Source organism: Micromonospora sp. LOL_015 (assembly GCF_048060275.1).
GTDB lineage: Bacteria > Actinomycetota > Actinomycetes > Mycobacteriales > Micromonosporaceae > Micromonospora_E.
Genome location: NZ_JBHMIO010000032.1, coordinates 1 through 57671 on the forward strand (window position 1 = coordinate 1; position 57671 = coordinate 57671).

Annotated in this window: 51 protein-coding genes, 2 tRNA genes and 1 other RNA gene (1 of these 54 running past the window's edge); 15 read left to right on the top strand and 39 right to left on the bottom strand. The window is 69.7% G+C overall.

Annotated features, from left to right (window positions below; genetic code table 11):
- Positions 1 to 139: 139 nt before the first annotated feature.
- Positions 140 to 1156 carry a DUF1702 family protein gene (locus tag ACFHWU_RS22000; protein WP_416591451.1) on the bottom strand — a complete coding sequence of 339 codons (1017 nt, stop codon included), beginning with the start codon at positions 1154 to 1156 and terminating at the stop codon, positions 140 to 142.
- A gap of 58 nt (positions 1157 to 1214) precedes the next feature.
- Positions 1215 to 2555 (bottom strand): ABC1 kinase family protein, encoded by a 1341-nt coding sequence (locus ACFHWU_RS22005; protein ID WP_281551665.1) that lies wholly within the window; start codon positions 2553 to 2555, stop codon positions 1215 to 1217.
- Positions 2556 to 3017: 462 nt separating this feature from the next.
- On the opposite strand from ACFHWU_RS22005, the gene ACFHWU_RS22010 reads away from it, so the two are divergent.
- Together ACFHWU_RS22010 and ACFHWU_RS22015 are read left to right on the top strand one after the other, a co-directional pair.
- Complete coding sequence (locus ACFHWU_RS22010) at positions 3018 to 4226, top strand: HEAT repeat domain-containing protein (protein ID WP_416569451.1); 1209 nt, start codon at positions 3018 to 3020, stop codon at positions 4224 to 4226.
- 603 nt (positions 4227 to 4829) lie between these two features.
- Entirely contained in the window at positions 4830 to 5771 is a 942-nt protein-coding gene (locus tag ACFHWU_RS22015) for a helix-turn-helix domain-containing protein (protein ID WP_416569452.1), read from the top strand.
- A 103-nt stretch (positions 5772 to 5874) separates the two neighbouring features.
- Here the strand turns inward: ACFHWU_RS22015 and ACFHWU_RS22020 are convergent, their stop codons facing one another.
- The 12 genes from ACFHWU_RS22020 to ACFHWU_RS22075 all read right to left on the bottom strand — a co-directional run bounded on the left by ACFHWU_RS22020 (position 5875) and on the right by ACFHWU_RS22075 (position 18597).
- Positions 5875 to 6807, bottom strand: coding sequence for a hypothetical protein (locus ACFHWU_RS22020; RefSeq protein WP_281551668.1), 933 nt, complete (start codon positions 6805 to 6807; stop codon positions 5875 to 5877).
- 101 nt (positions 6808 to 6908) lie between these two features.
- A complete protein-coding gene (locus tag ACFHWU_RS22025; RefSeq protein ID WP_281551669.1) occupies positions 6909 to 8396 on the bottom strand; it encodes a phosphoesterase in 1488 nt (495 codons plus the stop codon).
- Between the two features lie 49 nt (positions 8397 to 8445).
- Entirely contained in the window at positions 8446 to 9018 is a 573-nt protein-coding gene (locus ACFHWU_RS22030) for a nuclear transport factor 2 family protein (RefSeq protein ID WP_281551670.1), read from the bottom strand.
- Positions 9019 to 9181: 163 nt separating this feature from the next.
- Positions 9182 to 9625 carry a hypothetical protein gene (locus tag ACFHWU_RS22035; RefSeq protein ID WP_281551671.1) on the bottom strand — a complete coding sequence of 148 codons (444 nt, stop codon included), beginning with the start codon at positions 9623 to 9625 and terminating at the stop codon, positions 9182 to 9184.
- Positions 9626 to 9780: 155 nt separating this feature from the next.
- Positions 9781 to 9874: transfer RNA gene (locus tag ACFHWU_RS22040), tRNA-Sec, on the bottom strand.
- A 38-nt stretch (positions 9875 to 9912) separates the two neighbouring features.
- Positions 9913 to 10950, bottom strand: a complete 1038-nt coding sequence (gene selD / locus ACFHWU_RS22045; RefSeq protein ID WP_416591464.1) for a selenide, water dikinase SelD — start codon at positions 10948 to 10950, stop codon at positions 9913 to 9915.
- Complete coding sequence (locus tag ACFHWU_RS22050; RefSeq protein WP_416567493.1) at positions 10950 to 12878, bottom strand: SelB C-terminal domain-containing protein; 1929 nt, start codon at positions 12876 to 12878, stop codon at positions 10950 to 10952. The genes selD and ACFHWU_RS22050 overlap by 1 nt, the downstream gene beginning before the upstream one ends.
- A complete protein-coding gene (gene selA / locus ACFHWU_RS22055) occupies positions 12875 to 14314 on the bottom strand; it encodes an L-seryl-tRNA(Sec) selenium transferase (protein WP_416567492.1) in 1440 nt (479 codons plus the stop codon). Before selA ends, ACFHWU_RS22050 begins: the two co-directional genes overlap by 4 nt.
- A 2-nt stretch (positions 14315 to 14316) precedes the next feature.
- On the bottom strand, positions 14317 to 16179 hold the full coding sequence (locus tag ACFHWU_RS22060) for an FG-GAP repeat domain-containing protein (protein WP_416567491.1): 1863 nt from the start codon (positions 16177 to 16179) through the stop codon (positions 14317 to 14319).
- Positions 16180 to 16205: 26 nt separating this feature from the next.
- Complete coding sequence (locus ACFHWU_RS22065) at positions 16206 to 16454, bottom strand: hypothetical protein (RefSeq protein WP_281551676.1); 249 nt, start codon at positions 16452 to 16454, stop codon at positions 16206 to 16208.
- Positions 16455 to 16460: 6 nt separating this feature from the next.
- A complete protein-coding gene (locus ACFHWU_RS22070; RefSeq protein ID WP_416591452.1) occupies positions 16461 to 17348 on the bottom strand; it encodes a class I SAM-dependent methyltransferase in 888 nt (295 codons plus the stop codon).
- A gap of 67 nt (positions 17349 to 17415) precedes the next feature.
- Complete coding sequence (locus ACFHWU_RS22075) at positions 17416 to 18597, bottom strand: TolB family protein (protein ID WP_416567490.1); 1182 nt, start codon at positions 18595 to 18597, stop codon at positions 17416 to 17418.
- A 983-nt stretch (positions 18598 to 19580) separates the two neighbouring features.
- Between ACFHWU_RS22075 and ACFHWU_RS22080 the strand changes: the two genes are divergently transcribed.
- Both ACFHWU_RS22080 and ACFHWU_RS22085 read left to right on the top strand, forming a co-directional pair.
- Positions 19581 to 19994: a hypothetical protein gene (locus ACFHWU_RS22080; RefSeq protein ID WP_416567489.1), complete on the top strand. Its 414-nt coding sequence runs from the start codon at positions 19581 to 19583 to the stop codon at positions 19992 to 19994.
- Positions 19995 to 20041: 47 nt separating this feature from the next.
- Positions 20042 to 20233, top strand: coding sequence for a hypothetical protein (locus tag ACFHWU_RS22085; protein ID WP_416591453.1), 192 nt, complete (start codon positions 20042 to 20044; stop codon positions 20231 to 20233).
- On the opposite strand, the gene ACFHWU_RS22090 is transcribed toward ACFHWU_RS22085, so the two are convergent.
- The 5 genes from ACFHWU_RS22090 to ACFHWU_RS22110 all read right to left on the bottom strand — a co-directional run bounded on the left by ACFHWU_RS22090 (position 20234) and on the right by ACFHWU_RS22110 (position 26149).
- Positions 20234 to 22180 carry an FG-GAP-like repeat-containing protein gene (locus ACFHWU_RS22090; RefSeq protein ID WP_416567487.1) on the bottom strand — a complete coding sequence of 649 codons (1947 nt, stop codon included), beginning with the start codon at positions 22178 to 22180 and terminating at the stop codon, positions 20234 to 20236.
- Between the two features lie 239 nt (positions 22181 to 22419).
- Complete coding sequence (locus ACFHWU_RS22095; RefSeq protein WP_281551682.1) at positions 22420 to 23607, bottom strand: cytochrome P450; 1188 nt, start codon at positions 23605 to 23607, stop codon at positions 22420 to 22422.
- A gap of 143 nt (positions 23608 to 23750) precedes the next feature.
- Positions 23751 to 24179: a VOC family protein gene (locus ACFHWU_RS22100; RefSeq protein ID WP_416591454.1), complete on the bottom strand. Its 429-nt coding sequence runs from the start codon at positions 24177 to 24179 to the stop codon at positions 23751 to 23753.
- Positions 24180 to 24213: 34 nt separating this feature from the next.
- On the bottom strand, positions 24214 to 24561 hold the full coding sequence (locus ACFHWU_RS22105; protein WP_289211338.1) for a VOC family protein: 348 nt from the start codon (positions 24559 to 24561) through the stop codon (positions 24214 to 24216).
- Positions 24562 to 24913: 352 nt separating this feature from the next.
- Entirely contained in the window at positions 24914 to 26149 is a 1236-nt protein-coding gene (locus ACFHWU_RS22110) for an FG-GAP repeat domain-containing protein (RefSeq protein WP_416567486.1), read from the bottom strand.
- 306 nt (positions 26150 to 26455) lie between these two features.
- On the opposite strand from ACFHWU_RS22110, the gene ACFHWU_RS22115 reads away from it, so the two are divergent.
- Positions 26456 to 26962: an ester cyclase gene (locus tag ACFHWU_RS22115; protein WP_281551686.1), complete on the top strand. Its 507-nt coding sequence runs from the start codon at positions 26456 to 26458 to the stop codon at positions 26960 to 26962.
- A 298-nt stretch (positions 26963 to 27260) separates the two neighbouring features.
- Here the strand turns inward: ACFHWU_RS22115 and ACFHWU_RS22120 are convergent.
- Together ACFHWU_RS22120 and ACFHWU_RS22125 are read right to left on the bottom strand one after the other, a co-directional pair.
- Positions 27261 to 27333: transfer RNA gene (locus tag ACFHWU_RS22120), tRNA-Ala, on the bottom strand.
- 90 nt (positions 27334 to 27423) lie between these two features.
- Complete coding sequence (locus ACFHWU_RS22125) at positions 27424 to 27978, bottom strand: YqgE/AlgH family protein (RefSeq protein WP_416591465.1); 555 nt, start codon at positions 27976 to 27978, stop codon at positions 27424 to 27426.
- A gap of 235 nt (positions 27979 to 28213) precedes the next feature.
- Between ACFHWU_RS22125 and ACFHWU_RS22130 the strand changes: the two genes are divergently transcribed.
- Positions 28214 to 29017 carry an S-methyl-5'-thioadenosine phosphorylase gene (locus tag ACFHWU_RS22130; protein WP_416591455.1) on the top strand — a complete coding sequence of 268 codons (804 nt, stop codon included), beginning with the start codon at positions 28214 to 28216 and terminating at the stop codon, positions 29015 to 29017.
- Here the strand turns inward: ACFHWU_RS22130 and ACFHWU_RS22135 are convergent.
- The 10 genes from ACFHWU_RS22135 to ACFHWU_RS22180 all read right to left on the bottom strand — a co-directional run bounded on the left by ACFHWU_RS22135 (position 28979) and on the right by ACFHWU_RS22180 (position 37738).
- Complete coding sequence (locus tag ACFHWU_RS22135; RefSeq protein WP_416591456.1) at positions 28979 to 29239, bottom strand: hypothetical protein; 261 nt, start codon at positions 29237 to 29239, stop codon at positions 28979 to 28981. The genes ACFHWU_RS22130 and ACFHWU_RS22135 overlap by 39 nt on opposite strands.
- 3 nt (positions 29240 to 29242) lie before the next feature.
- Positions 29243 to 30217 (bottom strand): hypothetical protein, encoded by a 975-nt coding sequence (locus ACFHWU_RS22140; protein WP_416591457.1) that lies wholly within the window; start codon positions 30215 to 30217, stop codon positions 29243 to 29245.
- A 124-nt stretch (positions 30218 to 30341) separates the two neighbouring features.
- Positions 30342 to 30715: a transfer-messenger RNA gene (gene ssrA / locus ACFHWU_RS22145) on the bottom strand.
- Positions 30716 to 30838: 123 nt separating this feature from the next.
- The gene (gene smpB / locus ACFHWU_RS22150) at positions 30839 to 31315 is read right to left on the bottom strand and encodes an SsrA-binding protein SmpB (RefSeq protein WP_416556104.1); all 477 of its coding nucleotides are present in this window, start codon (positions 31313 to 31315) and stop codon (positions 30839 to 30841) included.
- A gap of 152 nt (positions 31316 to 31467) precedes the next feature.
- The gene (gene ftsX, locus ACFHWU_RS22155; RefSeq protein WP_416556103.1) at positions 31468 to 32343 is read right to left on the bottom strand and encodes a permease-like cell division protein FtsX; all 876 of its coding nucleotides are present in this window, start codon (positions 32341 to 32343) and stop codon (positions 31468 to 31470) included.
- A 96-nt stretch (positions 32344 to 32439) separates the two neighbouring features.
- Positions 32440 to 33120, bottom strand: coding sequence for a cell division ATP-binding protein FtsE (gene ftsE, locus ACFHWU_RS22160; protein ID WP_123603706.1), 681 nt, complete (start codon positions 33118 to 33120; stop codon positions 32440 to 32442).
- Positions 33121 to 33339: 219 nt separating this feature from the next.
- Positions 33340 to 34455, bottom strand: coding sequence for a peptide chain release factor 2 (gene prfB / locus ACFHWU_RS22165; protein ID WP_282233698.1), 1116 nt, complete (start codon positions 34453 to 34455; stop codon positions 33340 to 33342).
- Positions 34456 to 34500: 45 nt separating this feature from the next.
- Positions 34501 to 35016, bottom strand: coding sequence for a PadR family transcriptional regulator (locus ACFHWU_RS22170; RefSeq protein WP_123603708.1), 516 nt, complete (start codon positions 35014 to 35016; stop codon positions 34501 to 34503).
- A gap of 220 nt (positions 35017 to 35236) precedes the next feature.
- Complete coding sequence (locus tag ACFHWU_RS22175) at positions 35237 to 36580, bottom strand: serine/threonine-protein kinase (RefSeq protein ID WP_416591458.1); 1344 nt, start codon at positions 36578 to 36580, stop codon at positions 35237 to 35239.
- A gap of 111 nt (positions 36581 to 36691) precedes the next feature.
- Positions 36692 to 37738 carry a hypothetical protein gene (locus ACFHWU_RS22180; protein ID WP_416591459.1) on the bottom strand — a complete coding sequence of 349 codons (1047 nt, stop codon included), beginning with the start codon at positions 37736 to 37738 and terminating at the stop codon, positions 36692 to 36694.
- Positions 37739 to 37922: 184 nt separating this feature from the next.
- On the opposite strand from ACFHWU_RS22180, the gene pruA reads away from it, so the two are divergent.
- On the top strand, positions 37923 to 39551 hold the full coding sequence (gene pruA, locus ACFHWU_RS22185) for an L-glutamate gamma-semialdehyde dehydrogenase (RefSeq protein WP_416556100.1): 1629 nt from the start codon (positions 37923 to 37925) through the stop codon (positions 39549 to 39551).
- A gap of 19 nt (positions 39552 to 39570) precedes the next feature.
- Here pruA and ACFHWU_RS22190 read toward each other — a convergent pair whose 3' ends face one another.
- A complete protein-coding gene (locus ACFHWU_RS22190) occupies positions 39571 to 40071 on the bottom strand; it encodes a DUF6912 family protein (RefSeq protein ID WP_416556099.1) in 501 nt (166 codons plus the stop codon).
- A gap of 108 nt (positions 40072 to 40179) precedes the next feature.
- Here ACFHWU_RS22190 and ACFHWU_RS22195 point away from each other — a divergent pair, with 108 nt between their 5' ends.
- The gene (locus ACFHWU_RS22195) at positions 40180 to 40407 is read left to right on the top strand and encodes a helix-turn-helix transcriptional regulator (protein WP_416556098.1); all 228 of its coding nucleotides are present in this window, start codon (positions 40180 to 40182) and stop codon (positions 40405 to 40407) included.
- 122 nt (positions 40408 to 40529) lie between these two features.
- A complete protein-coding gene (locus ACFHWU_RS22200; RefSeq protein WP_416591460.1) occupies positions 40530 to 41180 on the top strand; it encodes an Rv3235 family protein in 651 nt (216 codons plus the stop codon).
- Positions 41181 to 41214: 34 nt separating this feature from the next.
- On the opposite strand, the gene secA is transcribed toward ACFHWU_RS22200, so the two are convergent.
- Positions 41215 to 44169, bottom strand: coding sequence for a preprotein translocase subunit SecA (secA, locus tag ACFHWU_RS22205; RefSeq protein WP_416556096.1), 2955 nt, complete (start codon positions 44167 to 44169; stop codon positions 41215 to 41217).
- A 172-nt stretch (positions 44170 to 44341) separates the two neighbouring features.
- Between secA and ACFHWU_RS22210 the strand changes: the two genes are divergently transcribed.
- Positions 44342 to 45469 carry a GNAT family N-acetyltransferase gene (locus tag ACFHWU_RS22210; RefSeq protein ID WP_416556095.1) on the top strand — a complete coding sequence of 376 codons (1128 nt, stop codon included), beginning with the start codon at positions 44342 to 44344 and terminating at the stop codon, positions 45467 to 45469.
- A 100-nt stretch (positions 45470 to 45569) separates the two neighbouring features.
- Here the strand turns inward: ACFHWU_RS22210 and hpf are convergent, their stop codons facing one another.
- From hpf to mtrA, 5 genes are all read right to left on the bottom strand, one after another.
- Positions 45570 to 46265: a ribosome hibernation-promoting factor, HPF/YfiA family gene (gene hpf / locus ACFHWU_RS22215; protein WP_416556094.1), complete on the bottom strand. Its 696-nt coding sequence runs from the start codon at positions 46263 to 46265 to the stop codon at positions 45570 to 45572.
- 270 nt (positions 46266 to 46535) lie between these two features.
- Positions 46536 to 47252 carry a ComF family protein gene (locus ACFHWU_RS22220; protein WP_416591461.1) on the bottom strand — a complete coding sequence of 239 codons (717 nt, stop codon included), beginning with the start codon at positions 47250 to 47252 and terminating at the stop codon, positions 46536 to 46538.
- Between the two features lie 13 nt (positions 47253 to 47265).
- Positions 47266 to 49092 carry an LpqB family beta-propeller domain-containing protein gene (locus tag ACFHWU_RS22225; protein ID WP_416556092.1) on the bottom strand — a complete coding sequence of 609 codons (1827 nt, stop codon included), beginning with the start codon at positions 49090 to 49092 and terminating at the stop codon, positions 47266 to 47268.
- Positions 49089 to 50777: an MtrAB system histidine kinase MtrB gene (gene mtrB / locus ACFHWU_RS22230; RefSeq protein ID WP_416556116.1), complete on the bottom strand. Its 1689-nt coding sequence runs from the start codon at positions 50775 to 50777 to the stop codon at positions 49089 to 49091. The genes ACFHWU_RS22225 and mtrB overlap by 4 nt, the downstream gene beginning before the upstream one ends.
- A gap of 130 nt (positions 50778 to 50907) precedes the next feature.
- Positions 50908 to 51597 (bottom strand): MtrAB system response regulator MtrA, encoded by a 690-nt coding sequence (mtrA, locus tag ACFHWU_RS22235; protein ID WP_281551702.1) that lies wholly within the window; start codon positions 51595 to 51597, stop codon positions 50908 to 50910.
- 208 nt (positions 51598 to 51805) lie between these two features.
- On the opposite strand from mtrA, the gene ACFHWU_RS22240 reads away from it, so the two are divergent.
- From ACFHWU_RS22240 to ACFHWU_RS22260, 5 genes are read left to right on the top strand one after another with little or no spacing between them, the layout of a single operon-like run.
- Positions 51806 to 52666 carry a hypothetical protein gene (locus ACFHWU_RS22240; protein ID WP_416556091.1) on the top strand — a complete coding sequence of 287 codons (861 nt, stop codon included), beginning with the start codon at positions 51806 to 51808 and terminating at the stop codon, positions 52664 to 52666.
- Positions 52663 to 53301: a DUF4129 domain-containing protein gene (locus ACFHWU_RS22245; protein WP_416556090.1), complete on the top strand. Its 639-nt coding sequence runs from the start codon at positions 52663 to 52665 to the stop codon at positions 53299 to 53301. The genes ACFHWU_RS22240 and ACFHWU_RS22245 overlap by 4 nt, the downstream gene beginning before the upstream one ends.
- Positions 53298 to 54707 carry a DUF4350 domain-containing protein gene (locus ACFHWU_RS22250; protein WP_416591462.1) on the top strand — a complete coding sequence of 470 codons (1410 nt, stop codon included), beginning with the start codon at positions 53298 to 53300 and terminating at the stop codon, positions 54705 to 54707. Before ACFHWU_RS22245 ends, ACFHWU_RS22250 begins: the two co-directional genes overlap by 4 nt.
- Positions 54701 to 55702, top strand: coding sequence for an AAA family ATPase (locus ACFHWU_RS22255; protein WP_416556115.1), 1002 nt, complete (start codon positions 54701 to 54703; stop codon positions 55700 to 55702). Before ACFHWU_RS22250 ends, ACFHWU_RS22255 begins: the two co-directional genes overlap by 7 nt.
- A 43-nt stretch (positions 55703 to 55745) precedes the next feature.
- Positions 55746 to 57122 (top strand): DUF58 domain-containing protein, encoded by a 1377-nt coding sequence (locus ACFHWU_RS22260; RefSeq protein ID WP_416591466.1) that lies wholly within the window; start codon positions 55746 to 55748, stop codon positions 57120 to 57122.
- Here ACFHWU_RS22260 and ACFHWU_RS22265 read toward each other — a convergent pair.
- Positions 57095 to 57671, bottom strand: the 3' portion of a protein-coding gene (locus tag ACFHWU_RS22265) for a stage II sporulation protein M (RefSeq protein WP_416556088.1). The gene runs 458 nt beyond the window's last position; the window shows 577 of its 1035 coding nt (coding positions 459–1035); its start codon lies off the right edge, out of view; the stop codon is at positions 57095 to 57097. The two genes, ACFHWU_RS22260 and ACFHWU_RS22265, sit on opposite strands and share 28 nt — an antisense overlap.

Here is a 57671-nt window from a genome sequence, read left to right on the forward strand (position 1 = left end):
AGAAGACGCAACACCAGATACTGTGTTCGGCGTGTCGCGGCGTCGGGTCGCACCGGGTACGCGGAGGAGGAACCGTCGGGTGAGAAGCGTGCTATGGGGCCTGTCCGGGGCGGTGCTCGGCACCCTCCTCGTCGGGGTACTAGCGACGGCTGCGGGAGGTGAACCGGTCAGCGATCCGCTGTCGCCAGACCTCGTAACTCGGCAGCGCACCGTCCGGTGACAGATCGGTCTCCGATCGTTCAGCGATGTCGGCCGCCTGTTCGACGCTGGTGCCGCACAGCACGGCCACCGCCGTCCGCGTGTGCGCGTTGACCAGCCCTGCCCGGTCGCGAGCCAGCGCGGCGAAAGCCGCGCCCTGAGCCAGGAAGGAGCGATGCTCGCCGCTGAGTTGCCACAGCCGACGCAGCGCCGGCTCACTCACCCCGCCGGTGTAGGTCGCCGCGTAACCGACGCCGCTGACCAGATCGTCGTGACGGTCGGCCGGGAACCGCCCGACGGTCGCGATCACCCGATCGACGTCGGCACCCTCCACGAACCACATCGCCCGGCCGGTGCCTTGGTCAAGCGCGCGATCCAGGTAGTGCCGGAAGTCTCCGTGCGGCCATCCCGCCACGTCGGCCCGGTACTGCTGGCGAACATGCCTGATCGGGTCGAGGGTCGCCCGGTGAAAGCCGAGGCCATCGACTGCCAGCCAGTGCAGCACCGGGTCGGCGGGCAGCACCGACCGCCACCGGAACCGGGGCAGCCGGCCTATCGCCCGCCCGACCCCGAAGTAGATCAGGAAGCGATGTGCCGCGCCGCGTCCAGTCAGCAGTCGGCCCACCCGACGGGTCCGGGTCGGGGCCACCGCGTCGAGCATCGCGTACGCCGCCGCGGCCCCCTCGTACGCGAAGCTTTTGAAGTCCCGCGCGGTGCGGTCCAACCGGGCCTCCAGCTCGCCGACGCTGGTCGAGTCCAGGGCCGCGTCGAAGCCGGCCTGTACCGTGCGGTCCACCATCTCGAAGACGCTTCGGGTAGTGGTGTCAGCCAGGCCAGTTCCACGACGGACGGCCACCGTCCCGTCCGGGGTGAGGGTCAGCAGTCGGCGGCGCAGTGATCGCCATGAGCACGGCATGTTACGACTCCAGGATGTTCGATCTGGTAGCGATGTACCCATCGTCTGGAACCGGGTGCCGCCGATCTTCTCCGACTTTGCGAACGCCGCGGTTCGCTGGCTATCGGGTCGGCGACGGCCGCCAGCCCGGCAGCGAGACGGTGTCAGCCAGCGCCCGCAGCACGTAGGGCATGGCCACCCGCTGAAAATCGACGTCCGGCGCGTGCTGGCGCACCCGACCTTCCAAAACGAGAAGCGCCAAGATCGGATAGACGAACTGGACATCTGCGTAGAGGCCGCGCGTGCGTTGGGCGGCGAACATCCGGTATGCGAAATCCGCAAGGTTGAATTCACCTGCGGGCCGGCCAGCCGCCGCGACCACCAGCGCCGCGATGTCGCAGCGGAACCCGACGAGGTCTGCCGGGGGCTCGACCCGGTCGGCCGTGGCCAGGAGAATTTCGGCGCACCGGTCACCCGCGCCGGACGCCATCGCCTGGAAGAACTCCGCGAAGGCCCGCCGGGCGATCGGGGTGAGCTCGTGAACGAAGCCGGCGTCGAGCACGGTCACCCGGTGCGCTGCCAGATGTAGGTTGCCGGGGTGCAGGTCACAGTGCACGAATCCGTCAACGAAGACCATCTGGAAGGCTGCCCGCATGGCTGTCACCAGGGCCGTCTGCGGAGGCGCGGCGGGGAGGCTGAGGCGGATGTCCGACAGGTATTCGGTCACCAGCACCGTCCGGTCCGACAGTTCGCGGTACACGCTGGGCACCCGTACCCCATCGAGATGCGCCAGGTTTCGGCGGAGCCGGCGCAACGCATCAGCCTCGGCGCACAGGTCGAGCTGCCGACGTATCGCGGCACCGAGCTGGTCGACGAGTTCCACCAGTGGTGCGCGCCGAAACCTGGGCAGCGTGCTGACGCCGCGGGCGGCCACGCGTAACAGCGCGAGATCCGTGTCGATCACGGCATCGATCCCGGGCCTGATCACCTTCACCGCGACCTGTTCTCCGGTTCGGAGCCGGCCCCGGTAGACCACCGCGACGCTACCTGCGGCTACTCGCCGCAGACCACCGACACCGCCATCGAGTGCGGCACCGACGCTCCCGGTGATCGGCGGCCGGATCGACGGCGGTGTGACCTTGTCGAACAGCCGACCAAGCCGCGCGGCCACCGCGGGTGGGACGACGTCGACCCGGGTGGCGAGGATCTGACCGAATTTGATGTACGTCGGACCGAGTCGCTCGGCCGCGTCGGCGAGCAGGTCACCGGCCAACCGCTGCCAGGCGTACCGGTCGGCTAGACGTCCCCGCAAACCGGCCCCGCTGAGTGCGACCGCAGCCCGAAGGACGATGCGCGTCAGGTGACCGCAGATCGTGAGCACCCGGACCGCCGGATGATGGCGGATCGGCCGACGCGGTCGACGGTGCGCGCCCTGGCTGATGAAGGCAAGCGAGAACGGCATTGTTCCTCCTCCTGGTCGTGACGACCGTTCTCGAGGTCGTCGCGGATCAGGCTAGGGTTGCGTCGCCGATCTCCCATACGGCCACGACAGAGATGGGCAAATTCTCGGCTGATCCACCGCCAGACAGCTATCCCGGCGCCTCGAACCGCCGCTGTTTCTGCGTTCTTGCTAGCTCACCGTCCAGTACTGGACGGCCAGCACGGCGATGGCGAAATCTGGTGTCAGCGCGCAACCGGTGCACCGGTCGGCGAAGCAGCGACCGGCGAGACCTCCCCGCATCGGAGTGCCTCGACTCCACCGGCGCGCACAAGTCACGTCAACCACTTAGTCGGAACCGCTCACGCAGCTCGACGCGGTTCTCGAGGGCGGTAAGCGAACGATCAGTTTCTGCTTCCGAAACGCGCCGCCATCTGAATAGGTCCGGCACCACGACAGCCACACCAGAGAAAGGGTGATGTGAGAATGACGCTTCAATCGGTCAGCGCCACCACCGGCGGCGCTGGAAGCGCTCCGGAGTGGGAGCACTACCTCGAGGGCGATCCCGCGCTACTCAACAGCGAGTTCGGCGACATGCTGGAGCGCGGCGCGGTCCGGCTCGACGCTCGCACTGACGAGCAGGTCGAGTACGAGGCCCTGCACCACCGGGACCCGATGATCCGGGAGCAGTCGCTGTACCAGGCGATGGACCGGCGGCTCAGCGGTGCCGTCGACCTGCTCGCCGAGGCGGTCGCCAACGACTCCGACCGGCAGGTCCGGTGGAACGCGCTCTGGGCCCTGGAGAAGATCGGCGGCACCGATGCGCTGCGCGTGCTGGACCGGCACGCCAACGACGACGACCCGGATGTCGGCGAGTGGGCCCGGCTGTTCGGTTCGGAACTGCGCACCGGCCTGCCGTCGTTCGACAACCGGTCGTTCACCTACGACTCGAGTCGGACGTTCGACGAAACCATCCTGCTGAACATCCACTGCGACGTCTACGTCGCGTTGGACGAAAGCGGCCGCAACTGGGGCAAGATCACTCTCTCGCCGCAGGGCCTGGCACGCAGCTACGGGCAGGCGCACGCATGCCCGAACGTCGACACCCGGAACCAGAAGCTGATCATCAGCAAGACCCTCGACGGCCTGCATGAGGACGGTTCGCCGCACACCGAGAACTTCGTGTTCCGCGGCCTGACCAACCACGCCAACGCCGGTCGTGGCAGCTTCTACTTCGAATCGCGAGGGCTGCGTCCGGTCTTCCTCTCCGGACGGGCCGACGACGACTCGCTGGGTCACCGCAACGAGATGGTCGCGGCCAAGCGCTCCGGTGAATGGACGCTGGACCCGAACATGCTGATCAAGGGCGAGCCGGCGATCCGCTACGTCCGCGGGCGAGTGCACACCTGGGGCTACCTCAACTTCGACACGATGCGGGGCAGCTCGCTGGAGGATGTCCTGTTCCCCGGCAACAGCATCCTGGGAACGTTGGACACCCCGACCGGGCCGCTGGCCAATGCCTTCATCGTCGGAACCTTCAAGGGCAAGCTGGTCGACTGGAACGGCGACGGCGCCATCGACGCGAACTCGCTCGACATCTACTCGACCCGTGACGGTGACGTGGACTCCGACCAGGACGGTGTCGCCGACATCGAAGGCGTGCAGTTCTGCCCGCGTACCAACTGGATGAACTGACCAGGATTTCCCCACGACCGGGGCGGGCGACGTCGCCCGCCCCGGTTCCTGTCGTCGGGCACCACGCGGTTGCACCCAAGCCGATACCCGAATAAACCACCTCGGGGGAACTATCAGCATGTTGGTCCTTATCGCCAGTATTGACACGGACTGCCACCGGTCGAAAGCGGGCCCACTCCTCGGGAGTTACCCGACTTTCAACCGACAGGAGCGGCGTGACCTGCGAATATCAACTGTCGACGGGAACTCGATGAAGCTTGCGCGCAGGCACCCGGCCCAGCCGAACATCCCCACCCCGCGGGTTCACGACCACCACGGGAGTCGATGCCTCGACACCTTCTGATTCGCTTGCACAGCAGTAGCCATTAGCAAGATTCCATCTATTACGAGGGCTAGGCGCGGTGTTGACTGACATCCAACTCAGCCCACCCGGTCAGGCGACGACCGATCCGTATGGCTTGCTCCGGCCAGGCAAGCCTCGAGACCCTCGCCCCGACCTCAACCATGAGGCGACCGGTGGCCAGGTCCGGACGCAGAGCAGGCGATGAAACGAGCAACCACGCCATCGCCCAGGCCCTGCCCGGAAAAAGAGGAGGCACATTCATGACAATCGCCACGGTCTCGTCGGTAAAACAGGGAGCAAATTGCATGGGCTGCACTCAAATCGCCGCATGCACCGCCGTGACAGCTTGCCTCGGCAGCCCAACCGACAGCGCCCGGATCGATTCGGTCGCACGCGCCGTCGCGTACATGACCGAGAACCTCTCCGAGCCGCAGCGCCTATCCGACATCGCCCAGGCCGCGCTACTGAGCCCATTTCATTTCCACCGCGTTTTTCGTTACCTGACGTCCACTACTCCGGCCCGTTTCCTGGCCGCACTCAGAATGGCCGAGGCCCGGCGGCTGCTGTTGACAACGGACCTGAGCGTAACCGAGATCTGCATCGAGGTGGGATATTCCAGCCTTGGCACCTTCATCGGTCAATTCAGCAAACTCACTGGTATGTCGCCGCGCCGCTTCCGGGTGGCCCTCGCCTCGTTCGGCAGAGTCCGGCTCATCGATCTCGTCACCCACCTCGACAACGGGCTCACCGCCCCTGGCCCGGTCGGCACGGTGACCGGCGGCCCGGCAGAGGGCGGTTGCGCGGTGCTGGCCATGTTCCGATCCGACGCCGAAACTGACGCCGACACACCCGTCGGATACAGCGTGCTGCGGACGAACCGCCTCACCCGGATCGCGCCGATGCCCGACGGCACCTATCGGGCGGTGGCGCTGGGCTTCCACCCTGGCGCGCGGCTGACCGACGTGCTAGCCCGGCCGGCGGTACCCGCAGACTTCATCGGGCTGTCCGGGAGTCCGATTGTGATTAGAGACGGCGGCTCGGTTCGGGCCTTTCAGATCGCCCTGAGACGGCCGCGGCCGATCGATCCGCCCGTGGAGTTGACCCCCGCGCTGCTCCGGCTCGTCCTGGACCGGGCGGCACCGGGCAGCGTAGACGCCGGCGGGTGCTCGACCGGCTGTGCGAGCGCCGGCACCCCGGCCTGAGCCGCGTACGACGATCCGAGGACACGGGGCAGGGCCGGCTCGGTGCGAGCCTGCCCTGCCCCGATGACGCTGGCAGCTACCATCCCCGATGGTCGGTCGAGACCTAGGGGCGGACCACCGGCACCCGTCGTCGCAGGCCCAAGCCGGCCAACAACGCCCCCCGCATCACACACACGATGGTCAGCGCCAGGAACAGCCCGTACGACACGTGTGACAGAACGAGCAAGCCGTAGACCATCGCGGTCGTCACTCCGAACAGGACCTGGTTGACGGGCCGGTGCGGTGTCGTGCCCGGATCGGTGATCATGTAGTTGGTGAACAGAATGAACGCCAGGCCGGACATCGGCATCAAGGCCGCCGGCAACGCGTGATCGGCGAGGAGCCATCGCGCCACGGCCTGCCCGGCGAACCCGGCGAGCCAACCGACGATCAGCGGCATCCGACCGGTCAACTTTGCGTTGATCACCGTGCCCGCCATTAGCACAGCCGCCGGCACCAGCCAGTCGAGCGCCCCTCCGATGTCCGCGGTGAACTGGTACGGCGGCGCGATACTCACCCAGGAGAACAGCAGCAGGGTCAGTGTGATGCCGGCGTTCGACGGGTTCAGCACGTGCCGGTGCCGTCCGTCGATTCGAATCCGGATCAGGTAGCGGCTGGACACCGCCGCGGTGATCGCGAACAGGTACGGCCATGGCGACGAGTTCGCGTACAGCAACATCGCGCAGGCGAGCGCGCTGATGTGGGTGGGCAGCAGATGGTCGACCAGACGACGCCAGCCTCCCGCGAATCCCGGACGCCGACGCTGCGCCCACGAGGTCGACCACTCGAACGCGAGGTCCAACAGGTACGCGTAGCCGACCACGACGAGCGGAACGATCGGTGCCTGTTCGAATCCCAGGAACCAGTGCCCCGCCACGGTGAGGACCGTGATGGAGACCGCGAACCGGCGCAGCGCCGGAGTGCGTCGGTCGGCGACGGTCGACGTCACGGCCGGAGTCGGTGCGGGCTCGACTCCGACAGGTGGATAGGTCGGCATGGCGCTTCTCCTCGGAGGTCGATCAGATGTCTCGCGGACAGGGGGGGTGTCCCGCCGGTGGCTGTGGTCAGCCCGCCGGCGGGACACCCGCGGCAATCCGGTCAGATGGTCACGGACTGCCCGTTGAATCGAGTCAGGGTCAGCGAATAGTTCTCCTCGAACCACCCCCGCTGACTACGCAACATGTCGATGGCGACCTGTTCGCCGAGTTCGAGCGAGGCGGCGTAGTCGCTGCGGTAGTGCACACCGGCAATGTTGCGACCGATCGCGATATTCGCCGCGAGCTTGTCGAGCTCCCCGCCGACGGTCATCCGTGCGGCATCCGAGCCCAGGTAGGGAATCAGGGTGGTGCCGTCCGGGCTCACCTCGACCGGATTCGGAATCACCGCGGTCTCGTCGAACCACGCCTTCAGCAGCGTCGCGCCGGCACCGGCCACCGCCGCGTGTCCGGCACCGTACGACGGATGGGTGGGCGAACCCTCCGGATATGCCTGCGGTAGCAGGTAGCTTCCGTTGCGAGCGAAGCTGCGCCGGGCCGCCTCCGATTCGAGCACCTCATGGTGGAGGAAGTCGTATCGGCGACGCCCGGAGAGGTGCTTGTGTACCAACCCGGCAGACGCTTCGGGACGCAGCCGCCGGTGGACCCACCACTTCTGGAACCATACGGTCCGCAACGCGCGGGCGGTCGATCCGGTCACCAGGTCGTACAGATGCGGCCAACCGAAGGTCCCGAACCCGAGCTGGTTGATCGACCACTGGTACGGCAGGTTGGCGTCCAGCGGCATGTCCAGGTCCTGCAGGATCAGCGCCGCGTGAAGGTATGGCTGAAATGGGCTCTGGGTGGCGTCGAAGTGCACGTAGTGGGCCAGGTCGCGGGGGGTTGCGAGATACCGCGTGCGGTTGCGATCCCGGTCCTGCGGCCCGAGGCCTCGGCTGAATCCGCGTTGGATCTTCAACCAGGTGTTCCAGGTTGTCATGTAGTCCTGGCCGGGACGCACCGTGTCCTGACGCTGCTGCGTACGGAACGTGCCGAACTGCAGATCACGCAGCAGGAACTGAGACAGGTACGGCCCGGCCAGGTCGCCCGGGGTGTCGCCACGGAAGACGGTGGCCGCGGTGACCGATCCGTCCGAGCGGGGAGCCCGGTAGTCGCTGAGCGCGCCGAGCTCAGCCGCAGCCTCAGCCACCGTCGGGTCCGAGCCGAACTCGGCGAAAGGCACGTCGCGACAAAGCGCCATCCAGTACAGTTCCACCATTTCCGCAGAATGCTCGGCACCGTCCAACCGGGGTGCCGGTCGGAGCCTAAACCGATCGCTGGGCGTGCCGGAGGCGTGCCGGGCCAGCCCGGCGAGGGGGTTTGTCAGCCGTACGCCATCCACGGTGCCCATCGGGACGCGCTCGAAGCTCTCCGGCGACCGACTGGCTAGCGCCCGCAGCAGTTGGCGGTACGCGTTCGGGTCGACCTCGCCATCGTCGTCGTGCGGCAGGCCCTTATGGAAGCACGCCACATAGTTCGGGTAGGTGTTCTCCTCACCGTTGTTGTTGTGTTCGACCGTCGGGGCCTGCTGCCCGACGACGTTCTGGTCCATGGTGAATGTCCTCCTGGACGGACAGCCGGCGATGGCCGGGGAGCTGGGCTCAGTCAGTCGGTCCGGGCAACGGAGCTCCGGTGGCCAGGTCGACGCGGACGCCGTTGGCGTTCACCCGGAACCGGGACCCCGCCTCGGACATGTGCCAGTGCAGCCACTTCCAGCCATCGGCGGTACGCACCGCCACCGCGGTCGCGTTGAGTGGCTGGTGCTCGAAGGTCCCGTCGGCGCGGGCGATCACGACGTCTCCACCCTCCAGGGTGAAACCCATGTTCGCGGTGGCCACCACCCGGGTGGCGCTGATCGACTTGTTCTGGGTCTCGCCCGCACTGGGGAAGAGCGTGGTCAGGTACTCACGCATCACGCCCGGGTCGGTGATCTCCAACGGAGAGCCGTCGGTGGCACCCAGTTCGTAGGTGGTGAAGTCGTCGGCGAGGCTGGCCAGGATCGTCTCGATGTCCCCTTCGGCGAACGCCTTCTGCAGGTCGGCGAGGAGCTTGCGCACCTCGATCTCGGCCTGCGGGTCCGGCTGGAAGATCGAACCGGCGCCACCTGCCGCGTTACCGAAGACACCCCCGAGGAATCCCCCGAGCTGCCGTCCGAAATCCTGGATCTCTGTCATGTGCGGGTTGTCCTTTCTTGGTGTGCACGGTCGTCTACCGGCACAGCGTTCACTGCGTCCACCGGTCGCGGGTCGTTGTTTCGGATCCGCATCACCCGGCTGCCTCTATTTTCATTGCCAGGGACCGGGCCGTTCTTCTCTACTCTTGCGATTGCGGCCCACCTCAGTCGTGCGTCGTCCGGCCGTAGCGTCTCGCGTATTCGGCGTTGAGCTGATCACGCAGTGCGCGATTCTGTACGCGCAGATCCGCGATGACCGCCTGGGCGCTTTCCCGGTACCCGGCCAGCTCGTCGCGGTGTTCCTGCCGTAGTCGCGCGGTCTCAACACGATGCTCCTCGACGAGCCGGCGGCGTTCCTCTCGCGCCTCGTCCAACGTCACCCGCCACCTCGCCAGCAGCTCGTTGCGCTCGGCCAGCACCGCACCCCGGGCCCGTTCATCGGCCTGGGCTGCGGCCTGCTCGGCGGCGGCGGTGTCGTTGCGGACAAGTCGGGCGAGCCGCGCGACCTCACGTCGATGCGCCAGATGAGCCATCTGGCGCCCGCCCAGGTAGCTGAGCAACGCGGTGATGACAGCTGCGGCCGAGGCGACCAGGCTCGTCACGTCCATGGCCAGCCACATCGACCGGGCTGCGACCAGGGCCGCCGTTCGACCCGATCAGCCAATGAAGTTCGTTGCATTTGATGTCCTCCTCAGGCGGCGAACCTGAGATCATTTCTATGCAACGAAAAAGCGTGCGCCCTCTCTACGGTTGCGTACGATAGCGGAGGTGGACGGGAATCGAACCCGCCTGACCGGGATACCCGGTCACATCGGTTTTGAAGACCGCGGAGCGTCACCAGGCGCCCGTACACCTCCCCGGGACGGATCCCGTGACTGGTGAGATTGGTGTGGGGTCAGCGGATCTTTACCAAGGTGCCTCCCGATGGCACCAGTTCGCCGATCACCGGTGCGCCCGGGACCTCACCGGCGACAAGCAGACCACCGGAAGTCTGCGCGTCGGCCAGCAGCAACGCGGTCTCCTCGTCCACCCCGGCGAAATCGACCCACGGACGTACCCATTCCAGGTTGCGTCGGGTGCCGCCGGACACATAGCCGTCCCGCACCGCCTGCCGGGCGCCCGCCAGGTAGGGCACCGCTGACGCGTCGATGACGGCGCCCACTCTGCTCGCCCGAGCCAGCTTGACCAGATGGCCGAGCAGTCCGAAACCGGTGACGTCGGTGGCGCACCGCACGCCCGCCCGGACCGCTGATTCGGCTGCGTCCCGGTTGAGCCGCACCATCTCGGCGATCGCGTGTGGAAAGCGCTCACCGGTCGCCTTGTGCCGGGCGTTGAGCACCCCGACGCCGAGCGGTTTGGTCAGACTCAGTGGCAGGCCGGCCGAGCCCTGATCGTTACGCAGCAGCCGGCCGGGGTCAGCCAGTCCGGTCACCGCCATGCCGTAGCGGGGCTCCGGGTCGTCGATGCTGTGCCCGCCGGCCACAGCGCATCCGGCCTGAGCCGCGACATCGGCACCGCCCTGGAGTACCGCCCGGGCCGACTCCATCGGCAGCCGCTCGCGAGGCCAGCCGAGCAGGTTGATCGCGAGAACCGGCCGCCCACCCATCGCGTATACATCGGACAACGCGTTCGCCGCCGCGATCCGCCCCCAGTCGTAGGCGTCGTCGACAACCGGACCGAAGAAGTCGGCCGTGCTGATCAACGCGGTACCTCCGGGGCCCTCGATCACGGCGGCGTCGTCGCCGGTGTCCAGACCGACGAGCAACCGGCCGGCGGGTACGAGCGGCTGCCCGGAGGGCGTCAATGTGAGGTCTGCGACCAGCCGTTCCAGCTCGCCGGCCGGGATCTTGCAGGCGCAGCCGCCACCACGTGAATACTGGGTGAGCCGGATCGGCCCGATCGGCGGGTCGGCTTGCGGGGTGGACCCGGGCATCATTCGACTCCTGTCTTCGCTCTCGGACTCAGCCGTCGGGCGCCCCCGTCCGCGCATCGGACCGTCCAACCGCGATGATCCAGATGTTCCAGTAGCGGCACGGCCACTCTACGCGTGGTACCCAGGGCGACGCGGGCCTGCGCGACCGTGAATGGCTGCGCGAGTCGGGCAAGGACCTCGACGGCGGCCCGTTCCGCCTCGACCGGCAGCACCACGGCGGGCCCCAGCACCAGCACCTGACCGGTACGGCGGGCCGCCGCCAGCACCGATGGGTCGAATCCGAGCCGCCGAAGCCCGTCGGCGTCGGGAGCTTCGAAGCCGGATCCTTTGCTCAGTGCGGCACGCAGCCGGTCCAGCGCGGTCGCCACCCGTGGGGACATCCGCCGCTGCTGGTCTGCTGGGACGACCAGATCTCCGGCGAGGGCCAACCCGGGTGCCAGCAGCAGTCCGAGCAGCCGGGAATCGGGCAGCCCGAGCACTGATCTGGCCTGGCCGGCCGGCATACCGGGCACCGGCATCGAGCCATCCCGGTCGGCCGGGTGGTGGACGCGCCCGGTAGGAACCGGTTGTTCGGCGGGTCCGTCCCGGCCGGCACCGCTTACCAGCTGTACCAGCCTGGCGTGCAGGCGGTCCCGGTGCGCCCGATCGAGCAGCCAGCCACCGACGCTCAGGGCGTCGGTCGGCGGCGCTGCCCCCGTCATGGCCCGTGACTGCGCCACGGTGATCAGTTTCCGCAGCCGTAGCGGCCAGGTGTCGCGGGGCACCGTCGTCACGTCCCGCAGCGCCGAGGCGCGAGCGGCGGCGGCACCCCGCCTACCCAACGGCGGTGGATCGACGTCGACGACGGTCAGCTGTCCGACGATCCGTTCACCGGCCGCCCCCGGGTCGACCAGGACCGCCTGGTCACCAACCAGCAACGGCATTCGCTGATCGAGGTCGAGTCGGACGGCCAGCGACTCGCCGTCAGAGTCGAGCACCCGGACCCGGGCGATCGTGACAGCGCTACCCAGGTGCAGCCGCAGCGACGCCGGCAGGTGTCGCCGGCGCGGCCGACCACCGAGCGGGCGGTCCACCTGCTCAGGCGCCGGGCCGTCCACGCCGCCGGGCCGGTCGAGCCACCCGTCCACACAGGTGGACATCCAACAGTGCCCTGGACTTACCAGCGCCCAGCCTCGGGTGGCGACGCCGGCCGGCAGCCCGCGCAGCGCCAGACCCACGCGGCTGACGCCGTGTGCCGCCTGCACCGCGCTGCCGCACCGTTGTACCTCCCGGATCACCACCGGTCGACGGTCAGGCCCCAGCTTCATCCGGTCCCCGACCCGCACCGTCCCGGCCGGCAAGGTGCCAGTCACCACAGTGCCGGTGCCCGCCGCCGTGAACGTCCGATCCAGCCACAGCCGGACCGGAGCTGCCCGGTCCGGCTGCGGCACCTGCCGCAGCACCTTGGTCAGCACCTCCCGCAGGGCGGCCAAGCCGGCACCGGTGCGAGCGCTCACCGCCACCGCCGGCCAGTTCGGCAGGCCTGCGGCGGCCAACCGCCGACCCGCGTCGGCCTGCGCCCACTGCGGTGTCGCGCGATCGCACTTGGTCGTGACCAAAACGCCGTACCGCACGTTCAACGCGGCAAGCACCGCCAGGTGCTCGGACGACTGTGGCTGCCAGCCCTCGTCGGCGGCCACCACAAACATGACGACCGGACTGGTACCCACCCCGGCCAAGGTGTTCGCGAGGAATCGCCGGTGTCCCGGCACGTCGACGAAGCTGACCTCCCGACCGTCGTCGAGGTGGGTCCAGACGTGCCCCAGGTCCACGGTCCGACCCGTATCGCGCTCGACCGGTCGGCGGTCGGTCGACATTGTGGTCAGTGCCCGGAGCAGGCTGGACTTGCCGTGGTTGACGTGACCGGCAGTGGCGACGACGTGGCTCATCGCCGCTCGACCGCCATGGGTGTGGGCCGGCCTGGTTCGTCCGGCGACTGGCCAGCGGGTGACGTGGCCGCCCGCAGTACCGCCGCCGTCACGACTTCGTCCAGCTCCGCTGGCACAGAACGCATGTCGAGCAGCAGTCGGCCGTCGCGTACCCGGCCGACGACCGCGATCGGCTGTCGCCGCAGCGGCCGGGACAGGTGCTGTGGCACGCTGATCGCGCAGCTCGGCAGCCGTACCCCCGGCGCTCCACCACCCCCGATGGCGGCTGTCGTGTCCGTCACGGCCGCCGGCACATCGGCTGCGGTGAGTCGGCCGACGATCGTCTCGGCCCGGGCCCGCAGCTCGTCGACAGTCGTGCGCAGTGCCTGCTGGGTCGGGGTGGGTGGACAGCGGACGGTGGCCTCCAAGGCGGCGAGGGTCAGCTTGTCGACCCGTACCGCCCGGGCCATCGGATGGCGCCGCAGCTCGGCGATCACCTCGCGATGGCCCAGCAACAGGCCGGCCTGCGGGCCACCGAGCAGCTTGTCGCCGCTCGCCGTCACCAGGGCCGCGCCGGCGCGCAGCGCGGTGTCCGCATCCGGCTCGTCCGGCAGCACCTGCTCCGGCCCCAGCAACCCGGAGCCGATGTCGACCACCACCGGTGCGCCGAGCCCGGCCAACGCGCCCACATCGACCTGGGAGGTGAAGCCGTCGATCCGGTAGTTGGACGGGTGAACCTTGAGGATGAATCCGGTCCCCGACCACACCGCGGCCGCGTAGTCGGCCAGCGAGGTGCGGTTGGTGGTGCCGACCTCGACAAGCCGGGCACCGGCGGCGGCGACCAGATCGGTCAGCCGGAAGCCCGCACCGATCTCCACCATCTCGCCACGGCTGATGACGACCTCGCGACCGCTGGCCAGGGCTGCCGAGGCCAGGATCAGTGCGGCCGCGTTGTTGTTCACGACGTGTACCGCACCGGCAGCCGGTACGGCCGCGGCCAACGCCTCCAGCGCGGCCCTACCGCGTCGGTCCCGCCGGCCGCTCTCGAGGTCGTACTCGATGTCGATGCAGCCCGCGGCCCGTTCAAGCGCCCGGCGGGCCGGCGCGGACAACACAGCACGGCCGAGATTGGTGTGCAACAGCACCCCGGTCGCGTTGATCACCGAACGGACGCCTTCGGCGCGCCGATCGACGAGATCGGCGGTGTGTCGGACGACCTGGTCCGGGGAGATCGCGCCGCGCCGCGCCTCCTGTTGCGCGTCGCGCAGCGCCTGGCGTACCGCCGGGCGGCCGTGCCGACGGACGGCCGCAGCCAGCCTCGGGTCGGTGAGGGCCCGATCGGTACGGATGATCTGGCGGCGGGCCGCCGCCGGGTCAGCGTCGGCGCTGGCGGCGGCCTCGTCGGCGTCGGCGAACGGTTCGATGGTGGTCGTCGCGATGCCGGTCGTCTTGATCATGTTCATCGTCCCTTGTCGTCGTCTATCGACCGGACCGTGCCGTCGTCATCGAGGAGCAGGGTGTGAATGCCCGGTGACAACCGGATCTCTGCGGCCCGGCGAACACCGCCGGACGTACGCCACTTCAGGGCGAAGGCCGTGTCAGCTCCGCTGCCCGTGCCGAAGAACAACTCCGGTGCGGACGATCCCGCGTGCCCGTTGCTCGGCTGCAACTCGGCATACAACTGCGCGCCACCGGGTGTGACGGCTCGCACCTGAGCTCCGATCGCCGGTGTCGCCCCGGTGCGCGGACCGGGCCGCAGCAGGCGAATGGTGGTGTGCGGCCATGCCGTACGGCTCCGGTTGAGCAGCACGACGGAGTCCTGCCACTGGTTGGCGATCACCGCGTCCGGCCGGCCGTCACCATCGATGTCGCCGATCGCGATGCCTCTGCTCACCCACGGTGAGCCCAGCCCGAGCCGTGGCGCGAGGTCGACGTAGCGGGGCGGCGAAAGGTCGGCGGCGTAGGTCCACAGCGGGTTGTGCTGATGGCCGGACAGGTCGTCGCCGGGCTGGAAGTTAGGCCATGCCCAGGGGTGGGCGAGCACCTGGTCGTTGGCCATCGCAAGTTCCTGTAACTCGGGCCAGCGCCACCGGTCGCCCTGCAGGTAGCCAGTCGCCTGCAGGATTTCGTCCGCACCGTCCGCATCGAAATCAACGGCCTTGATGTCCCAGGCCCAACCGCTGCGAGAAAGCCCGAGTTGCTCGCTTCGATCACGGTACGGGACCCGCCCCTGTAGCAGATCCTCGCCGGATCCCTCCGGCACGAACGCGAAGTTGCTCTCCTGCAGCCCCCAGGCAGTGGTGATGTTGCTGACCAGAACGGTCGGCAGCGGTTGCCCGCCGCGATAGGTGAACGCCACGCCCATGCCTTTGAACGAGTCGTGGCCGAGCACCTTCGACTTCGGCGTGGTGGCATCCCTGCGCCCCTCGACCCGTTCGAACACCGGACGTCCCGGAGTAGACCGATTGACCAGCAGATCGTCGGGGCCGAAGTCGTTGGCCACGTAGATCTCAGGTAGCAGGTCCCCGGTAAGGTCCTGCAGCCCGAACGCGAGCGTCCAGGATCGTGCCGACCGGTCCGGCAACGCCGTGCTGGCGTCGACAAACACAGGCGGGCGGCCAGGTCCGCCGGGGCGGGACAGCAGCAACCGGTTGATTCCGGCGTTGCCGGCCCGGGCCATCCCGGCCTGCATCTGGATCCGCTGGTCGTCGTCGGCTCGCCTGTCCAGGATCCGCGCACCGTCTGGAAAGTAGTTGCCGACCAGGACGTCCAGGTTGCCGTCGCCGTCGATGTCGGCGATCACGGTCGCGGTGGTGTTCCAGTGCTGGGCCGGCTCGACGAGGTCCCTGCCCTGGTAGCCCTCTCCCGCCCGGACAAACAGCACTGGGGAACGCCCCCAGTAGTAGACAAGGAAGTCCGTCATTCCGTCCCCGGTGAGGTCGGTCGGGACGCAGCCCATCGGCGCGACCGCCAGGTCGGGTTTTCCGGGGGGAGTGAGCCGCACGGCGGCGAAACGATCTCCGGTGCCGCGCACCGGGGCGACCCGTACCGAATTGTCGCGCGGATCGACCAGGCAGGTGTCGTCGGCACGGCCGTTGCCGTCGGCGTCGGTCAGCCCGACGGCGGCGCCGACGGCGGATATCCAGGACCGCAGATGTGCCAGCTCCGGAGCGACCGTCCGGTCACCGTGGGCCATCGGGGGCGCCGAATTCAGCGGGGTCACCACGAAGTCGAAGGGGGCGGCGAGCGCCGCGAGTTCCGCGGCGGAGGCGACCGGACGGGCGCTCAGCCCGCCGAGTACGGCGAGCAGGGTTGCAGCCATCGCCGGTGCTGTCAGACGGCGTGGATTCATGCCACGGTCCGTTCGCCGTCACCCGGGCCCGCCGGACGCCGGCTGAGCGGCCGGCCGGCGGCGTCACGTGGGTCGTGCAGCGGGGTCACCAACTGGCGGGTAATCACCCCGAGGACGGCCGCGATCGCCGCGTTGACCGCCGTGATCTGAGTGCACGACCAGCTCACGAGGCCGAACGCGCCGAGGAGGTTGAACACGGCCAGCAGTCCGGCCTGAATGATCACTGGCTCCCGTTTGAAGACCATCGTTACTTACCCTCCGTAGGTCGTTCGGGCGCGGCGCCGCGACGCGGACACGGTGCCGCGGTGGTCGTTGTGCCGGGCCACGCCACGCCAGTAGGTGAGCTGGCGGCTTCGATACGCGGCCAGATAGAACTCGCTGGAGTCCCGCCAGTGCCGCAGCTCATCAGCCGATACGAGGGCGGAGATCTCGTCCTCACGCCGCACCAGAGCTGTGCCGATCCGCTCGAAGCACTCGACCGCCATCGCCGTGCAGTCGGTCAGTTCGACGTCGTCGAACCCGGCTGACCGCAGCATCCGCACCGTGGCGGTGGGTCCCGGCAGCGGCCGCACGCCGTCCAGATCCCAGGCCCGTCCCCGGGTCTCGTCGGACATGCTGCTACCGGCGACGGTATCGGCCATCGCGAACACCCCACGCGGGTACGACGCCCGATGGGCGGTCCGCATCACCGCCTGCGGATCGGCGAGCAGACTCAGCGAGTCGATCGCCAGCACGAGGTCGTAGGCACCGTCCGGCTGCCATCGCTCGACGTCGCCCAGCACGTACCGCAGGTCCGGGTTTCCGGTCGCGAGCCGGCGGGCGTGATCGAGTTGTTTCTCGTTGATCTCCACGCCGGTGACCGCACAACCGCGACGCACATTCAGGTAGCGACTGACCGCTCCCGTTCCAGAGCAGCATTCGAGAACCCGATGGCGGGCGCCGAGTCGGAGCGGTTCGGTGATCTGGTCGAGCAACGCCGCCCCACCGACGTTGGTGAACTCCCAGCCGGCATGCACCGGCTGGTAGACGGCCAACTGCCAGATCGGCGCGGTAACACTGTCATAGATGTGGTTCTTGTCCGCGCCGTCCGACGGCGCCGTCGCGGCGGGCGGGCCGGGTCGCAGTAGTTGCGGCTCCACAGGCACTCCTCAGATTGGTTGGCGGTTCGTCCGGAGCTCACCCGACCGGATGAGCGATTCACATCCGTCATCTGCGTCGCGTGTCGACCGGGCTTCGGACCGGCCCCAGCGGTGCCCGCTCACTGATCGGCGTACCTCCCGCAGCCCGCGCGACCAGCGGACGCGCCAAGTCCGCGACCGGTGAATCCGCCGCCCAGACGTTTTCGGCGAGCCAGTACTCCACCGTGCGATGGGTGCGGGCGAACAGCACCATCCGGCCGTCGGCCGACGGCACCGGATAGCGGACACCTTGACCCGCCTCCGCGACGACCCGCCCCGTACCGTCGGGACACTGCTCGTACAGTTCCTCGCTGGTGCCGGCCACCAGCGTCGACAACAGGACGCCGTCGCGGGTGAGCCGTGGATTGTTCCGTTCCACGTAGTCCGGCCCCGCCAGCGTCTCGATTTCGCCGGTCGCCAGATCTTTGCGGTAAAAGCCCCAGGTCCAGTCGCCGCCGCGGGTCGACATGAAGACCACCGCGGCGCCGTCCGGCGTGTATGCCGCAGACTCGTCCCACCATGAGTCGTCGGTAACCGCACTGACCCCGCCGGTACGCAGGTCGAGTTCGTAGATGTTCGCGGCGAACGGTTCGGTTTCACTCTTGAACAGCAGCCGGTCGCCATCGGGTGACCAGCTCAGCGGACCATGCAGGCGGCGTAGCCCGACCACCCCCGATGTCCAGTCGTGGACCTCACCGGTCGCCACGTCCACCGTGCTGATCTGCCAGCGGTGCGCCAATCCGCGGCGCGAGCAGAACGCGATCCGCTCGCCGGCGGGCGACCAGGCGGGAAAGGACGCCTCTCCCACCGGCAGAGCCGTCACCACATGGTCGGACAGATCCAAAATCTTGATGTTGGATCGTCCGGTACGTTCGCTGGCGTAGACGATCCGGCGCGCCGCTGGGTCGAACGACGCGTACCGCGGCCGTTCGTCCGCCCCGACGAGCTCCTGCACCTCGCCCGTGGCACGGTTCCACATGCCGATCGCGCGACCCTCGTCGATGAGCCGGTGGAAGAACAGGCTCTGGCCATCGGCGGTCCACGTCGGCCACCGGTCGTCCGCTCCGGTGGTGACCAGGGGACGGCCGGATCCGTCGCCGAGGCGCTGCACCCAAATGACCGAGCGGCCCTCGTTGCTGCGGGAGAACGCGACGACCTGCCGGGTGGGACAGACGGTGGGCTTGTAGTCCCAAGCTGTCCCGTCGGTCACCGGGATCTCTTCGGCGCCTGCTGAGTCCTGCAGGAAGATCGCTCCGGCCCCCGTGTCGTAGGAATGGCACACCAGCCAACGGCCGTCCGGCGCCCAGGAACCAGCACCTGCCCTACCCGGTGGCCGGTCCACGACACGCGGAGCACCGCCACCGGCGGGCACGATGTAGAAATACCGGCGCCCCCAGGGGCCACCGACGTACAAGACGCGCTGGCCGTCCGGCGCGAAGGAAGGATACTCTTCCTCATGATCGCCGAACGTCAGTTGCTCAATGCGACCGGTGGCGACTTCGTACCACCAAATCTGTTTGTGTCCGCCCCTGGTAGAAGTGAAGACAATGCGCCGACCGTCGGGGGACCACTGCCCCTCGATGTCATCACCTGCTCCTCGGGTGGCCTGATGCCACCGGCCGCTATGTAGGTCGAATATCCAGAGGTTGACGGTTCCGGCCCGCTTCGATGAGGCCACGAAGAAGGCACCATCGGGCGAGATGGCACCGTCTCCGGAACCAGCCGGATCTGACGCTACCCGACGGAGCCGGAAGCCCTCGCCGCGTGGTTCGATAGCGGCCTGCCAGTCTGGTTGATGAGCACCCGAGGGTGGCGGCACGGCTGATCTCCTTGCCTCTCGGTTGATGGGCACGAGCATGACTGACGCTCGATCAATTTCTAGCCCTTTGGCCCAGGGACAACCTTCTTCTAACTTGCGCTAAGGCAGCGCTCATCGATTAGCAAGATTTCGGAGGAGATCACTGCCTGCCGCTGTTGCGATAAACCAGTAAGCGATAGATCAAAGCACCGGTGGAGGCCTTGCTCATGCCACCCACGAGTCCACCTGATCAGACAGGGCTACACCCGCTCCTCGCGCCAGCCGACTCCGCACAGCGATTCACCACGGGGACGCTGAACACCGCGCAACTCGCAAGGCTGATCGAGGCCGCGCGCTGGACCCAGTCGAGTGGGAACCGGCAACCGTGGCGGTTCATGCTGGGCTGTCGTGGCGACACGACGTTCTCGCTGCTGCGCACCGCGTTGAACCCGGCCCACCAGAGCCACACGCGAGGGGCCGCCGCGTTGTTGCTAGCGCTGGCGCAGACCGCTGATCAGCAGGGCGTGCCGATGCTGGGCGCCGAATACGAGCTGGGAATGGCGGTGAGCCGGATCTGCGTACAAGCGCGGGCGCAGGACTGGCAGTGCCGCCAACTCGGGGACTTCGACCACCAGCGGCTGCGCCAGGAGTTGGGCGTGCCGGCTGGCTTCGAGCCGATCGTCGTCCTGGTGGTCGGTGGCAACGGGCCGGCCGGACCGGACGACCAGGCTGAGTACGGGACCAGACTGGCCCCGGAGGCACTCGCCTTCGCCCGCCGGTGGGGACGACCGGCGTGGACGTCGCTATGACGCGGTGGTCGATCTGGCGGCGGGAGCCGGTGCTGATTCAGTCGGCGGTGCTGGCGCTGCTCAACCTTCTCGCGACGTTTGACGTCGTGCCACTCACGGTGACGCAGATCGGTGCGGCGAACGCCGCAGTAGCAGCGCTGCTCAGGCTGGTCACGCGGCAGGTGGTGACACCGGTGACACCGCCGACGGCCGGATCCGATGACGAATTCGGCCGTCGACGGGCACCTGGTCTCGGCTGACTACGCGTTGACTGTTTCCACCGGGGCCAGCACCGAGGCCACCCCGATCGGATGTTCGCCGACCTCCACGGTCGCCACTGACTCGCCTCGCTCCAAGTCGACCACGGAGATCGAGTTGCCGCTCTGGCTGGTCACGAACGCCTGACGGCCGTCCGGCGACAGCGCCAACCCGTACGGACGGATGCCGACCTCGATCGTTGTGGTGACCGCGCCCCTGGCAACGTCGACGACGCTGACCGCGTCGGAACTGTAGGTCACCACGTAGGCGTTTTGGCCGTCCGGACTGAAGGCAACCTTCAGCGGCCAGTCACCTACGTCGATGTTTGCGACGCGTTTGTTGGTAGCGGTGTCGACTACCGTCACCTGGTCGTCGGCGATGCTCGTGACGTAGACCAGGCGACCGTCCGGGCTGACCGCCACCCCACCAGGACGTGCGCCGACGCGGGTACGGGCGACGACGGATGCCCGCGCCACGTCCACGGTGGCGACTTCGAAGGATATATTCGTCGGCACGTAGGCATACCGACCGTCCGGGGTGAAGGCGACGTCGACTGGGCGCTCCCCCACCTGGATGGTGGCGGTCACCGCGTTCGTGACCGAGTCGATCAGCGAGACCGTGTCGGAGAACTCGTTGGCGACCAGTATCCGGGTGCCGTCGGGCGACACCGCGATCCCATTGGGCTGGCGGCCGACGGCGATCGTGGTCAGCAACCGACGGCTGGGAAGGTCGATCACCGACACATTGTCGGAACCGAGGTTCGCGACGTACGCCCGTCGGCCATCCGGGGTCAGCGCCACCCCGCCTGGGCGGTCACCGCCGATGTCAATGGTCTTCAGCAGAGTCGAGGACCGGGCGTCGATTAGTGAAACGGTGGCCGAGTTCTCGTTGGTGACCAGCGCGACCGGCGCGAGGTCGGCACCCGCTGCGGTCTGGGTGCCGTTGAGCATCACGGTGATGCTGCCGGAGAGTGAGTTGCTGACCGCCAGGTCGACGAGGTTGTCCCCGTCGAAGTCCGCGGCAATGATCGCTGCGGGTGCCTCGCCTGCGGAGAAGGACTGGGCAGTGCTGAAGACTCCGTCACTGCGGCTGTTCGACAGCACGATGACGTCGGCCGCCTCAGGAGCGACGGCGGCGAGGTCGGTGGCGCGGTCGCCGTTGAAGTCGGCGGCGACGACGTCGCCCGGGCCACGCGCCGCGACGAACTCCTGCTTCCGTTCGAAAGACCCCTTGCCGTCACCGGCGAGCAGGGTCACCGTCTCACCGCCGTAGTTGCCCGTGGCCAGATCGAGGTTGCCGTCACCGGTGAAGTCACCGACGGCGACGCCGGACGGGGTGTCGCCAGCCGGCATCGCCTTGGCCGCGCCGAAGGTGCCCTCGCCCGTGCCGGTGAGCAGCGAGATGGTCTTGTCGCCGATGTCCGAGGTAAGGATGTCGAGCACCCCGTCACCGGTGACGTCGATGACGGTGAGTCGGTTCGGGTCCTTGCCCACCGGATACTTGGCCGGCTCGGCGAACCCACCGGTGCCGTCGCCGAGCAGGATCGACACGGCGTTGTCCTGATAGTTGGCCACGGCCAGGTCGACGGAACCGTCCCGGTCGAGATCGGCGGCGCTCACCCGGATCGCGCCGCCGCCGGCTGGCAGTGACTTGGCCCCAGCGAATGCGCCCTTCCCATCGCCGAAGTACAGAGTCAGGTCGTTGGAGTTGAAGTTGGAGGTCACCATGTCGAGGCGGCCGTCGCCGTCGAGGTCGGCCAACGCCACGCCGTTGGGGTTGTCGCCGGTCCGGTAGGTCACCGGCGACGCGAATCTGCCCTTGCCCTCGCCGAGCAGCACAGCGGCGGTGTTCGAGTTGAAGTTGACGACGACGAGGTCCTGCTTGCCGTCGTCGTTGAGGTCGGCGGCCTCCAGGCCGGCCGGAGCGTCACCGACCGAAATCTCCGCCATCGCCGACATGGTGACTCTGTCTGCGTTGGCCCCCGCCGACTCCTGCGGCTCGTCGGGTGTCGTCTCCGTCACTCCGAGACACCCGGTAAGCAGGCAGAGGGCAAGTAGGGCACTGCCCCCTGCCGTCCACCGCGGCGGCTGGCGCCGAGCATCTCGGGTGGGCTCCTGACTCTGGTCAGTCATCGCATCTCCCCTTGGTCTCAGTTCAGCTGGTACCCGGCCGGGCCCGGCCGATTCGGTCAGGAAACGGTCGTCACGACCGGGACGGCGCGTACACCGAACACGCCACGGCCGTAGAACCGCAGCGGGATACTGGGGTTGAGGTGTAGATCAGCGAACCGTTCGACGAGCGCGGACAGCGCGACGCGGGCTTCGATGCGGGCCAGTGGCGCGCCCAGACAGAAGTGTCCGCCGAAGCCGAAGGCGATGTGGTCGTTAGGAGTACGGTCGATGTCGAACCGGTCCGGGTCGGCAAAGACCCTCGGGTCCCGGTTCGCCGACACCAACCATGGCATCACGTACGAGTCGGCCGGTATCTGCACTCCGGCGAGCTCGGTATCGGTGGTGGTGACCCGGACGACCTGCGCGAAAGGCGACCGGTGCCGCAACACCTCCTCGACGGTCGAGGGGATCAGCGCCGAATCGTCGCGCAGCCGCTGCCACGTCGAGGGTTGCTCGGCAAGACTCAGCACTGCGTTGCCGAGCAGCAGCGTCGAGGTGATGTGACCGGCGGAAAGCAGTAGCGTGCAGAAGTTGACGGCCTCCTGATCGGTCAACCGTCGCGCGTCCACTTCGGCGGTGACCAGCGCGGTGATCAGATCATCGGCAGGCTTCCGCCGACGTTGCTGGCAGTGCTCCAGCAGGTACCCGGACAGGTCCCCCATGGCTGCGGTGAAGCGTTCCATCAGCGCCGGATCGTTCGGATCATCGGTGTGGATGCTCAACAGCCGGTCGGCGCAGGCCGCGAAGAACGCCCGGTCACCGACGGGCAGCCCGAGCAGTTCCGCGATCACGGTGACCGGCATGGGGTGGGCCAGCCGCTCTGCGAGGTCGAACTCACCGTCGAGATCTGAAATCATCTCACGGGTCACTGCGGCGATCCGTGGCTCGAGCTCGGCAACCGTACGCGGGGTGAACGCGGCGCTGACCAGCCGCCGTAGTGACCGGTGCTCCGGCGGGTCAAGCATCGTGAGGTTACCTTGAGCGAGTTCGGCGGCTGCCGGATTCACCCGGCTCTGATCCGAGGAGTACGTCTCATGGTCGGCGCTCAGCCGCCGCACGTCCGCGTACCGGAAGACATGCCAGACTCCGTATCCGTCCTGCCAGACGGGCTTGTCCTCGAGCATCCGTCGCAACCATGGCAGCAGGACGGCCTCCCCCTGCTCGGGTGACGGCGCCATCAGATCCTGGCTGGGGGTATGGGTCATGGCGTACTCCAAGGGGTGCCGGCGATCAGGGGTCCGGGAGGCGTCGCCACGCCCGCCAACGATCTAGCGGGCGTGGCGACAGTGGAAGCGTCAGTGACGCCGATGAGTCGGCCAACCTCTGTTGGGCGGCAGCCGGACGGCGGTCAGCCGTCCTGTGGACGATCGGGCTCGCGAAGTGCCAGCACGGCGCCGGCAGGATCGCGGATCACCACGAATCGCGCTTCCGGCGCGGTGCCCTTGGGCCCGGCGACGACTTCGCCGCCCAACTCAACCACACGTTTGATGCTGGCATCGAGGTCGTCGACGCAGACATAGGACAACCACTGCGGTGGCAGGTCCGCGTTGCCCCCACGCGCGTGACACACTCCGGCGACGGGCGTCCCTGCCGGGCTCATCATGAAGTAGTCACTGTAACCACCCATGTCTAGCGGCATCGGGCTCCAGCCGATCACCTCGGCGTAGAAGTCCCGTACCCGGTCAGCGTCCTGCACCGTCAGGTCGAAGCCGACAACGGTGCCGAACGGTGGCTTGGTTGGGTCTGACACTGCGCTCCTCTCGATTGCACTGGTCAAACACGCCGAAGACGGGCGTGCATCTGGCTAAGACCTAGGCCGGCTCCCACAGCTCGAAGCGATTGCCCTCCGGGTCGAGCGCCCACGCGAAGCGGCCGATCGGCTCCGTGTGCACGTCGCCCACGATCGTCGTGCCGCTCGCCCGGAGCTGATCGAGCATCCTGTCAAGATCTTCGACCCTGAAGTTCACCATCGACGCCTGGTCACGGGCGCCGAAGTAGTCGGTGTCCTCAGGAAACGGAGCCCAGACCGTCGGCCCCGCAGCCTGAGTCCACACCTGGTCGCCACCGGGGCACGGATCGATTCCAAGGTTGTCCGAGTACCAACGGGCGAGAGCCTGTGGATCCCGGGACCGGAAGAAGTAGCCGCCGATCCCGGTCACGCGAGGGGACATGTCGACGCTCCTGGCTGATGTTGGACGGGCGATGACCGGAATCGCGTACTAACAATTCCTTGAAAGATCTTGACGCCGCATTGAGCGACCGAGCTGGATACTCACGGAGTGTACGACAGGCTTACCGCGCTGTCATGCAGCCACGGGCCGGAGATGCCGGTCGATGCACAATAGCCAAGAAGGCCCGTTGAAGTAGGGCGGACTACACAGGACCGCTCATTCGGCCCACGTGGAGGGGGCGACATGATCCTCGAAATACTCATGTTTCCGGCGAGGGTCCGCCTGACACAGGGGCAGGCGCCGACGTCGAACGCCCGGCGCCTACCCCCGCCGTCGCTGGTCAACCCTGGTTGATGATCACCGATACACTGTCGGACAGCGAATTCGCGGTCGCAATGTCCGGCAGACCGTCACCGTTGAAATCGGCGACGAGCAACGCCGGTGGGCCGTCCTCCACCGTCACCGAGGCAGGTGCGGCGAATCCGCCCCGGCCGTCCCCAGCGAGCACCGTGATGTCGTCGGAGTCGAAGTTGACCGTCACCAGGTCGAGCTGACCGTCACCGTTGACGTCCACCGCGACGATGTCCGACGGCGCGTCACCGGCCTGGTACAGGGCAGGTACGGCGAACCTGCCGCCGCCCTGCCCGAACAGCACCGCGACAGTGTCGGCGTCGTAGTTCGCCGTGGCGATGTCGAGTATCCCGTCGCCGTTGAGGTCGCGCACCACGATCCCGGCTGCGGTGTCGTCGGCGGCGTACGCCACCGGCGCCGAGTAGCTACGCCGACCGTCACCGCGCATCACGGTGACATCGTCGGAGTTGTAGTTCGCGCTCGCCAGGTCCAGCAGTCCGTCTCCGTCCAGGTCGGCCACGGCGATCCGCAGCGGTCCGTCACCAGCCGGTACCGACACCGGAGCCTCGAAGGTCGCGTCGCCCGTTCCGTACAGGACGGTGACGTCATCGCCGTTGAGGTTGGGGGTGACGAGATCCAGCGCACCGTCCCGGTCGAGATCGATCGCGACGATCCGGGCGGGACCGTCGCCGGCCGGATGATGCACCGGATCGGCGAACCGGCCGCCGCCCAGTCCTCGGTAGACGCTGACGTCGTCCGACCCGAGGTTTGCTGTGGCCAGATCGAGGTGGCCGTCCCCGTCGAGATCCCGAGCGAGTATCCCGTTCGGCGTGCGACCCGCAGCCATCGTCACCGGTGGCTCATAGCCGCCGCGGCCGTCGCCGATCAGGTAGACCAGATCGTGGCTGTTGTAGTTCGGTGTGGCGAGGTCGAGGACACCGTCGCCGTCGATGTCGGCCGCGACGATGTCGGCAGACGCGTCCCCGGCGGGGAAGGACCGTGCTTCCGCGAGCGTCACCGGGCTGGTCGGCGGCGGGATCGGCATTGGTCGTTGGGGCTGCGTCGGCGCAGGATTCAGCGGCGGCACCGACTCCGGCGGTGGCGACTGGTCCGTCGTGCATCCGGCGGCCAGCAGTACGGCGGCCACCGCGAATCCGGCCAGCATGCGGCTCGGGCCGCCAGGGCCGTGGCCCGTGGCCCGCCCGGCGGTTCTCATCATCGTCATTGACGCTTCCTCTTCGGCTGGATGGGCCGGCCAGCCTGTGCGTGTCCGACCGGCGGCGACGCGACGTGCGCTGCTAGTTCCTGGATACGGCCGGGCGGTTCTGGGGACCTCTCCCCGATTGCGATCGGCGTCAGCGACGGCGAACCAGGCAGGGCGATCCGGGCGGTCCACCCGATGGCCGGTACGGCCGGCGCGGATCAGCAAACGTTGAGAAGTTCGGCCGCCGTGTCCGATTCCACGATGGCGCTACCGGCTGCCCGGCACCCGCCCGCAGCCACCGCCAACCGGTACCTCAGGAGGTACACCATGACCAGCACCAGAACACTCGGCGCCGAAACGCGAGGGTTTCTGATCGGCCTGCTCGGCCAGTCGGACACCGATCCGGAGCGCGAGGCGCGCAACGAGGCGACTCTGCGTGAGCTGTACGCGCGGTTCAACCGCGACGACATCACCGCGATGGCCGAACTCCTGACCGAGGACTTCGCAGCGCATGACGTTGCGGCCGGAGAGGTCACCACCGGTCCGGAGCCATACCTAGCCCGGCAGCGAACCAACCGCCGGGCGATGCCGGACGCCCGGACGGAGATCACCGCGCTCATCGTGCGCGGCGACACCGCAGTCGCCGAAGTGATCAACCGGGGTACGCAGACCGGCCCGTTCGAGCTGCCCAACGGCGACGCGCTGCCACCGAGCGGACGGCCGGTGGAGGGTCTGAGCTGCGAGATCTACCAGTTCCGGGGCGGCCGGATCGCGAGCGGTCGGATCTACTACGACTTCCTCACCGTCGCACGGCAAATCGGTCTGCCGCTGTGACCCTGGCAGGCGGTGCGGTAATGACCCGTGGCTGCCAGCGGCGGTGATCATTGATCATGTAGACGTGCCGGGCGCGCGGGTCCGGTAACGGACCCGTGCCGACGCGACCGATCCGTCGTCCGCGATCATCGTCGCCTACCCACCGCATGCCATCGGGAGGCGCACCGCCTGCGGTCACCGCGACCGGCCGGCCGGAATGGCCACGGACTCTCAAACCGCTCGACGAACTACCGGCGACCATGAAATCACAAGAAAAAGCCATTGACGACTGAAGTCAGTCAACGTGCATAAACACGGGTGGAGCCGAGGGGACTCGAACCCCTGACCCCCACACTGCCAGTGTGGTGCGCTACCAGCTGCGCCACGGCCCCCGGTCGGCCCGGATCTCCCGGGCACCCGGCAATACTACACACGCCGCCCCGCGCGGTCATCTCGCGGGGTCGGCCGCCCGGGTCGCGGGGTCAGTTCATCGAGACGTCGGCCGGGAAGTGGGCCACCGCCGCCATCATGCCGCGCTGGCGGCGCAGCACCATCGGCCACAGATCGTCCGGGCGGGCCATGAACGGATCGTCCGGCAGGCCCTCCAGCACGAACCAGGAGCCGGCGTTGATCTCCTCCTCCAGCTGCCCGGCCGACCAGCCCGAGTAGCCGGCGAAGACCCGGATCCCGGAGATCGACTCGGCGAGCGGCCCCGGGTCGGTCGACAGGTCGACCGTGCCGAGCGGGCCGGCGATGCGGTGGAAGCCCTTCACCCGGCCGGTCTGGCTACGGGTACGGGCCAGACAGATCGCCGACTCGGGCTGCACCGGGCCGCCTTCGAACAGCACCGACGGCTCCCGGGCGAGACTGCTCCAGCCGCCCAGCACCTCGGCGACCGGCACCTCGGTAGCCCGGTTCAGCACCACCCCGAGCGCTCCCCCGGCCTCGTGGGCGACCAGCAGCACGACCGTACGGTCGAAGTTGGGATCCTTGAGCGTGGGCGTCGCGACCAGCAGTTGGCCGGTCATCGACGCCATCGACCGTCCCCCGATCCGCTGACCTTCACCGTGCACCTCGACCTCCCGTACCTGCCCACGCGGCGCAGTCACGACCCCCACGGTCCGCGCGGACGGCGCGGCGCCGATCCGCCACGGGTGCAGTGAAAGCCATGCCTGGCACCATAGCTTGCTCGACAGCGCCCGGTTAAGGTCTAACCGCGCGGGCGTGGCACGGGCGTTTCCGGCCACCCTGCCCGAAACCGGGAGGGACCTGATGCAGGCGCAGGCAGAGCTGGCGGTGATCGGCGGATCCGGGCTGTACGCGTTGCTGGACAACGCGACGGAGCACCGGGTGCCGACGCCGTACGGTGAACCGTCCGATTCGATCACCGTCGCCGACGTCGGCGGACGGCGGGTCGCGTTCCTGCCCCGGCACGGCCGAGACCACCGGCATCCGCCGCACCGGATCCCGTACCGGGCCAACCTGTGGGCGTTGCGCTCGCTCGGCGTACGCCAGGTGCTGGCGCCGTGCGCGGTCGGCGGGCTGCGCCCGGAGCTCGGCCCGGGCACCTTCGTCGTGCCCGATCAGCTGATCGACCGGACCAGCGGACGGGTGCAGACCTTCTACGACCAGGGTGCGGTGCACGTCAGCTTCGCCGACCCGTACTGCCCCACTGGGCGGTCGGTGCTGCTGCGGGTCGGCGCCGAGCAGGGCCTGCAGCCACGCGACGGCGGTGCGGTGGTGGTGGTCGAGGGGCCACGGTTCTCCACCCGGGCGGAGTCCAGGTGGTTCACCGCGATCGGCGGCGCGGTGGTCAACATGACCGGCCACCCGGAGGCCGTTCTCGCCCGGGAACTGGCGCTGTGCTACACGTCGATCGCCCTGGTGACCGATCTGGACGCGGGTGTCGAGGGTGGGCACGCGGTGACCCAGGAAGAGGTGTTCCGGGTGTTCGGCGAGAACACCGCCCGGCTGCGCACGCTGCTGCTGGCCGCGCTGGAGACCTGGCCGATGGATCGGGACTGCCCGTGCCCGCGGTCACTCGACGGCATCACCCTGCCCCTCGAGCTGCCCTGACGGTGCCAGCACCACCACGGCGGCGCTGATCCCGGCGACGTCGAGGCACATCCGGATCCGGTTGCCGGTCGCCGCGTCACCGGCCAGGATCACCACCTCCCCGGCGGGAAGGTTCCAGGCTTCGGCCGGTTGGCGCTGCCCGGGCAAGCCCCGGTCGAGCAGTTGGGACATGGTCACGGCGGTGTCGTCCGGTTCCTGGCCCGGGCCGTACGGCTGTGGCATGGCTCAGCCGACCGCGACGACGTGCAGTGGGCGACCGGTGAGCGCGTCGAGCACTGTACGGGCACCGAGCGCCTCGTCGAGGGTCACGGTGACCGGATGGAACAGCAGTTGGTCGGTGCACTCCTGCGCGGTGCGGGTCACGCCGCCGGCGACCACTACGGCGTCCGCGTACTCCTGCACGAACGGGGTGATGTCGCTGTCGCAGGCGCCGACGCCGAGCCGGTACGCCAGGTCGGTCCCGTCGACGCCGGTAAGGTTCTGCGCGGTGACGAACGTGGTCATCCCGGCCGGCTCGGGCACCTGCGGTTCTGGGGCCGGTACGGCGGCCGATTCGTCGACGGCGACCCGGGCGACCGAACCGTCGAGTTCGGCGACGTCGAACAGCCAGGCGGGCACCTGCGCCGTGCCCCGGCTGGTCAGCAGATCGACGGTGCCGAGCGTGGCGGCGGTGACGGTCAGCGCCTGGCAGCCGAGCTCACCGGAGTTGGTGACACTGTCGTCCGGGCCGGGGGCGGCGCTGCCGGCCCGGTCGGTGGCCCTGCCGGTGGGGCCGGGCCGGGCCGCCTCGCACTGCGGCGGGTCGCCCTGGCGTAGCTCGGCGTACGCGTCGGCGGCGCTGACCAGCGGTACGCTCAGCGTCCCGTCGGGGAAGTCGACGGTGCCGTCGGCGGGTGTCTCGGTCGGCACGGTCAGCTCGGCCCGATACCACCCGGCGAGGAACGCCTGCTCGGTCTCCGGGGTGAACCCGGGCTCGGCGGGAAGGACGGTACGGCTCTGCAGGGGTGCGTAGCCGGCCAGCCACTCCTGCCGCCCGCTGGCGGTGCGCCACGCCTCGGCGACCTCGTCGGCGCGCTGCTGGAAGCTCTCCCAGCGTTCGTCGGCGGGCCCGCCTGGCCCGCCGGGTCCGGTCCCGTCGGTCCGCGCGCAACCTGCGATCAGGATCAGTGATATGCCCAACAGGGCGGTGAAACGGCGCATGTCGGGTCAGACGCACCAGGTTGGCAGCGGGTTCCCGGACCAACTAGGCGATCGACTACACATAGTGAAGCCGACCGTACAACGCAGCCGGCCCACCGCCTGGTGGCGGTGGGCCGGCTGTCGTCCGTGGAGGTGCCGGGAATCGAACCCGGGTCCTTCGGCGTCTTGCCAGGGCTTCTCCGAGCGCAGCTCGCTGTGCCTCTACTCGGCCCCATCGATCACGCGAGCGAGTCGATGTGACGGGCCCAGTCGCGTTTGATCTCGCCGCACGAACCCCGCGACCGGGTTCGCTAGGCCAGCCCTCTCACTGATGCCGGTTACTGGGCCGAAGGCAGTCCCAGACCGACAGACTTGCTACTCGCCTCAGGCGGCGAGAGCGAAGTCAGCGCGCTTAGAGTTGGCGCTTATTGGTTTCCGACGACCGATTCACGAGACGACGTCGGCTTCCTCGGCTCGCTTCCCCTGCCGCAACGTACGAAGTCGAAACCAGTCACCCCCTGGTGTGCGGCGCGGCCCGGAGGTGGTCCGCGTCCGTACCGATCTTAACGCCTCCGGCCCCGGGCTTCATCCCGGTTACGGCCAGAAGGCTTGAACCGGCTACGGGCAGAAGGTGCTACCCGGTCAGCCCATCCCCTTGCCGCGCCGGCCCACTGCCCGCTGGATCTCCCGGTCGGCGTCCCGCTTGGCCAGGTCCTGTCGCTTGTCGTAGGACTTCTTGCCGCGCGCGAGTGCCAGCTCGACCTTGGCCCAGCCGTCGGAGAAGTACACCGAGAGCGGGACCAGGGTCAGACCGCCCTCCCGCAGCTTGCCGAGCAGCCGGTCGATCTCGGTGCGGTGCAGCAGCAGCTTGCGGGTCCGGCGGGGCTCGTGATTGGTCCAGGTGCCCTGGTCGTACTCCGGGATGTGCATGCCGTACAGGAAGATCTCGCCCTGCCGTTCCTGGGCGAAGGCGTCCACCAGCGAGGCCCGGCCGGACCGCAGCGACTTGACCTCGGTGCCGGTCAGCGCCATGCCGGCCTCGTACACGTCGCTGATGGCGTAGTCGTGCCGGGCCTTGCGGTTCGAAGCGACGACTTTGCGCCCTTTCTCCCGCGGCATGGCTGCCTCCTCTCCGGACCCAGGCGCTGCTGCGCAGACGCGGCGCCGACGGACAACCGCGCCATGTTACCCCGCGACGACGCGCCGGCCGGTACCGGTTTTCCCGGTACCGGCCGGCGCGCGGCGGCAGATCGAGTCGATCGGGTCGAGCGTCAGACCCGCAGGTAGAAGCGCAGCGTCACCCAGGCGGTGATCGCGCTGACCAGGCCACCGACGCCGGCCATCACCGGGAACATCAGCAGTACGCTGCTCCACTCGATCGGGGTCAGCAGTTCGGTGAGGTCGCGCAGCGAGCCGTCGAGCAGGAACATCTTGCCCAGCACCAGGGCGCCGAAGCCCAGCAGCGAGCCGAACAGGCCGGCGACGACGGCTTCGAGTACGAACGGGGCCTGGATGAACCAGTTTGAGGCGCCGACCAGCCGCATCACGGCGACCTCGCGCCGCTTGCTGTACGCCGCGACCTGGATCGTGTTGCCGACCAGCAGCAGAGCCGCCACCGCCATGATCGATGCGGCGATCAGCGCCATGCTCTGCACCGAGCCGAGGATGTTGAAGATCTTGTCGAGCAGCCTGCGCTGGTCAACGATCTCGTCGATGCCCTCGGTGCCGTTGTACTTGTCGAAGATCGCCTGGTATTCCTCCGGATCGACCAGCTTGATCCGGAACGATTCGGGCAGTTGGTCCGGCTCGACCGCATTGACCAGGTCCGGGGCGTCGGCGTAGAGCGTCTGGAAGCGGTTGTACGCTTCATCCTTGGACTCGTACGTGACGTTAAAGATCAACGGGTCGGCGTCGAGCGAGCTCTGCAGGCTGTCGCGTTGCTCGTCAGAGACGTCGGACACCAGGAAGATCGAAACCTCGATCTGATCGTAGTAGAAGTCCTTCATCGAGTTGACCTGCAGGTACATCAGGCCACTCGCGCCCAGCATGGTGAGCGACACCGCCATGGTGATGATCATGGCGACGGTCATCGTCACGTTGCGCCACAGCCCGACCATCACCTCGGACAGGACGTATTTCGCGCGCATCGGGTTCCTCTTCCGGATCTGCCGCTGGATGGTGGTACCAGGCCGCCACGTGCCGGTGCCGGCCGACACAGGCCCCGGTGGAGCCGTGGTGGCTGGTTAGCCGTAGACGCCGCGAGCCTGGTCGCGGACGATCCGGCCGGCCTCGATCTCGATGACCCGCCGCCGCATCTGGTTGACGATGTTCGAGTCGTGGGTGACCATCACGACCGTGGTACCGGTGCGGTTGATCCGGTCCAGCAGCCGCATGATCTCGATCGAGGTGTCCGGATCGAGGTTTCCGGTCGGCTCGTCGGCGAGCAGCACCAGCGGCCGGTTGACGAACGCCCGGGCCACCGCGACGCGCTGCTGCTCACCACCGGAAAGTTCGTGCGGGTAGCGGTGCTCCTTGCCGCCCAGGCCGACCAGCTCCAGCACCTCCGGGACGACCCGCCGGGCGACCGCCTTGGTCTTGCCGATCACCTCGAGGGCGAAGGCGACGTTCTCGTACGCGGTGCGGTTGGGCAGCAGCCGGAAGTCCTGGAACACGCAACCGATGGAGCGCCGGAAGTTGGGGATCTTCCAGGAGCGCATGGTCGTGACGTCCTTGCTGTTGACGATGACCTTGCCCTGGTTGGGGGTCACCTCGTGCAGCAGCAGCTTGATGATCGTGGACTTGCCGGAGCCGGACGGACCGATGAAGAAGACGAACTCGCCCTTCTCGATCGCAACCGACACGTTGTCCAGCGAGGGCCGGGACGCCTTCGGGTACGTCTTCGTCACTTGCTCGAGCGCAATCACGGGTGGTGAGTCTACGCGGTGTAACGGCTACGCCAAGTCCAGCCTGATGGTAGATGTCTCCTATGTCGGTAATGCGCGAGGTTTCGTACCAGCAAATCCCCGCGAAACCCAGGAAATCAGCCGTCTGGACCGAACCGACACCACCCGAAATGATGGGCTCAGTCACAGGCCGTACATGAGACTTGGATACGAATAGTAGTTGGGCAACTGCCGCCAGTATCAGTCCTCGGCGAGTTCCTGTTGCTTGCGCCAGCGGATGCCAGCCTCGATGAAGGCGTCCAGGTCGCCGTCGAGCACCGCGGTGGGGTTGCCGGTCTCCTGCTCGGTCCGCAGATCCTTCACCATCTGGTACGGATGCAGCACGTACGACCGCATCTGGTCGCCCCACGAGCCGGCGGCGTCGGTCTTGAGCCCGGCCATCTTGGCCTGCTCCTCCTGCCGCTTGCGCTCCAGCAGCCGGGCCTGCAGCACGCGCAGCGCGGCCGCCTTGTTCTGCAGCTGGGACTTCTCGTTCTGGCAGGTGACCACGATGCCGGTGGGGATATGGGTGAGCCGTACGGCCGAGTCGGTGGTGTTCACACTCTGCCCGCCCGGCCCCGAGGACCGGTAGACGTCCACCCGGATCTCGTTTTCCGGGATGTCGATGTGATCGGTCTGCTCGACCACCGGCAGCACCTCGACGCCGGCGAAGCTGGTCTGCCGCCGACCCTGGTTGTCGAATGGGCTGATCCGCACCAAACGGTGCGTTCCGGACTCAACGCTGAGGGTGCCGAACGCGTACGGCGCCTTGACCGTGAAGGTGGCCGACTTGAGACCGGCCTCCTCCGCGTACGACGTCTCGTAGACCTCGGTGGGGTAGCCGTGCCGCTCCGCCCACCGCAGGTACATGCGCAGTAGCATCTCGGCGAAGTCGGCGGCGTCGACACCGCCGGCCCCGGCCCGGATCGCCACCAGCGCCTCCCGGGAGTCGTACTCCCCGGAGAGCAGCGTGCGCACCTCCAACTCCTCGATCGCCTTGTGCAACCCGGCCAGCTCGGTGCCGACTTCAGCAACCGTGCCGGCGTCCTCCTCCGCCTGCGCCATCTCCAGCAGCAAGGCCGCGTCGTCCAGCCGGGTGCGCAACGACTCCAGCTTGGCGATCTCCGCGTTCGCGTACGACAGCCGGGAGGTGACCTGCTGTGCCCTCGCCTGGTCGTTCCAGAGGTCGGGGGCAGAGGCAGCCTCCTCCAGCTCCGCCCGGTCGCGGCGCAGTCGATCAATGTCGATGACCGCCTCGATCCGGCGAAGCGTGGCGTCAAGATCTTTTAGCTGGTCGGCATAGTCGGCAGTGGTCACAACCGACAACAATACGTCGTGACCACCGACGACCGCCGCCGGTGGTCAGCCCACCGGTGCGGTCTTCAGCCAGGAGAGTGCGGCCTTGTGGTAGGCGACGGCGAACTCGAGCGCGGCGGCCCCGAAGGTGTCGCCGTTCTTCTTCGCCTCGCGGGCCTGCTCGCGGGCCGCGGCCAGCGCTTCGGTGTGGTGCTCGCTCGCGTCCGCGTAGACCGTCTTCAACTGGTCGGCCGTGTGGTGCTCACCGAACGCCACCCGCAACGCGATCGGGTTGCGCACCGAGTCGCGACCCGGGGCGTCGGCCAACCACTTGAGAAACGCCCGCTTGCCGGCTGCGGTGATCGCGTACGGCTGGCTCGACCGCGGCCCGGGCTTGCCGAGCCGGACCAGGCCCTGCTCGGCAAGCACCGGTAGCTCCCGGTACACCTGGCTTCTGGTCATCGACCAGTAAGCGCCAAGTCGACGGTCAGCTTCAGCCATCAGCTGCCCGCCTGTCATGGGTCCTTCATGGAGCAGTCCGAGAAGGGCTGCCGCCGTGGGATTGATTCGTACATCCGCCATGCCCTCTACGCTGCCACTTTGTCGCCTCTACGTCCAGGATTTGGCGCGATCCGCGACCAACCGTGTTCTAAAGTGCACTGTCTGTGGACGACGGTCCGGTAAGGAAGATCAATATTTACCATCAGGCAGCAAAACGGACAAAGAATATGTTACCCGCAGCAACATGCCTAGGCACAGGAATCATTAGTGAAGTTTGAGGCATGAAGTCTACTTCGTCTGACTAGTTCGGAGTGTCCGGTCCGGCCACCCCGGACATCGGCCACTGTGGCACCGGGTCCCCGATCCGGAGCCCCAGGTCACCGGGCATATCCTCCGGAAAGCCTGGTAGCTGTCCCGGATCGGACGGTTGCGGCGTCCCGATGGCCACACCAGACCCAGCCGTCCCGCTCGAACCTACCTGGCCGGTGGGACCAACCGGGCTCCCCGACGGCGTCCCGCCCTGCTGATCGCCCGGGGAAACCGACCTCGGCGATGACTCCGCAGCCGGCGGTGCCGACGGCACCGCCGCGCCGACCGGGCCGATCGGGCCACTGAGCCGGCCCGGCTGCGAGCCGGCCCCCTGTCCGGCCGCCAGGGTGAGACCCGTTACCAACGCCGACAACGCGAGCCCCGCTCCGGCCAATCCGCCGAACTGCAGCGCCCGGCGTCGTGGCCGCGCTCCCACCGGAGCCGCGGAAGCGGCCGCAACGTCCCGGGGCCACCAGGTGACCGTATCCGCCGGCAACGCCGGCAACGCCGGCCAGCCGTCGAGCGCCGGTTCCAGACCACGCAGCCGGGCGACGAGCGACCAGGCGGTCGGCCGGTCGGCCGGCCGTGCCGCCAGGCACTGCTCGATCACCGGCCACACCGCCGGTGGCAGCCCGGGCGGTGGTACCGGCACACACCGCCGGTGCCGGGCGAGGACCTCGTCGGCGCTCCCGCCCCGGTACGGCGTACGGCCGCACAGCAACTCGAACAGCACGATGCCCAGCGCGTAGACGTCCGACGACCAGGTCGGCGGACCGCCGCTGGCAATCTCCGGCGCGGCGTACTCCGGGGTGGCCAGGGTGGCCCGGTCCGGCGCCGACGCGGGCCCGGTCCGGGCGGCACCAAAGTCGATCAGCCGCACCCGGCCGCCGTCCGCCGGCGCCAGCAGGTTCGCCGGTTTGACATCGCCGTGCGCGATGTCCCGTTCGTGCAGGTACGACAGAGCAGTGGCGACCTGCGCGGCGACGGCGACCGCGACAGCCGGGGGCAGCGGACCGTCCCGGCGGACCCGGTGGCGCAGGTCGTCGCCGTCGACCAGGTCCAGAACCAGGGCGGGCAGGTCGCCCACGGCGGTCCGGGCCCGGAGCCGGATCACGTTCGGATGGTCCAGCCGGGACAGCAGAGCAGCCTCGGTGTGGAAGCCCTCCACCAGATCGGGATACTCGGCGGCGTCCGACCGGAGCACCTTCACCGCCACCGGCACGTCGTCGCGCAGATCGTGCCCGTGGTGCACCGCGCCAACCGCCCCACGGGAGAACTGCGCCCCCAGCCGGTACCGCCCGTCGAGCGCCTGTCGCGTGCCGTACTGCCCGTCCACTCCGTCGACGGTAGGTGTGCGGCTGAGGCACGACGGTCACCAAAGCGACGCTTGGCACGAACCTGGGAGGGATCCGCGTCACTGTGACGGGAAGTTGTCCGACCGTGGACGTCAGCGGGTGCCGGCCGAGCCCACCGCCGGCTCGGAACCCACCGCCGGCTCGGAGCCGACAGCAGGTTCGGGACCCACCGCCGGCTCGGCATCCGCAGTCGGCGCGGCATCTGCGGCCGGCTCCGGATCCGGCTGGCCGGGCAACGTCCGGCCGAGGCAGATCAACGCGGTGAACGCCGCAGTGAACAGGACGATCAGCGCCGAGTTGATCCGGGCCCCGTCGGCCATGGTCTGGAATGCCTGGTCGCTTTCACTGAACGACCGGGCCAGATCGAGCAACTGGGCACCACCGACCCGGGTGACCACCTCGGCGATCACCAACAGCAAGCCGGGACCGGCCCCGGCGACCAGGTATCCCGGCCAGGGCAGCGGCCGGCCGGACCGGCGTACCGCCCGGTGCAGGTAGCCGAAGGTCACCAGCCCGGCGAGGGCGCCGGCCAGCAGGGCGGTGGCCCAGACCAGCCGGGACTGCGCGGCCAGCACGGACCCGGCGGTGTCGGCGGCTCCGAACAGCTCCAGCAACGGCCCCTTGGCAAGTTCCCGGGCGGTCGTCGTGCCGGCGACCGCCAGCGCGCCGGCGGCGGCCGCCGCCGTCAGCAGGCCGGCCCGGCGGTGCAGACCCGTCAACGCGCCGCCGACCGTGGCGCCGGCGAACAGCGCCCAGCCGAGGATCTCGACGGCCGACCCGCCCCGGCCGTCGCCGAACACGACGGCGGCGGCGGCACCGACGCCGGTCGACGCTCCGCAGCCGAGGGCGACAAGCAGTCTCGGCACCGCTGCCGCGCCCAGCCACCGGTCCGCCAGTCGGCGGGCCGCCTGGGCGACACCCGCTCCGGCGATCAGCGCCGCGAAGATCACCGCCGGGAGCCCGTACGCGGTCTCGGTCACCGCGAGCACCCCGTCGGTGGACGACCCCAGGGTGCTCAACACGGAGACGATCAGCAGGGTCACCCAGGCGAGGCTGAGCAGGCCGAGAACGACTGCCGCGCCGACCGAGCCGGCCGGGCCCGACTCGGCGTCGGGGGCGACTGCGGGTTGGCTGGTCATCGCTGGTGCCCTCCTGGTCGTCGGCGTGCTGTCGTCCGGTGCCGACCAGCGTACGCGGATCGGCGTGCGGGTCAGCCGAGCGTGCGACGATGGGCCCCGGACCGCGTCGCCGTGGCCGCCCCACCGGGTGCCCCGACGGGTCCGTCTTTCGCCGACGTTGTCGAGATCACGCCAGGAGCCTGTGATGGACGCCGTTCCCGCCACCCCCGACCCCCGCAACGAACCGATCCGCGACTACGCGCCGGGCAGCGCCGAGCGGGCCGACCTGAGCCGCCGGCTCACCGAGTTGTCGGCCGACCGGATCGAGCTGCCGATGACGATCGGCGGCCGGCAGCGGATGGCGGCGGGCGCGCCGATCGAGGTGGTGATGCCGCACCGGCACCGGCACGTTCTCGGGGTGACCGGTAACGCCGAGCCGGCCGACGCCGAAGCCGCGGTGGCAGCGGCGAAGCAGGCCGCACCGGGCTGGCGCAACCTGCCGTACGCCGAACGGGCCGCGGTCTTCCTGCGCGCCGCCGACCTGCTGGCCGGCCCGTGGCGGGACACGGTGAACGCGGCCACCATGCTCGGTCAGTCCAAGACCGCCTACCAGGCGGAGATCGACTCGGCCTGCGAGCTGATCGACTTCCTACGGTTCAACGTGCACTTCGGTCAACAGGTGCTGGCCGAGCAGCCCCGATCCGCACCCGGGGTGTGGAACCGGTTCGACCACCGACCGTTGGAGGGCTTCGTCTACGCGATCACCCCGTTCAACTTCACCGCGATCGCCGGCAACCTGCCGTCCGCGCCGGCGCTGATGGGCAACACGGTGGTCTGGAAGCCGTCCCCGACGCAGCAGTTCGCCGCCCACTTCACCATGCGGCTGTTCGAGGCCGCCGGGCTGCCGCCGGGGGTGATCAACCTGGTCACCGGGGACGGGCTGGCGGTGTCCGAGGTGGCGCTGGCCGACCGGGACCTGGCCGGCATCCACTTCACCGGCTCCACCCGGGTGTTCCAGCAGCTGTGGCGGACCGTCGGGGAGAACATCGGCCGGTACCGCTCGTACCCCCGGCTGGTCGGCGAGACCGGCGGCAAGGACTTCATCGTGGCGCATCCCAGCGCCGACCCGGCAGCGCTGCACACCGCCCTGGTCCGGGGCGCATACGAGTACCAGGGACAGAAGTGCTCGGCGGCGTCCCGGGCGTACCTGCCGAAGTCGCTGTGGACGGCCGGGCTGCGGGACCGACTGGTCGCGACGGTCGAGTCACTGCCCTACGGCGACGTGACCGACTTCACCAACTTCGGCGGCGCGGTGATCGACGACCGGGCGTTCGCCCGGCACGCGGCCGTGCTGGACCGGGTCCGCAACGACCCGTCGTGTCAGGTGCTGGCCGGTGGCACGGTCGACGACAGCGTCGGCTGGTTCGTCCGGCCCACCCTGTTGACCTGCACCGATCCCGGGCATGAGGTGTTCAGCACCGAGTACTTCGGCCCGATCCTGGCCGTGTCGGTCTATGACGACGACCAGTTCTGGGACGTGGTGGCCCAGGCCGAGGAGATCGCTCCGTACGCGTTGACCGGGTCGGTCTTCGCGACCGACCGGCGGGTGATCGACCGGGCCGGCGCCATGCTGCGGTACGCGGCCGGCAACTTCTACGTCAACGACAAGCCGACCGGGGCGGTCGTCGGGCAGCAGCCGTTCGGCGGCGCCCGGGGCAGCGGCACCAACGACAAGGCCGGGTCGAAGCACAACCTGCTGCGCTGGACGTCGCCGCGCACGGTCAAGGAGACGTTCGTGCCGCCGGTCGACCACCGCTACCCGCACATGGGCTGAGCCGGGCGGGCCGGCCCGGTCACAGCAGCGTCTCCAGCTCGGACACGTCGTACCACTCCAGCTCATGGTCCTCGGCACCGTCCACGACGAACTGGGCGTCGGGGTCACCGACGGCGGCCTGCGACACGGCGGCCACCGCCGCCGCTACATCGTCGACCGCCTCGTCGCCGTCGACGTGCACCGCGGCGACCGAGGCGAAGGCGATCGGGCCGGCCAGCGTCACGGTGCTGGAGCCGAGCTCGGCGACCGACCGTTTCAGCGCGTCCGCCGGCAGGTCGACGGCGATCACCACCCGCCGGCGCGGGGCGGCCGCATCGTCGCGCAGGTGGCGCAGTGACTCCTGGGCGGCGCGGGTGAACGCGACGTACTCCAGCTCCTCTTCGTCACCTTCGACGTACCACTCCCGCAGTGCGGGGGTCACCGTGTGCGCGACGTCGGCGGCGAGTTGGCCGGTGTCGCGGAGCCCGGCGAGCGCCGGCAGGGTGGCCGGGACGTAGACCCGGAGCAGGTTGTCGGACACGCTCGCCCCCCACAGATGTCGTCGCTGATGCAATGTACGCCGCCGAGCGGCCCTGCGGGGCCACGGTGGCACACTGAACCGACCGACGTAGACGAGCCGGGAGTCACCGTGGAGCCGAGGTTCCTGCAGTTGTCCGACGTCGCCGCCGAACTCAACGTATCCGACTCGCAGGTCTATCACATGGTTCGCAGTGGCGAGTTGCCCGCGATCAAGATCGGCGGACGCGGACAGTGGCGGGTGGAACGCGCCCAGCTGGAGAAGTACATCCAGCGCAAGTACGCCGAGACGGCGCAGTGGGTGCAGAGCAACCCGCTGATCGAGCGCGAGCCGGAGTAGTCCGGCGCCTACTGGTTGTCCGAACACCGTCATCGACAGACGTTGACGGACGGCGTCATGCTGGATTCAAATTGGTCTGCCGAAGGCAAACGAAGGCAAACGCAAGATCAACAGGAGCTCGGATGACTGTCGCGACCCGGATCCGACGTCCCCCCGTCCGACTGCGACCCGCCCCACCGCTGGACCCGCCGTTCACCGACGAGCCGGCTCAGTTCGACATGCGTCCCGGTCCCGGCGTACAGCTGGCGCTCGACCTGGCCGGGGCGGCACCCGGCGCGGTGGTCGCCGACCGGTCCGCGACCTCCGTCGGCCGACCGGCCAACGGGTCGGCCGGTGGCCACGGAGGGCTGCCGCCGGGCGCGCTCGCCGGCGCGTCACCGGAGGCCCGCCGGGCCGCGCACCGGTTCCTGGCCGCGAGCCTGGAGATCATCAACGGGTTCCGCCCGGCCGGCCACATCCGCCGGCTCGCCGACCCGGCACAGGCGCTCGCGGTCGGCGCGCAGCTGGCCGTCGCCGTCGACCGGGTCCGGAGACCGGACGAACCGGGCCGGGCCCGACGCGGGCCGGCATCGCCGCATCCGACGCCGATCGTCCGCGGTGGGCGGCGCCCCGTCGACCTGCTCCGGGTCCGTCAGCTGCGGATCTGCGAGCCGGTCAGCGGCGTCGCGGAGGCCGTCGCGGTGCTCGGCACCGACGAACGCAGCTGGGCGCTCGCCTTCCGGCTGGAACGCCGGCCAACCGGCTGGTTGAGCACCACGGTCGACGTCGTGTGACCGGGCAACCCGCCGGGATCAGGTACCGCCGGGATCAGGCTCCGGGAGCGCCGTGGCAGCGCTTGTACTTCTTGCCAGACCCGCACGGGCAGGGCGCGTTGCGTGACGGCCCGTTGCTGCTGACGGCCTGGCCGGGGGCGGCTCGGCGGCCGGCGGCCGCCGGCACCGGCGGACCGGCCGCCGGTCGGCTGGCGGCGGGCGGGCGGCCCTGCCCCGCACGCTGGCCTTGGCCCTGACCGCCCTGGCCCGCACGCCCGGCCGGTGGGCCGCCGACGCCCAACGCCGGTGCCTGCTGCACCTGCACCCCGCTGTCGGCACCGTCGATGGTGGGCGAGACGTACTGCAGGCCCTGCGGACGCGGTGCCGCGCCAAGGCCCTTGGCACTCACCTGGACTCCGGCGCCACCATCGGGCACCGGAATCCGGGGTCCGGGCCGCTCCCCCGCCGGCGCGCCGGCACCGTCAGCCGGGGCCCCCGGCTGCTGCACCTGCACCTCGACGTTGAACAGGAAGCCGACCGTCTCCTCCTTGATGCCGTCCATCATGGTGGCGAACATCGCGTAGCCCTCACGCTGGTACTCGACCAGCGGGTCACGCTGGGCGTAGGCCCGCAGGCTGATGCCCTCCTTGAGGTAGTCCATCTCGTAGAGGTGCTCGCGCCACTTGCGGTCGATCACCTGCAGCAGGACCATCCGCTCCAGCTGCCGCAACGCGTCGGTGCCGAGCTCCTCCTCACGGCGCTGGTACGCCGCGTGGGCGTCCTCCAGTACCTGCGCCCGGAGGAAGTCGGCGTCCACCGCGCTGCGTTCGCCGCCGGCCTCCTCGATCAGCTCGTCGACGGTGATCCCCACCGGGTAGAGCTGCTTGAGGCTGGACCAGAGCTGGTCGAAGTCCCAGTCCTCGGCGTAGCCCTCGACCGTCGCCCCGTCGACGTACGCGCCGACCACGTCGTCGATCATCTTGGTGACCTGGTCGTGCAGGTCCTCGCCGTTGAGCACCCGCAGCCGCTCGGCGTAGATCACCTGGCGCTGCTTGTTGAGCACCTCGTCGTACTTGAGGACGTTCTTACGGGTCTCGGCGTTCTGGCCCTCGATCTGCGCCTGGGCGTTCTTGATCTGCCGGGTCACCATCTTGGACTCGATCGGCACGTCCTCGGGGATGTTGAAGCGCTCCATCACCGCTTCGACCGCCCCGGCCCGGAACCGCCGCATCAGCTCGTCCTGCAGCGACAGGTAGAACCGGGACTCACCCGGGTCGCCCTGCCGGCCGGAGCGACCGCGCAGCTGGTTGTCGATCCGGCGGGACTCGTGCCGCTCGGTGCCGAGCACGTAGAGGCCGCCGACCGCGGAGACCTCCTCGGCCTCGGCGGCGCAGGCCTGCTTGACCTGCGGCATGATGTCTTCCAGCGCCTTGTCGTACTCCTCGGCGTGCTCGACCGGGTCGAGCCCACGCTGGCGCAGCTGGGCCGCGGCGAGGTAGTCCGGGTTGCCGCCGAGCAGAATGTCCGTGCCGCGGCCGGCCATGTTGGTCGCCACGGTGACCGCGCCCTTACGGCCGGCCTGCGCGATGATCTCGGCTTCCTTGGCGTGGAACTTCGCGTTGAGCACCGCGTGCGGGATGCCCCGGCGACGCAGCAGCTGGGAGAGGATCTCCGAGTTCTCCACCGACACCGTGCCGACCAGCACCGGCTGGCCCACCGCGTGCCGCTCGGCGATGTCCTCGACGGCGGCGTTGAACTTGGCCTTCTCCGTCTTGTAGATGACGTCCGCCCGGTCCATCCGGACCATCTCCCGGTGGGTCGGGATGGTCACCACGCCAACGTCGTAGACCTTGTTGAACTCGCCGGCCTCGGTCTGCGCCGTACCGGTCATCCCGGCCAGCTTGCTGTAGAGCCGGAAGTAGTTCTGCAGGGTGATGGTGGCGAGGGTCTGGTTCTCCTGCTTGATCTCGACGCCTTCCTTGGCCTCGATCGCCTGGTGCATGCCCTCGTTGTAGCGGCGGCCGTGCAGGATCCGGCCGGTGAATTCGTCGACGATCAGGACCTCGCCGTCGTTGACGATGTAGTCCTTGTCCCGCTTGTAGAGCTCCTTGGCCTTGATGGCGTTGTTCAGGTAGCCGACCAACGGGGTGTTCACCGACTCGTACAGGTTGTCGATGCCCAGTCGGTCCTCGACCTTGGCGACGCCCCGTTCGGTCACCGCGACGGTGCGCTTGGCGTAGTCGATCTCGTAGTCGCCCTCGCCGTCCTTGCCGACCTGCATCCGCTTGACCACGGCGGCGAACTCGCCGTACCAGCGGGCGGAATGCTCGGCCGGACCGGAGATGATCAGCGGTGTCCGCGCCTCGTCGATCAGGATCGAGTCGACCTCGTCGACGATGGCGAAGTTGTGCCCGCGCTGCACCAGGTCGTCCTTTGACCAGGCCATGTTGTCGCGCAGGTAGTCGAAGCCGAACTCGTTGTTGGTGCCGTAGGTGATGTCCGCCTGGTACGCGGCGCGGTGGTCGGCCGAGGGCCGGTTGGGCAGGATCACGCCGACGGTGAGCCCGAGGAACTCGTGCACCCGGCCCATCCAGGCGGCGTCCCGCTCGGCCAGGTAGTCGTTGACGGTTACGATGTGCACGCCTTTGCCGGACAACGCGTTGAGGTACGCCGGTAGTACCGAGGTGAGCGTCTTGCCCTCACCGGTCTTCATCTCGGCGATGTTGCCGAAGTGCAGCGCCGCGCCGCCCATGATCTGCACGTCGTAGTGCCGCTGGCCGAGCACCCGGGCGGCGGCCTCCCGGGCGGTGGCGAACGCCTCTGGGAGGAGGTCGTCGAGGGACTCGCCGTCGGCGTACCGCTGACGGTACTGGTCGGTCAGCTCCCGCAGCTCCGCGTCGGTGAGGTCGACGTAGTCGTCCTCGATCGAGTTGACGGCCGTGGCGACCGCCTTGAGCCGACGCAACATGCGGCCCTCGCCGGCGCGGAGGACCTTCTCAAGAATCGACACGGATCAACGCTCCCCTAGACGGTGTGCCCCACCATCGTAGGCGCATCAATCGGTACGGCGGCAGTCGCAGCCCGCATCCAGCACCGGATATTCCGACATAACGGACCACGTCGACGTGGTACGCCTGGCATATGCGTTATGCCCTGCGCGAAAGCTGCGTCAGGATGGGCCGGTGGAACCCGTCGAACTCACCGAGGGCGGCGTCCGGCTTCGGATGTTTCTGCCCGACGACGCCCCTGCGGTCGCCGAGGCCTGCGGCGATCCGACCACCCAGCGGTTCATCCCCGACCTGCCCCGGCCATACACGGTCGCCGACGCACTGCACTGGATCACCAAGGGGTCCACCGCCGCCTGGGCCGGCGGCGGCGCAGCCTGGGCGATCGCCGACCCGGGCAGCGACGAGCTGCTCGGCTGCGTCGGGCTCAGCCGGGCGGTACCCGAGCGGGCCCAGATCGAGGTCGGCTACTGGATCACGCCCCGGGCCCGGGGCAAAGGAGCGGCCACCGCGGCCGCCATCGCCGCCACCGGCCACGCGGTGCGCTCCGGGTTCGGCCGGGTCGAGTTGCTCACCGACGCGGCCAACGCGGTCAGCCAGCGGGTGGCGCTGGCCGCCGGCTTCAGCTACGAGGGGGTACGCCGAGGCGCCGCCAGCCAGCCCGGCCGACTGCCAACCGTCGACCGGCAGGACCTGATGGTCTGGACCCGACTGGCCGGCGACCCACCGGGACCGACCCCACGCACCCTGCCGGACCTGCCCGGCGACGGGTTGACCGACGGGGTGGTCCGGCTGCGCCCGCTCGGCCCGGCCGACGCCGACTTCGCGTACCACCTGGAGTCGCTGCCCGACGTCGCCGCGACCTCGGTCCCACCGGTGGTGCCGACCCGCGCCCTGATCGAGGCGCAGTGCGCCAAGGCACCGGGGAGGTGGCTGGCCGGCCAGCGAATCGACGTGGTCGTCTGCGACGCGGCCAGCGGGACGCCGGCCGGGCGGATCGGGCTCAGCTATCTGAGTCCGGAACTCGGCGAGGCGATGATCGGCTATTCGCTGCTGCCCCAGTGGCGCGGGCGCGGCTACACCGCTCGGGCGGTACGGCTGCTCGCCCGGTGGATCTTCGCCAACACGGCCGTCGCCCGGTTGGCCGCCGGTGCGCTGCCTAGCAACGTCGCGTCCCAGCGGGTACTGAAGCGGGCCGGCTTTCAGCGCGAAGGGCAGAACCGGGCCCAGTTGCCCGGCGCGGACGCCAGCCGCCACGACAGTGTCCAGTACTCGCTGCTACCGGCCGACCTCGACAAAGCGTGAGCCGCGCAGGCCGGTCGGATACCATCGACGGCCGCCCGTTTGGCGGCGACGGCCAACGGTATCCGACCGGTCGACCACGAATTGTCAAAATGGTGGTCGATTAGGCGGTGACGGTCGGTTCAGCCAGCGCGATGACACCGTAGTCGTAGCCTTTGCGGCGGTAGACCACGCTCGGCCGGCCGGACTCCTTGTCCAGGAAAAGATAGAAGTCGTGCCCGACCAGTTCCATCTGGAACAACGCGTCGTCGACCGTCATCGGATCGCCCGGGTGCTCCTTCTCCCGGACGATGTGCCAGGGCTGGTCGTCGTACTCGTCGGCAACGTCTTCGTACCCATCGTCGGTGAAATCCTGCGCGGTGCGGTCGAGTACCGCGACCGATGTCGCCGGCTCCTCGGTCGGCTGGGACGGCGGCAACGGGGCGAATCCGTTCAGCCCGGCGGTCGGCAGCCCGGAGGTCGCCTCGGCCACCGAGACCGGCGCGTGCCGGCCGCGGTGTACCCGGCGCCGGTCGGCGGCGCGGCGCAGCCGGGTGTCCAACTTACTGATGGCGGCGTCGAGGGCGCTGTAGAAATCCTTGGCGCACGCTTCCGCCCGGATCACCGGCCCGCGCGAGACACAGGTGAGTTCGACCCGCTGGCAGTGGTCCGACTGACGGGGATTGCGCTCGTGAAACAACTCGACGTCGACGCGCATCAGCTTGTGGTCGTACCGTTCGACCTTGGCCAACTTCTCGGCTACATGGGCCCGGTAGTGGTCGGGGACCTCTACGTTACGGCCTTTCACCACGATGTCCACGCGTGACCTCCCTGGAACGATCTCAACGATCGGTGTCGCTGCGAAATAATTTGGGACCGGTCAGCGAACCAAGAGTGGTCGGCGTCAACCGGCCGGGTAGCGGAATACACCTCCCTCCGGGACACCTCAGATGGTTATTCAACCACCGGCCATACCCCTGATGTGCCTACGCTAACTCGCCGACGGCGGCGCGTCATCAGTTCGGCAGAGACCGGTGCACGAAGATTCCCAGATTATGAACAAACCCTGACAAAGGACGCTAGACACTGACTACCGCAGGTAACGGCGTCGCGTCGCTGCGAGCACCACGGCGGCGTACACCGGCAGTCCCTGCGCGACAAGCAGCCGGTGCACAGCGGCCAGCGTCGCACCGGTGGTGACGATGTCGTCCACCACGATCACCCGCAGTCGCGGATCCGCCCGCAGCGAGATGTCAAGTCCGACCCGCCGGGGTCGGAACGCCGTCCGGGCGGACGCCAGCCGCGCCGCGCTGTCCAACCCGGCCGAGTCCGGACGGGTCCGGGCCCGCAGCGGCCGCGCCACCGCGACCCGCCGGCCGTCGATCCGCAACCGGGCCGCCGCGTACCGGGTCAGCCGGGCGAGATGATCACCGTGCCGGGCCCGCGCCGCCGCAGCGGTGCTCGGCACCGGGACCAGCAGCACCGGCCGGTCCCCACCGGTGCCGACCGCTGCGGCGACCGCGTCGCCGAGCAGCCGGCCCAGTGGCCGACCCAGCCCGTGCCGGCCCCGCTCCTTGTACGCCAGCAGCAGCTCCCGCAGTACCCCGGCGTACTCGCCCAACGCCACGCAGGGTGGCAGGTCGGGCGGGGCCGGCTCGGGGCGTACCGGCCGGGGACGCAGCCGCTGCACCTCATCGGCGCACCGGCCGCACACGCCGAACCGCAGCCGGCCGGCGGTGCGGCGGCAACCGGCGCACTCCGCCGGCAGCACCAGGTCGGCCAGTGCCGACCAGATGTCGCCCACCACCACCGCAGGTCAGTCAGTACAGGAAGAACGGGGCGGTCGGATTGGTAACCGGGTTCTCCGGCTCCTCGGTCTCGCCCGGCTCCACCCCTTCGATCTCCTCCGGCCGGATCTGCTCGCTCGGCTCGAACAGGTCGTACGGCACACCGTTGGCGACGTACATCCGGGCACCGACCGTGCCGCCGCTGACCGGGTTCGCCGGATAGCCGGCCAGGTGGGTCACGCTCGCCCCGCCGAGGTCCCGCAGCGAACTGGTCTCGATCGCGCCGTCCACCGTCACGTCGTACAGGCTGACCCGCCCGTCTGGGTTCGTGCCGGCCGCCACCAGCAGCGTCTCGGCCACCCAGTCGACCTGGGTGAGGTCGGACAGCGAGGTCGGCACCCGACGGGGTGGCAGCACCTCGACCTTGCCGCCCCGGTTCAGCGCGGCCACGTACAGCCGACCGTCGACCACCAGCGCGATCCGGTGACCGTCCGGGGCCGCACCGACCGACTGCACCTCGCCCGTCACCCCGGGCAGCGTGATCTGCTCGACCGCACCGCTGCCGACCCGGAACGAGTACAGCCCGCCGTCCGCGACGACGAGTCCCACGTCACCTGGTGCCTTGAGCCAGACCGGCCGGCCGATGTCGTCGAAGGTCCGGGTGCTGGCGTCGAAGCTGGTGCCCGCCCCGGTCGCCGCGCCGACGATCAGCCGCTCGGCGCCGCCGTCGGCCACCGCGAGGGCCGCGTACGTGCCGCCACCGACCTGGGTGAAGCCGGCGGTGACCACGTTCTGGTTGACCTCCTCGGTGAGCACCGGGATCGGCTCGCCGGAGCGCGCCGAGCTGCGCAATCGGTGCACCCGGCCCTGGTAGACGGTGAACCGTTCGGGCGTCTCGGGCAGCGCCTGAGTGCCGTTCATCGCCAGCAGGTCGGCACCCGGGTACACCTTCGGAGTCTGCCCCTGGATGGTCAACTCCAGGTCGTTGTCGAACTCCGGCCACAGCGACCACATCAGCTGGGCGGCCAATCGGTCGAGTTCGCGGTCGTCGGCGAACGGAGTCGCGTCGGCGATCAACGTGACCTTAAGCCGGTCTCCGGTGTCGGGCACGTTGCCACCCGAGCGGATGCCGCTCGGCAGCGCCTGCACCGCCGAGGCGAGCCAGTTCGACGGCCCGCTGATCAGCATCTCCAGCAGAACGGTGCGCTGACGCTCCAACGGCACCGCCACCGGCAGGTAACGCAGATCCGGCACCAGCGCCCGTTGGCTGGTGTCCCAGAAGTAGATGGTGCGCTGCAGGTAAAACGTGTTCAACGCGTCCACGCTGAGCAGCAGCGCCGCCGGCGGGTTGAGGACGAACTTGCCCGTCTCACCGGCCACCGACCCGACCTGGAAGGTGTACTCGGTGAACTCCGGCTCCTGGGCGGGCAGCGGCTCCAACGCGCCGTTCGGCCGCAGCAGGCCGAGCTGCTGGACGTCGAGCGCCACCTCCTCCACCCCGGCCTCGGCCCGAGTGATCTGCGGACGTTCACGCAGTCGAACCACGGTCAGCGCGACCTCGGGATTGGGGTCGCGAATGTCCGCACGGTCCTGCGGCGCGACGTACTCGCGTACCTGTTCCACTGCCCGTTCCGCCTCCACGGCGGCGGCCTGCAGGAAGTTGACGACGAACGCCTCGGTGTTGTTGCGTTCGTCGAGCCGCGAGGCCGGCGTCTGGGCACCGCTGCCACCGGTCGGCAGGCCGGGTGCCGGACCCTGCCCGTCGACCCGCACCTCAGTGTTCTCCGGAATGCCGCACCCGGCGGCCAGTACCCCGGCGAGCACCGACAGCAGCGCCAGTCGACGCCACCGGCGGATCACGGTGCCGCTCCGGTCGCGGCCACACCGTCACTGGCCCGGCCGCCGGAGCCGGTGCTCTGCTCCGGGAGGACCACCATCCTGCCGACCGGTTCGGCGGCCGAGGGTGCGGGCTGCGTCGGCGCCCGCCACGGCTCGTCCGGATCGGCACCGTCCGACCCGCCGGGCGGCGGCCGGCGGTCCCCCGGTACCAGCCGCAGCGGTGACGAGGTGAGCCGGTCACCGGCCCGGGCCGGCAGGGTGAGCCGGAACTGGGCACCCTCACCGGGCGCACCCCACGCTTCGAGCCAGCCGCCATGCAGCCGGGCGTCCTCCACGCTGATCGACAGGCCGAGACCGGTCCCACCGGTCTGCCGGGCACGGGACGGATCCGCCCGCCAGAAGCGGTTGAACACCAACTTGTCCTCCCCGGCCCGCAGGCCAACCCCATGATCGCGTACGGTCACCGCGACCGCCGCGTCGTCGACGCCGAGAGTGACCACCACCGGCCGGCCCTCGCCGTGCTCGACGGCGTTGCCGACCAGGTTGCGCAGCACCCGCTCGACCCGCCGGGGATCCACCTCGGCGATAACCGGCGTCGGGGGCAGTCGCAGCTCGATCCGCACGCCGAGCCGTGCGGCCAGCCCGTCGAGCCGGTCGGCGACCCGGCGGACCACCGGCACCAGGTCGGTCGGCTCGGAGTCCAGCACCGCGAACCCGGCGTCGAACCGGCTGATCTCCAGCAGGTCGGTGAGCAGGCTCTCGAACCGGTCCAGCTCGGTCTGCAACAGCTCGGCGCTGCGGGCCGCCGCCGGGTCGAAGCCGTCCCGCTCGGCGAAGAGCAGATCGGCGGCCATCCGTACGGTGGTCAGTGGGGTGCGCAGCTCGTGCGACACGTCGGAGGTGAACCGACGCTGCAGCCGGGACATCTCCTCCAGCCGGGTGATCTGCCGCTGCAGGTTGGTCGCCATCTGGTTGAACGAGGCGGCCAGCATGGCCAGGTCGTCCTCGCCGTCGACCACCATCCGTTGGTCCAGCAGCCCGGCGGAGAGTCGCTGCGCGGTGCGCGCGGCTACCCGTACCGGTGTGACGACCAGCCTGGTGACCAGCGCGGCCAGCAGGCCGAGCAGCATCACCAGGGCCAGTCCGGTGATGAGCACGGTCGCCCGGATCTGGTTGGCGGCCTGATCCTGGGTGGTCAGCGGCACCAGGTAGTAGAGCTCGACCTGACCGAACTTGGTCGGCACCGGGGAGCCGTAGACCAGATACTTGAGCCGCCCCTCGCCGAGGTCACCGGTGCGGATCTGATGCGCCTGGGCACCGGAGCCGACGTGCCGGGCCAGCTCGTCGCTGATCATGCCGGACGCGTCCACCGCCGGCGATGTCGCCGACTGGATCAGTGGATAGCCGCTCGCCGCCATCACCACGACCACCCCACCCACCTGGTCGGGGTCGCCCCCGGCCAGGTTGCTGACGGTCAGCTCGAAGGTCACCCGGACCTGCGGGTCGAAGTACTGCGGATGCACGCTCATCTGCTCGGCGGCGTAGTCCCGCCCGTGGGTCAGCCGCCGCTGCACGTCCTCCCGGGCCCGGTCCAGCAGAATGTTGGTGCTCTGCGACGCCACCATGTACGCGAACCCGCCGACCAGCAGACCGGACGCGACCAGCGTGATGGTCACCACCCGCAGCTGCAGGGACCTGCGCCACATCCGCTGGGCGCCGCTGGTCACCGGCCGGGTCCGGGCCAGCAGCAGCTCCCGTGCCGGGCGCAGTGCGCCACTGACACGGGAAATCAGGTCGGACACGGTGCGGGATCGGCCAGCCACAGTACCGACCAGGCTAGCCGGTGCCCGCCTTGTAGCCCACGCCCCGAACGGTGAGGATGATTTCGGGTCGCTCCGGATCCGGCTCGATCTTGGCGCGCAACCGCTGCACGTGCACGTTCACCAGCCGGGTGTCGGCCGCGTGCCGGTAACCCCAGACCTGCTCCAGTAGCACCTCACGGGTGAACACCTGGCGCGGCTTACGGGCCAGCGCGACCAGCAGGTCGAACTCCAACGGTGTCAGCTTCACCTCCGCACCGTCGCGGCTGACGGTGTGCGCCGGCACGTCGATGGTGATCTGGTTCCCCGGTGGCCCGATGGTGAGCAGTTCGGGCGCGACGTCCTCGCCCCGGCGCAGCCGGGCCCGCATCCGGGCGACCAGCTCCTTGGGCTTGAACGGCTTCACCACGTAGTCGTCGGCGCCGGACTCCAGGCCGAGCACGACGTCGACGGTGTCGCTCTTGGCGGTGAGCATGACGATCGGGATGCCCGATTCGGAGCGGATCGCCCGGCAGACGTCGATCCCGCTCATCCCGGGCAGCATCAGGTCGAGCAGGACGATGTCCGGCCGATTGTCCCGGAAAGCGGCGAGCGCCCGCTCACCGTCGGCAACGAACGACGGCAGGAAGCCCTCGCTGCGCAGCACGATACCCATCATCTCCGCCAGGGCGGGATCGTCATCGACAACCAGCACGCGGGCTCTCATGTGACCAATATTCCATCCCGGTTCCATCGGCGGGGCACCGCCACCGGCCGGACCGGTCACAGCACTGCGGCACGGTCATGACATCCCCGCCCGGTCACGACATTCCGGACATCGCGCCGCCCTACAGCGGCTGACGGCGATCCGCGTGCCACGATGGTAGGCCAGCGTCCCGTCCGAACCATCGGCCACCTCGTCACCAGGAGTCCGCGTGGATCACGCCGGCCTGCCCGACGTGCTGCCGCTGCGCCCGCTCACCACGGGCGAATTGCTGGACGCAGCCGTTGGTCTGCTCCGCGGCCACGCACCCGTCCTGTTGACCGTCGGCGCCGTACTCGCTCTCGGTGAGCAACTGCTGCTGCTCCCACTGCGCGAGGCGGCCGGAACCACCGCCCCCGGATACCTGCCGAGCTGGAACCGGCTCGGCCTCTACTGGCTGCTGCTCGCCGCCGGGGCGGCCCTCGAAGCGACGGCGATCGCCATGCTCGGCGGCCTCACCTCGCGGGCGGCCGGAGGGGCGCTGTCCGGTCGGCACATCACCGGGGCCCGGCTGCTCGACCCGCGCGGCGGCCGGTTCGCCGCGGTCGTGCTGGTCGCCTGGGCGGCCGGGACCATCATGTTCGCCGCCGCGCTCGCCGGACCGGTCTGGTTCATCGGGTACGCGGTCCTCGGGCTGGCGGTCCCGGCCGTGGTGCTGGACCGGGTGCCGGTCTGGCAGTCGCTGGCCCGGTCCGCCGCGCTCGCCACCCGCGCCGGGCTGCGCGCCGGGCTGATCCGCGTCCTGGGCTACCTGATCTGGTTCGTCATCCGCGCCGGCCTGGCGATCGGCGCGGTGAACCTGGTCGACCGGGACGCGGCGTGGCTCGCCGTCGCGACCGTCGCCGGCTGGACACTTCTCAACGCGGTCGGCTACCCGGCACTCGCCTGCCTGGACGCCGTCCTGCACGTGGAGACGCGGATGCGCACCGAAGGACTGGACATCCGCCTACGGCGGGCGTCGATCCCGACGGCCGCCTCCCGGGCCGCAGCGTCGGTGAGACCGGACGCCGGTTTACCGGTGGCCGGCAGGTGATCACGACCGTGAGCCGCTGGTGGACCGAGTTCGTCGCCGCCGTCGGCGACGTCGTCCCGCTGCCCCTTGCCACAGTGCTGCTGATGGCCGGCGCCGCGTTGGCCGCCCTCGGATGGTTCCACTGGCCCCGCTGGTGGCCACGGCGCCGGCCCGGTCCATGGGGCTGGCCGGCACCGCCCGGCCTGCCCCGCTGGCTGGCCGCGCTCGATCCACGCCGCTGGCGCCGCCGGCGGGCGGCGGCCGCCGACGGCCGCCCCGGTGGTTCGCCGGTGCCGCCGCCCCGGTCGACCGACGTTCCGGCCGCACTCGCCGACCGGTACGCCGACCAGGGCCGGTACGCCGAGGCAATCCGGGAACGGCTGCGCGCGATGGTCGTGGAGATCGCCGACCACGGGGTGCTCACCGACCGCCCCAGCTGGACCGTCACCGAACTCGCCGATGTGGCCGGGCGGGCCGAGCCGGCCGCCCACCCCGTGCTGACCGAGGCCGGCGGCATCTTCAGCGACGTGTGGTACGGCGAACAGCCGGCACTGCCCGGCCACGACCGGCGGATGCGCGAACTCGCCGGCCAGCTGCGTCACGCACTCGACCAGGACCGTCGGCCCGCCGGCCAGCGACCGGGCCGGCGACGGTGACCCGGCCCGGTGTTCGCCGCCAAGGGCTGCCACGGCGGCGGCGGTGGCTGCGGATCGCGATCCCGTTCACGGTGGTCGGCGTCCTGCTCGTCGGCACCGCCGTGGCGTACCAGCTGACCCACCCGGACCCGACCCGGCCCGGCTTCCTCTCCCCGACCAACCACGGCCCGGACGGCGGCAGCGACCTCGCCGCCGCGTTGCGCGACGACGGCATCACCGTCCACTCCGTTGACGGGACCGTCGACGCGATCCGCGCCGCGCTGACCGGACCCACCACGCTGTTCGTTCCCGCACCCACCCTGGTTCATCGGGACTACCTGCAGGCGCTCGGTCGGATGCCGGCCGGGACCCGGGTGCTGCTGGTCGACCCGCCGGCCCGGCTGCTACGTGGCGAGCCGCTGCCGGTCGAGCGCCGCACCCGGCGCTGGGCGGCCCAGGTCGACGATCCGGACCACGACGACCGGCGGTGCGCACTGCCCGAGGTGGCCGACACCGGACCGGCGGCGGCCGTACGGCAGCGTTACGCTGCCCCGCCCGGAATCGACCCGGACCGGTTCGACCTGTGCTTCGATGCCGGCCTGGCCCGGCTCGACTGGGGGCAGGCCGAGCTGGTGGTGGTCGGGGCGAGCGACCCGTTCCGCAACGACCGGTTCGACGAGCACCGCAACGCTCGGTTCGCCGCCCAACTGCTCGGCACCCGTGCGCAGGTGGTCTGGCTCGACCTCGCCCGCCCGGACACCCCACCGGAACCCGGGGAGCCGGTGCAGCAGCCGTCGATCCACCTCGGCGAGGACGACCCCGGCGCCGGCCCGCAGGTCAGCGCCCAGCCGACCGGGCAACCACACGGACCGGTGGCCAGCGAGGTCCGGCCACCGCAGGACACCCTGCTGGACGCTTTTCCGCCGTGGTTCTGGGCGTTGCTCGCCCAGCTGGCCGTCGCCGCCCTGGTACTGGTGCTGTGGCGGGCCCGCCGGTTCGGTCCACCGGTGTCCGAGGCGCTGCCGGTGACGGTTCCGGTTGCCGAGACGATGCTGGGCCGAGGGCAGCTCTACCGGCGGTCCCGGGAACGGGCCCCCACCACGGGTATCCTGCGTACCGCCGCACTGGCCCGGCTTGTCCCGATGCTGGATCTGCCGGATCAACCTCAACCGGCGGACGTCGTGGCGGCGGTCGCCGACCGGACCGGGGCGTCCGCCGAGCAGATCGACGCGTTGCTGTACGGGCCGCCGCCCACCACCGACGGCGACCTGCTGCACCTGGCCCGGCGGCTGGCCGCCCTGCCCACCGAGGTCGCCGATCCGGCCAACCGCATCAACCCGGCAAATGAAGCGGAACGGACACCGTCCGGCGGGCCGGTGGCTCCGGCACCCCGGTCCCCATCCGCGATCGAAGGAGAACCCTGGTGACCCGACCCAGCGTGACCGCCGACATCGACGCCGACCTCGCCGGCCACGACGCCGCCCGCGACGCGCTGCGCCGGCTGCGAGCCGAGGTCGCCAAGGCCGTGGTCGGGCAGGACGCCGTGGTCACCGGTCTGGTCATCGCGCTGCTCTGCCGCGGGCACGTGCTGCTGGAAGGCGTCCCCGGCGTCGCCAAGACCCTGCTGGTACGCGCGTTCGCCGCAGCGCTGGATCTGGACGCCAAGCGGGTGCAGTTCACCCCGGACCTGATGCCGGGCGACGTCACCGGGTCACTCATCTTCGATCCACGAAGTGCCGCGTTCACCTTCCGGGAAGGCCCGGTCTTCACCAACCTGCTACTCGCCGACGAAATCAACCGGACACCACCGAAGACGCAGTCGGCCCTGCTCGAGGTGATGGAGGAGCATCAGGTCTCGGTGGAAGGGGTCCGCCGGCCGCTGCCGGCACCGTTCATCGTGGCCGCCACCCAGAACCCGATCGAGTACGAGGGCACCTACCCGTTGCCGGAGGCACAACTCGACCGATTCCTGCTCAAGTTGTCCGTACCGCTGCCCACCCGGAACGAGGAACTGGGCGTGCTGCGGGCCCACCACGCTGGCTTCGATCCGGCGGACCTGGCCGCCGCCGGGGTGCGCCCGGTCGCCGGGGCGGCCGACCTGGCCGCAGCCCGCCGGGCAATCGGGCAGGTACGGGTCAGCGAAGAGGTGTTCGGCTACATCGTGGACCTGTGCCGGGCCACCCGGACGGCTCCCGCGCTGGCGCTCGGTGCCTCACCGCGGGGCACCACCGCGCTGCTCAACACAGCCAAGGCGTGGGGGTGGCTGGCCGGCCGCGACTACGTCACACCGGACGATGTGAAGGCGGTCACCCGGGCCACCCTGCGGCACCGGATCCGGCTCCGGCCGGAGGCGGAGTTGGAGGGGGTCACCGAGGACGCCGTACTCGAATCGGTGCTCGGCGCCGTCCCGACGCCACGGTGACCGGGCTGGTGGCGCCGCCGGCCGGGGCCGGACGGCCGCCGTGCTGACCTGGCGGGCGGCGGTGCTGCTCGGGGCCGGCGCGGTGACCCTGCCGTGGTGGCCGCGGCCATGGCTGGGTTTGGTGATCGTCACCGGATCGGTGGCCCTGTTCGCGCTGATCGACCTGGCGTGGGCCGCCCCGCTGAGCGCCCTGGAGCTGCGCCGCGACGGCGACCGGACCAGTTGGTTCGGCACTACGGCGACAGTGACGTTGCGGCTGCGCAACGGCTCCCGACGGCGGCTGCGGGCCGAGGTCCGCGACGCCTGGACCCCGTCGGCCGGCGCCGCCCCCGCCGAGAGCGCCGGCACCGATCCAGCCGATCGCGCCGGCACCGCCACTTACCCCGCCGGCACCGTCGGCGGTGGACCCATCTGGCGGGTACGGCTGGCACCGGGAGCTACCGCCGCACTACCCGCCGCACTCAGCCCGACCCGTCGCGGCGACCGCCGCGCCGTCGAGGTGACCGTCCGGTCCACCGGCCCACTCGGGCTGGCGTTCCGGCAACGACGCCGACGGCCGGCCACCCCGCAGTGGACGCTGCGGGTGCTGCCCCGCTTCGACTCCCGGCGGCTGTTGCCGGAGAAACTGGCCCGGCTGCGGGTGATCGACGGCATGCGGGCGGCCCGGGGACGGGGGCAGGGCACCGAGTTCGACAACCTGCGCGAGTACGTGGTCGGCGACGACGTACGGTCGATCGACTGGCGAGCCAGCGCCCGGCGCTCCGACGTACTGGTCCGGACCTGGCGTCCGGAGCGGGACCGGCGGGTGGTGTTCGTCCTGGACACCGGGCGCACGTCGGCGGTCCGCGTCGGCGACCAGCCCCGGCTGGACGTGGCGATCGACGCCGCGCTGCTGCTGGCCACGCTGGCACACCGGGCCGGCGACCGGTTCGACCTGCTGGCGGTGGACACGAAGGTCCGAGCCCGGATCTGGGGCGCAAGCCGACAGACCCTGCTGCCCCGGTTGGTCGCCGAACTGGCGGTGCTGCAACCGACGCTGGTGGAAACGGACCACGAACTGATGGCCGGTGAGCTGCTCCGCCGGGAGACTCGCCGGTCCCTGGTGGTGCTCTGCACCGCGCTGGAGCCGGCGGCGCTCGGCGACGGACTGCTGCCGGTGCTGCCCCGACTCGTCGCCCGGCACCAGGTGGTGGTGGCCGCGGTCGGGGATCCGGCGGTGCCGGCCGTCGTCAACGGGCCGGTGCGCGACGTCGCCGACGCATACCTGGCCGCCTCCGCAGCACAGACCACGGCCGAGCGGGACCGGGTCGGTGGTGCGCTGCGTCGGCACGGCGTCCCGGTGCTGGACGCGGCCGCGCCGGGATTCGCCGGCCGGCTCGCCGACCTCTACCTTCAGCTGAAACTGCTCGGCCGGCTCTGAACCGGGTCGGCGGGGCGCCGGGCCGGATCAGCGGGGTGCCGGGAGCCGAGGATGAGGACGTAGCCGAGGAAAGCGAGCCAGGCGGCGACCCCGATGGCGACCCGCAGCCAGGTCGGCAGCGGTGCCGGGGTGACGAAGGCCTCGATCAGCCCAGCCACCGCGAACAGCAACACCAGCCCGAGCGCCACCAGTACGCCGGAGAGCCCGGCCTCGGCGACCGCCCGGCCCCGGGTCAGGTGCGCCGGCGGCGCGATCCACGCCCCGCCGATCCGCAGCCCCACGCCGGCAGCGATGAAGACGCCGGTCAATTCCAGCAGACCGTGCGGCGTGACCAGCCCGAAGAAGACATCGGCCCGGTCGTACGAGATCATCACCCCACCGGTGACCCCGAGGTTCAGCGCGTTCACCCAGAGTAGGTAGAGCACCGGGGCCACCAGTATGCCGGCGGCCAGGCACTGCGCGGCGAGCCAGGCGTTGTGCGCCCACAACTGGGCGGCGAAGTTCGGTGCCGCGTACCGGGTGTAGTAGCCGGCGAAGCTCGACTCGGCG

Excerpts from the sequence above, each read along its gene's own strand:
- ACFHWU_RS22000 (WP_416591451.1), bottom strand. The coding sequence starts at position 1,156 with ATGGGTACATCGCTACCAGATCGAACATCCTGGAGTCGTAACATGCCG.
- ACFHWU_RS22005 (WP_281551665.1), bottom strand. The coding sequence starts at position 2,555 with ATGCCGTTCTCGCTTGCCTTCATCAGCCAGGGCGCGCACCGTCGACCG.
- ACFHWU_RS22010 (WP_416569451.1), top strand. The coding sequence starts at position 3,018 with ATGACGCTTCAATCGGTCAGCGCCACCACCGGCGGCGCTGGAAGCGCT.
- ACFHWU_RS22015 (WP_416569452.1), top strand. The coding sequence starts at position 4,830 with ATGACAATCGCCACGGTCTCGTCGGTAAAACAGGGAGCAAATTGCATG.
- ACFHWU_RS22020 (WP_281551668.1), bottom strand. The coding sequence starts at position 6,807 with ATGCCGACCTATCCACCTGTCGGAGTCGAGCCCGCACCGACTCCGGCC.
- ACFHWU_RS22025 (WP_281551669.1), bottom strand. The coding sequence starts at position 8,396 with ATGGACCAGAACGTCGTCGGGCAGCAGGCCCCGACGGTCGAACACAAC.
- ACFHWU_RS22030 (WP_281551670.1), bottom strand. The coding sequence starts at position 9,018 with ATGACAGAGATCCAGGATTTCGGACGGCAGCTCGGGGGATTCCTCGGG.
- ACFHWU_RS22035 (WP_281551671.1), bottom strand. The coding sequence starts at position 9,625 with ATGGACGTGACGAGCCTGGTCGCCTCGGCCGCAGCTGTCATCACCGCG.
- selD (WP_416591464.1), bottom strand. The coding sequence starts at position 10,950 with ATGCCCGGGTCCACCCCGCAAGCCGACCCGCCGATCGGGCCGATCCGG.
- ACFHWU_RS22050 (WP_416567493.1), bottom strand. The coding sequence starts at position 12,878 with ATGAGCCACGTCGTCGCCACTGCCGGTCACGTCAACCACGGCAAGTCC.
- selA (WP_416567492.1), bottom strand. The coding sequence starts at position 14,314 with ATGATCAAGACGACCGGCATCGCGACGACCACCATCGAACCGTTCGCC.
- ACFHWU_RS22060 (WP_416567491.1), bottom strand. The coding sequence starts at position 16,179 with ATGGCTGCAACCCTGCTCGCCGTACTCGGCGGGCTGAGCGCCCGTCCG.
- ACFHWU_RS22065 (WP_281551676.1), bottom strand. The coding sequence starts at position 16,454 with ATGGTCTTCAAACGGGAGCCAGTGATCATTCAGGCCGGACTGCTGGCC.
- ACFHWU_RS22080 (WP_416567489.1), top strand. The coding sequence starts at position 19,581 with ATGCTGGGCTGTCGTGGCGACACGACGTTCTCGCTGCTGCGCACCGCG.
- ACFHWU_RS22090 (WP_416567487.1), bottom strand. The coding sequence starts at position 22,180 with ATGGCGGAGATTTCGGTCGGTGACGCTCCGGCCGGCCTGGAGGCCGCC.
- ACFHWU_RS22095 (WP_281551682.1), bottom strand. The coding sequence starts at position 23,607 with ATGACCCATACCCCCAGCCAGGATCTGATGGCGCCGTCACCCGAGCAG.
- ACFHWU_RS22110 (WP_416567486.1), bottom strand. The coding sequence starts at position 26,149 with ATGACGATGATGAGAACCGCCGGGCGGGCCACGGGCCACGGCCCTGGC.
- ACFHWU_RS22115 (WP_281551686.1), top strand. The coding sequence starts at position 26,456 with ATGACCAGCACCAGAACACTCGGCGCCGAAACGCGAGGGTTTCTGATC.
- ACFHWU_RS22125 (WP_416591465.1), bottom strand. The coding sequence starts at position 27,978 with ATGGCGTCGATGACCGGCCAACTGCTGGTCGCGACGCCCACGCTCAAG.
- ACFHWU_RS22130 (WP_416591455.1), top strand. The coding sequence starts at position 28,214 with ATGCAGGCGCAGGCAGAGCTGGCGGTGATCGGCGGATCCGGGCTGTAC.
- ACFHWU_RS22135 (WP_416591456.1), bottom strand. The coding sequence starts at position 29,239 with ATGCCACAGCCGTACGGCCCGGGCCAGGAACCGGACGACACCGCCGTG.
- ACFHWU_RS22140 (WP_416591457.1), bottom strand. The coding sequence starts at position 30,217 with ATGCGCCGTTTCACCGCCCTGTTGGGCATATCACTGATCCTGATCGCA.
- smpB (WP_416556104.1), bottom strand. The coding sequence starts at position 31,315 with ATGCCGCGGGAGAAAGGGCGCAAAGTCGTCGCTTCGAACCGCAAGGCC.
- ftsX (WP_416556103.1), bottom strand. The coding sequence starts at position 32,343 with ATGCGCGCGAAATACGTCCTGTCCGAGGTGATGGTCGGGCTGTGGCGC.
- ACFHWU_RS22170 (WP_123603708.1), bottom strand. The coding sequence starts at position 35,016 with ATGGCGGATGTACGAATCAATCCCACGGCGGCAGCCCTTCTCGGACTG.
- ACFHWU_RS22180 (WP_416591459.1), bottom strand. The coding sequence starts at position 37,738 with ATGACCAGCCAACCCGCAGTCGCCCCCGACGCCGAGTCGGGCCCGGCC.
- pruA (WP_416556100.1), top strand. The coding sequence starts at position 37,923 with ATGGACGCCGTTCCCGCCACCCCCGACCCCCGCAACGAACCGATCCGC.
- ACFHWU_RS22200 (WP_416591460.1), top strand. The coding sequence starts at position 40,530 with ATGACTGTCGCGACCCGGATCCGACGTCCCCCCGTCCGACTGCGACCC.
- mtrB (WP_416556116.1), bottom strand. The coding sequence starts at position 50,777 with ATGTGGCGCAGGTCCCTGCAGCTGCGGGTGGTGACCATCACGCTGGTC.
- mtrA (WP_281551702.1), bottom strand. The coding sequence starts at position 51,597 with ATGAGAGCCCGCGTGCTGGTTGTCGATGACGATCCCGCCCTGGCGGAG.